Raw genomic sequence first — 57,671 nt, 5'->3', positions numbered from 1 at the left:
CGATCGGGTCCTTTTCGAGCCACGATTCCGTCAGCGCGTCTGAACGGTACTTGGTGGGGTCGTCAGCCGTGGTGTGTGCGCCCATGCGGTAGGTGAACGCTTCGATCAGCATGGGGCCCAGGCCTGCGCGAATCGAGTCGGCGCTGGCCTTCGCCACGGAGTACATGGCCAGAACATCGTTGCCGTCGACGCGCACACCGGGCACGCCGAAGCCTGTTCCGCGCTTGAACAGCGGTGCTGCCATCTGTGCGGAGTTCGGTTCCGAAATGGCGAACTGGTTGTTCTGAATGAAGAACAGGACGGGTGCGTGGAAGACCGCTGCGAAGTTGAGGCCTTCCGAAACGTCGCCCTGGCTGGTTGCACCGTCGCCCATGCAGGCGACCGAGATGGTGTCGCGGTCGAGGTCGCCGGTTGCGACGTCGCCGTCGAACTTCACGCCCATGGCGTAGCCGGTGGCGTGCAGAACCTGCGAGCCGATGACGATCGTGTAGGTGTGGAAGCGGTTTTCCTGCGGGTCCCAGCCGCCGTGGTGCTGGCCGCGGAACATGCCGAGCAGCGTTTCGGGTTCAACCCCGCGGCACCATGCCAGACCGTGTTCACGGTAGGTGGGGAATACGAAGTCCTGTTTGCGCAGTGCGCGACCCAGTCCGATCTGTGCGGCTTCCTGGCCTTTGAGCGGTGCCCACAGGCCCAGCTGTCCCTGACGCTGCAGGGCGTTGCCCTCAGCGTCTACTCGACGGATGAGCACCATGTCCCGGTAGAACTCCATCATGTCCTCGCCAGTGAGGTCTGCGGCGTAGGAATCGTACTCTCCGGAGCGAACTCGCTTGCCTTCCGGCGAAAGCATCTGAATCATCGGACGATCTGAATCTTGTGCAGTATTGGTGTTGCCTGCGAGATTCGAAGTCATAGCTTCTCCTCTAGTCGTGGCCGAGTGGCTTGTGGCCTCTTTGCCATACCAACCGAGCGCTCGGCTGTTCGCCTAGGCGTCGGTGATGCGTTTCACATTGTGAACACAATCTAACGGAAGTGACGACCTATGCCAAGATAAGCGCCTTATTTTTCCTTCCGGACCCCTTCGAATTCGCGTGACTCTTCGACCGTGCCGTCCAGAAAATCACGGTTGTCTTTCGAAAACTGCACAACATCGGGCTGTCGACTCTTCTCGAGATCGCGGATGACCTCAGTGTACGCGTCAGATGAGTGTGCACCCAGCGGACTGTCGACGGGTGGGGAGTCGGCGATGATGGTGGTCCAGCTGCGCTTGTCTGGGTTGTCAGTGCCGTCGAGTACCGGAATCACGTCCCGGTCCTGTTCGATGGACAGCACCTTGGTGTTGCCGACGTCGAAGCGCCCGATGGGACTGCCGACCGTGACCACCTGCCTCACGTTCGCCTGCTTGCGGAATTCGGGATCGGCGGCCAACGATGCCGCAACAATCCCGCCCTGCGAGTAGCCGACGAGCATGATTTCGTCATCCGACCCGATGCCGCTTTCCCTTATTGCCGTCCTCACCACGTGGCGCATGGCGGATTCGCGCTGGGCCATGGTCTGCACGTTCGTAGCGGTGTCCGTTGTGTTGCGCCCTCCCTTAACACTCCAGTCAGTTGTTGCGGGCACATACACGATGTAGCGCTTCTTCCCGTCCGGCCCGCGCACGGCGTCCACCCGAACCCTGCCGTTGTCGCGTCCGGAGTGCGCAGCGACTTCACGTTCGTAAAGACCTGACAGGGAGCCCGGCGACCCACCGGGCGTCGCCTTGTAGGAGCGGACCTCCGGCGGTTCTGTCGGGAAGGCTCCGCTGGCTTCGCCCGTCCTGGCCAGAGAGCGCGTGAGCGGTCCGGCTCGCATCGCGTCGATGATCGGAGGCAGCGGGGGCAATCCGAACAGGCCGGTGGCGAAACCGGAAAGTCCCGAATCGAGGACTCTGCTGAAAGCGCTCGTGTTGTTTGCCAGCGCCTGTTCAAAGATCCCGCGGGCTGCTGCCATGGCCTTCTTGCCGAATTCGGGGCTGTTGCCGGTGGCAAGCGTGACGAGGCCGTCGGCCACCGCAATCCATCCGGCCGCTGTCAGCGCTGCGATGACCGCCGGCACCGCCCATAGGGGTGCTGTCACCCGCACTGCGACACCCAGTCCCCAGCCGGCGGCCCAACTGCCGATCTGCTGCGCCGCTCGGGCCGCGGAATCCGCCGTTTCATAGCCTGCTGCCGCCAGCAGCGCCTGCGTGCCGAGCTTCGTAATGCTGTCACTGAGCCCGCGCGTGCGCATGAAGAACGCAGTGCAGGCGTATTCAACCTTCGCCCACGTCACTGGCGAATCCAGCAGTGAACTCACGCCCGGCGGCGGTGGGGTTGCCCGTACAAGGTCTCCGACGGTTCCGCCCAGACTTTCCAGCGCACCTCCGGCACTGCGAATATTTTCCAGTCGGGCAGAGAATCCACGCTCACCTCCGATGACCCTCATGATTCGACCCATTCATAAGCCGCGGCGAGCGCTGCGTCGAGAACCGCGACAGTGGCAGCGGGACGGTCGGCGGCAGTGAATTCGACGTGCTCAAACACATGTCCCGGCTGGCCTTCAGGCGTAAGCACACCCACGGCGAAACGGCCGTCGCTGTAGCCGGCGGCGAGTATGTCGCCGAATATCTGCGGAAGGTCGCCCAGATCGCAGAAGGTTCCCCGCAGCAGACGGCCGCGCACGGCCTCACCCAGGTCTGCCGGAACAGCGTCGGCGCCTAAATCACCGCTGTCCCGACGCACGATGACCGCGGCGGTTGCCGGATCGAACACAGCGTTGATGACAAGCATGCCCGGCGGCCCGCACGCATAGGCGGAAAAGACAAAGGGGCTCGAGGCGAAGGCCACTGCGAACGCAAGCTCGGCACCGTCGACGGGCTCCCCAGGGGAGCCCTCCCCACCAGCACCCACTCCACCAGCACCCGAGGTGCCACTCCCCTCCCCCGGAACCGGCACCTCGTCAGTTGGATCACCAAGATCCGGTTCCATCAGAGTCGGCACGACCCCGGTTGGCAGGAGCGCCACGAGGTCCGGCGGCAAATAGGCAAAAGCGCGAGGGTCAAGATCGAGCCACGTCATGGCGCCACCTGCCTGACGTGCTCGGCGAAGGCGAGCACGACCTCGCCCGCCATGCGTTCAGCCTCAGAGCATGCTCGTGCGCGTTCCCGCAGCTGCCAGCGGAAGGCGTCAGCGGCCGCGCCCTCCCAGTAATCGGGGTCGGCGGCGGCGACAGCCCGTGCCAACCCTGCCCATTCGGCGCTGACGGCTTCCCATTGCTTCATCATTGCGTGCAGTTCGTCCATGGCCCGATCTTCTGCACCGCCGGCACACAGCCACCAGAGCCCGCGACACCCTGTGGACAAGCGCGCAGTTGTCCACAGCCGGTCGACACTCAGCCGCGCGCCCCCGGGCAACACGGATAGGGTGTGCCCGTGACTGCCGAACAGCGAACCCCTGCCGAAGTTCTCGATTCCGTCTTCGGCTATTCGTCGTTTCGGGGGCAGCAGGAGGAGATCATCAACCACCTATGCACAGGCGGTGACGCGGTAGTCCTCATGCCCACTGGCGGCGGGAAGTCGCTGTGCTACCAGATTCCGGCCCTCGTGCGTCCCGGAACCGGCGTGGTCATTTCGCCCCTCATCGCGCTCATGGAGGACCAGGTTGTGGCCCTCGAAGCGCTCGGGGTCAAGGCCGCCTACCTCAATTCGAGCCTGAGCCCGGAAGAAGCTCACGAGGTGCAGGCCCGGTTCCGCTCAGGTGCTTTGGATCTTCTGTACTTGGCTCCCGAAAGGCTCGTCCAGGAAAGGACGCTGCGCCTCCTCGAACAGACAGAGGTTTCGCTGTTTGCCATTGATGAGGCGCACTGTGTGTCCCAGTGGGGTCATGATTTTCGGACTGACTACCTGGGTTTGTCGGTTCTGCATGAGCGTTTTCCCGCCGTGCCGCGTGTCGCACTGACGGCAACCGCCGCCCCGGCTGCCCATGATGAACTGACGCGGCGGTTGGCCATGGGTGAGGCGCGTCATTTTGTTTCGAGTTTTGATCGGCCGAACATTCAGTACCGGATTGCGGAGAAGACGTCCCCGCGCCGGCAGCTGGTGGAGCTGATCAAGGATGAGCATCCGGGTGAGGCGGGCATTGTCTACTGTCTGTCGCGCAAGTCGACGGAGCAGTTTGCGGATTACCTGTGTGAGCAGGGAATTGATGCGATGGCGTATCACGCGGGTTTGCCGCAGGAGGAGCGTTCGGCCCGGCAGGCCCGATTCCTGCGGGAGGACGGCGTTGTCATGGTCGCCACGATTGCGTTCGGCATGGGCATTGACAAACCGGATGTGCGCTTTGTTGCCCACGTGGATCTGCCGAAGTCCGTTGAGGGCTATTACCAGGAAACGGGCCGTGCTGGCCGTGATGGTCTGCCGGCGACCGCGTGGATGGTGTACGGCTTGGGCGATGTGGTTGCTCAGCGCAGGCTGATCAGTCAGTCGGAGGGTTCGCCGCAGCACCGACAGAACTTGAGCCGGCACTTGGATTCGATGCTGGCCCTGTGTGAGTCGCTCACGTGCCGCCGTCAGCAGATTCTGCAGTACTTCGGCGAGGAATCCGGCCCGTGCGGCAACTGCGATACGTGCCTTAATCCGCCGCAGGCGTGGGATGCGACGGTGGCGGTGCAGATGCTGCTGTCGGCCATCATCCGCTTGGAGCGCGAGCGCGGTCAGCGGTTCGGCACGGGGCAGATCATCGATGTGCTGCGCGGCAAGAACAATCCGCGCTCGGACGAATCTGACCACAAGAGCCTGTCGGTGTGGGGCATCGGCGCTGATCTGAGCGAAGCCCAGTGGCGTTCGGTGTTCAGGCAGACCACGGCCCGCGGCTGGACCGTGCCGGTCGGCGAGTACGGCGTGTTCATGGTCGATTCTTCTGCCGACCCGGTGCTGCGCGGTGAGGTCAGGGTCGAACTGGCCAAGCCGAAGAGGCAGACCAAGGCGAGCTCCGCCTCGTCAGGGAGTGTGCGGAAGTACCACCTGACAGAAGACCAGGAGGAGATCTTCAACCGGCTGCGCGCCTGGCGGAAGACCACCGCCGCAGACTCAGGTGTCCCCGCCTACGTGGTGTTCCCGGATGCGGCGCTCATGCACATTGCGATTGCCCAGCCGCAGTCGCTGGCTGCTCTGCGGAAGGTCAGCGGGGTCGGCGACAAAAAGCTCGAGGCGTATGGAACCGAGGTCGTGGAAATCGTCACCGGAGCCTGAACTCAACTGAGCGGGGCCGCCCGCACCCGCCCCGCCGCAGGAACCGCACCCGCCCCGCTGCCCCTCTCGGGCTCCGGCGCTGTCGCACCGGAGCGGACGTGGGATGATGGGGCTATGACTCGCGTGACTTTGGCTGATCTTGACCCCGCTATTGCCCTGAGCCCGCTTGATGGCCGCTATCGTGCCGATGCGGCGGGCCTCGTCGACTATCTGTCTGAGGCCGCACTCAACCGCGACCGCATCCACGTGGAAGTGGAGTGGCTGATCCACCTGTCTGAAAACGGTGTGATCGACGGTGTGCGCGCTGTGACGGAAGAAGAGAAGGCCGGCCTGCGCGGTCTGGTCGAGAACTTTGACGCTGACACGATTGCCAAGCTCAAGGACATTGAGAAGGTCACGGTGCATGACGTCAAGGCCGTCGAGTACGTCATCAAGGACCGTCTGGCTGAGCTGGGCGGGGATGATCTGCGCGAGTTCGTGCACTTCTGCTGCACGTCCGAAGACATCAACAACCTGTCCTACGCCCTGGGGCTCAAGGGCGCGGTTGAGAACCAGTGGCTGCCGCGGGCTGAAGCGCTCATTGATCAGCTGACGGACATGGCGCAGGAACTCGCGGACGTTCCGATGCTCGCCCACACGCACGGTCAGCCGGCCACGCCGACCACCATGGGCAAGGAAATCGCGGTGACCGCACACCGCCTGGCCCGCCAGTTCAAGCGGATCAAGGACACTGTCTACCTGGGCAAGATCAACGGTGCGACCGGCACCTACGCAGCCCACTCGGTCGCGGTTCCCGGCGCTGACTGGCCGGAGATCGCCCGCAGCTTCGTGGAAGACCGCCTGGGGCTTACGTTCAACCCGCTGACCACGCAGATCGAATCGCATGACTTCCAGGCGGAGCTGTACTCCGACATCGACAGGTTCAACCGGATCGCCCACAACCTGGCGACGGACTTCTGGACCTACATTTCGATGAACTACTTCAAGCAGATTCCCGTTGAGGGTGCGACCGGTTCGTCGACGATGCCGCACAAAGTCAACCCCATCCGCTTTGAGAACGCAGAAGCGAACCTCGAAGTGTCCTGCGCTCTGCTGGACACCCTGGCTGACACGCTTGTCACCAGCCGCCTGCAGCGCGACCTGACGGACTCCACCATGCAGCGCAACATCGGTGTGGCGTTCGGCCACTCGATCCTGGCGATGAACAACCTGGTCAAGGGCCTGAAGATGCTCGACATCAACCAGGAAGAGCTCAACGCCGACCTCGAAGGCAACTGGGAAGTGCTCGGCGAAGCCGTCCAGTCGGTCATGCGCGCGGCCTACCTGCGCGGTGTTCCCGGCATGGAAAACCCCTACGAAAAACTCAAGGAGCTCACGCGCGGCCACCGCATCGGCCAGGCTGACCTGCAGGAATTCACTGCGGGCCTGGGTCTGCCGGAAGACGACGCCGAGCGTCTGAAGGAACTGCGCCCGCAGACGTACATCGGTCAGGCCCGCCAGCTTGCCGCCGACCACGCCGAACGCTGGAGCGCGCTGAAGAACGGCTGACCGTTCCACTCACTCCCTGCTGACCCCAGCACAAACTGACGAGGTGCCGCTCACCTGGAGCGGCACCTCGTCAGTTTTTCTGTGTGTGCGGTTCTGTGTGTTTCGGTTCCATGCGCGAGAACCGGATCACGAGGCCCGGCGTGCGGCCCGCTCCACGAGGAAGCGGTCATAGGCCAGCCGCACGAAAGACTCCGTGAAATCTGGGTGGTCGACGGTTTCGCGCAGCATGTCGGCGATTTCGTGGAAGTAGTCGGCGGCGTGCAGCGGAACAACCGCGAGTTCTTCCGCGACAGCGCGCGTGAAGACCGTCGTGTCGAAAGTCCGGCCATCAGTGAGCTCGACGCTGTTGCGCAGCCACTGCCACAGCTGACTGTGGGACAGTTCCGCCGCGGCGGTGCCGATGATGCGGCCGTCTTCGCGGTACTCGCCCAGCCCCGACAGGTAGGTGTCGGTGTAGCCGAGCACGCGGCGGATGTTGGCGTGAACATCGTCGATGCTGATGTTCGGGGTGCGAGCGCCCACGATGAGGGCGGTGCGGCCAGGATCTGTGGTCGGCTGGGATTCGCCGGCGGCCACGTGGGCGCGGGTGGTGTTCAGGAGTTCGCGGGCTTCTTCGACGAGGGCGGGGTCGCCCACGCGGATGCGAGTCATCTCAGGCCGCGTGGAGTCGTATTCAGCGCTGAACAGGGCGCCGTGTGCTGCGCTGAGAGCTGCCGCGCGGTCTAGCAGAGCGGTGACGGACGGTTCGTCGTAGTTAAGCGTCGTCCAGTCGTCGAACGAAATGTCTGCGAAGTCGCGGGCTGCGGAAATGAGCGAGGACATGTAGGCGCGCACACCGGTTGTGACGGTTTCGCAGTGCTCGCGCAGGGCGAAGAGGATGTCCTCAAGGAAGGACGCACCGCCGAAGGTGTCCACCTGGACGGTGGCGCGGATGAAGCCGCGCTCAAAGCCCATGCGGTCTTCCGCGTAGGCGAAGACGCTGTTCCACAGGGCGGCTTCCGCTGCGGTTTCGATGCCCGGCAGGTGCACCCGCAGGTGTTCACCGCGCATGTACAGGCCCGCTGCGTTGTGGAAGAAGAACAGGCCGAAGTCAACCAGACCGGCAACTGAGCGGACGCGCCGACCGGAGTCGGACTCCCACACCAGGTGAGCTTCGCGGGCGTGGAGGTCACGCGGGCGGATGCTCACCTTCGGCATCTGCCGAGTGCGGATGCTTACCCGGTGACCGTTGTGCGGATCGACGGCGAAAGCCTCTCCCCGCACAACGGCCCTCAGGTTCTGCTGAGCGGTGACGACGTTCCTCCACCGGTGGCTCAAACCGGTGTGGAAGTCAGCCACCCACAGCTGTGCTCCCGAACGCAGCGCGTCGGAAATCTGCTGACCCAGAGCAGGAGCAACCACCTCGACAAAGCCGGTGCTGCGGCTGTCAGTGCCACGGGAGGTGTCGCCCGAGATCCCGGCGGTGCGCGGGACGTCCGCGTCGGCATTGCCAGCCGGGGTGTCTGGGGAGGAACAGACATCCTGACCGGCACCGACAACGCGGGAGCCCGGCATCGTGCGAGGATCTTCGTCGGACTCTCCCGAGGCGGACTGGACCGAGACCGGCTGCCCCGAGGCGGGCAGGCGACCCACGTCTGAACGCGACCGGGAGACCTGCCGACCGTGAAGCACTGTGCGCAGTTCGGTCTCGAACTCACTGTGCAGAGCCGCAGCGAACTCGAGAGCCGGAGTGGAGAGCACTCGGCCGAACTCGGAAGTCTGGGTTCCGCGGACAATCATGCGAGACACGGTGTGATCCTTTTCTGGGTTGACGTCGGCCCTGGCAGGGGCTGTGGCTTGGCTGCCTCCGTGGCTGCCAGAGCCGACGTTCTAGGGGTTCTTCTGACGTGGGTCAGAACTGAGCGGACTCGGTGGAGCCCTTCATTGCGGTGGTCGAAGACTGCGGGTTGATGATGTTGGCAACCTGGTCGAAGTAGTCCACACCGACCTCGCGCTGGTGGCGGGTTGCGGTGTAGCCGCGGTCTTCCGAACCGAATTCGCGTTCCTGCAGTTCGACGTAGGCCTTCATCTGTTCGCGGGCGTAGCCGTGAGCCAGATCGAACATCGAGTAGTTGAGCGCGTGGAAGCCGGCCAGGGTGATGAACTGGAACTTGTAGCCCATCGCACCGAGTTCGCGCTGGAACTTGGCGATCGTGGAGTCGTCCAGGTGCTTCTTCCAGTTGAACGAAGGCGAGCAGTTGTAGGACAGCATCTGGTCCGGGTACTCGGCCTTGACGGCTTCGGCGAACTGCTTGGCGACTTCGAGGTCAGGCGTCGAGGTCTCCATCCAGATCATGTCGGAGTACGGAGCGAATGCCTTGGCGCGAGCAATGCAGGGCTCGATGCCGTTCTTCACACGGTAGAAGCCTTCCGCGGTGCGCTCACCCGTGATGTAGGGCTGGTCGCGCTCGTCAACGTCCGAGGTGATGAGGGTCGCTGCTTCCGCATCGGTGCGGGCGATGATGAGCGAGGGCACGTTCTCGACGTCGGCTGCAAGACGGGCCGTGTTGAGGGTGCGGATGTGCTGTGCGGTCGGGATAAGCACCTTGCCGCCCAGGTGGCCGCACTTCTTTTCCGAGCCCAGCTGGTCTTCCCAGTGGACGCCTGCAGCACCGGCGTTGATCATGCCGCGCATGAGTTCGTACACGTTCAGCGTGCCGCCGAAGCCTGCTTCAGCGTCAGCGACGATCGGAGCGAACCAGTCTTCGACGGTCTTCTTTCCGTCAGCCGTTTCGATCTGGTCGGCGCGCATGAGGGCGTTGTTGATGCGGCGCACAACGGCGGGAACCGAGTTGGCCGGGTACACCGACTGGTCGGGGTAGGTCTGACCTGCGAGGTTCGCGTCAGCCGCAACCTGCCAACCGGACAGGTAGATGGCCTTCAGGCCTGCCTTGACCTGCTGGACGGCCTGGTTACCGGTAAGCGCGCCGAGTGCGTTGACGAAGTCTTCCGTGTTGACCAGTTCCCACAGGCGTTCGGCACCGTGGCGGGCGATGGTGTGCTCTTCGATGAGCGAGCCGCGCAGCTTGACGACGTCTTCAGCGCTGTAGTCGCGTTCGATGCCCTTCCAGCGGGGGTTTTCGTCCCAGTCCTTCTGGATTGCCGATGCGTTGTGCAGGTCAGTCATGGTTTCTCCTTTATGAGCCGTTGTGAGCCGTTGCACCGGGGAAGCGGTTGCCTCTGGGGCTGTGCCGTTGTGGCTGTGCCTTGGGCGGTGCTGCCGGTTCCGGTGTTGGATTCAATCTTTCTCTGTGATCCAGGCCGCAGGAAGACTTTTTCAAGAGAATTTCAGCCATTTTTCTGCCATATAGAAATTACTGGCTTATTTTGCATTCGGTGCGATACTGGGTCTATGTCGAGCTCACCTGAGAACAGTTTTCTGCCCACCGGGTCCAGCCAGTCTGACCGTTCGGAAGCTGACGCCCTGTCCATTGGCCTCAACCTGCGGCACTACCGCGGGCAGGCCGGGATGACGATGGCGGAACTGGGTGCGCTCGTGGGGCGCGCGGCATCGCAGATCTCCGCTTTTGAAACCGGCAAACGCGCACCCAGCCTCGACATGCTCGGCACTTTGGCCAGCGCACTGGATGTTTCGGTTGACGACCTCCTCAACCCCACCCCGGCTGATCCCCGCGCAGCGCTGGAACTCGAAGTTGAGCGCCGCCAGAATTCTTCGCTGTACTCCGTCCTGGGCCTGCCGACTGTTCGGGCCAAATCACTGGGCAATGACGAACTCCAGGCGATTGCCTCATTGCAGCGAGCCCTGGCGACAGTCTTGGAACAGCGGGCCGCAACACCAGAGGAGGCTCGCCGAGCCAACCGAGTGCTGCGCGAAGAAATGCGCGCCCAAGACAACTATTTCCCGGACATCGAAGCCGCCGCAGCACAGCTGCTTGGCGCCATTGGGTCGGGCGACGGCCCCCTGTCACAGGCACAGACCGCCGCAATCGCCAACCACTTGGGCTTTTCCCTGCACTACGTGCCAGACCTCCCGGAGTCCACGCGGTCAGTGTCGGACACGCGCAATAAGAGGCTGTACCTGTCGAACGATTCACAAGCTCTGGGCGATCCGCGCTCCCACGTGCTGACCGCTTTGGCGTCGCACGTGCTTGGCCACACGCCGCCGAAAAACTTCCAGGATTTCCTCCGCCAGCGCGTCGAAGTGAATTATCTGGCCGCAGCGCTGCTCGTGCCAGAAAAATCAGCCGTTGAACAGCTGCAGAACGACAAGAAAAACCGGCGTATTTCTATTGAGGAGCTGCGCGACCGTTTTTCGGTGTCCTACGAAACGGCCGCGCACAGGTTCACGAACTTGGCCACGCGCCACCTGGATCTTCCGGTGCACTTCATGAAGGTCGCCAAGACGGGAACCATCCACAAGGCGTACTCAAATGATGGGCTCCCCTTCCCCCAGGACCCACTGGGCTCTGTCGAAGGGCAGTTTGCGTGCAAGCGGTTCACATCGCGTGCCGTGTACCGGGTGGAAGACCGTTTCAGCCCGTATTTTCAGTACACGGACACCCCGGAGGGAACCTTCTGGTGCACCGCTCGAGTGCTGCCCGGAGGTGAGTACTCGATCAGCGTCGGCGTGCCGTTTGCCCACGTCAAGTGGTTCATGGGGCAGGAAACGCCCCACCGGTCGGTATCGAAGTGCCCGGACCCCAGCTGCTGTTCGCAGCCCCCTGAACAGCTCAGTGCCAAGTGGGAAGACGCCTCGTGGCCGGCAGCCCGAACCCACGCCTCGCTCCTTGCCGCGGTCCCACCGGGAGCGTTCCCCGGTGTTGACCGCACCGAGGTCTACGCCTTCCTCGAGCGCCACGCGCCGACGGACACGGCAATCAATGCGAACAATGCAAGCGCGCCGATGGACCAAAGGATCACGTCGAGGTAAGTGAAGTCGTAGAACTGCCCGGGGCCGCCATAGGCTGTGATGGGCAGAGAGAAGATCGACATGAGCGTCGGCAGTGACAGCACTGCAAACAGGGTGAACAGCTTCCACGGCTGCGCGCAGCCGCTCAGTTCACGGGCGCGCAGGGCGCACGTGAGCGCCGCGGTCATAAGCAGCAGCGCCAGGATCTGGGAGGCAGGGAAGGCCACATTGTTGTTGAGGATGCCTTCGAGGAAGACCCCGAACACAGTCACGGCAAGCACTGCAGCATAGAGAATCGCGCACAGAAGCCAGGCCGAAGCTTCGGCAGACAAGGCTGCGGCCAGGCAGATTGCTGCTGCAATGATGAGTGCCGGCAGGGCCACCAGCATGAGGAAGCCGGGAAATTCGCCGAACAGCGCCTTCTCTGCGCTGGTGTCAAGCAGCACAAGGACACTGCCGATAACCGCGGACAATCCTAAGCCGATGAGCGCGCCCTTGCGTCGCGAGGATTGGCCGTGCTGCTGCCCCGGTGCGGCGAGGACCATTGCGAGACCTGCCGCTGCGAACACGGCAGTTCCGATAAGGGCGAATCGGTAGGAAACAACGTCGAGGAGCCCATCACTGAAGCCGTTGATGCTTGCCGCAATGACAAACAGAGCCCCGGAAACAAGCCACAGTGAGCCACCGGGCTTTCTACTCGAATCACGCATTGATTTCCCTTTCCATACCGGGGAGCGCAGCTCTGGTTCGGTGCTTCCCTGCACTCAAGCTGCGCTTCTCAGCGGCGTTTCTCAGCGGCCTCGGCGCTCCTGTGCTGCCGAAGTCAGATTCGCTCAGCTTAACCTGCAAGCGGCGAGTCAGCCGCGTTTTGCGGCGACGATTTCGCGAGCCTGAGCTACAGCGTCCGGCAGTGACGCGATGATGTAGTCGTCTTCGCGCAGTGATGACAGGACGCCAGTCGAGGTCGCCAGGTGTTTGTGCCGTTCTTGCAGACCCTTGACGATCACGGTGATCTTGCGCCTGCCGAAGACTTTGATGAGTTCGGCGAGCACGCGAGCGCCAGAAGAGTCCATGAACCGCAGCTGGGACAGTTTGAGGATGACGACGTCAACGTCGTTGATGCCCTCAATTGCTTCGACAGCGGTGAGGATGCGGTCGCCGATGCCGAAGTACAGCGCACCGTCGAAGCGGACGATCGCAATGTGCTTGTCTTCCGGCTGGTGGGGTTCGGGAATCTCTTCGTGTTCCACGGCAGCGGTTTTCGACAGGGCGCGCAGTGCGAAGACTGCGGTGACCGCAATGCCGATGAGCACTGCGAAGATCAGGTCGAAGGACACCGTGATGAGTGCTGTCAGGGCGAAGATGAACGCGTCCTGCCGGCTGCTTCGGATGATCTTGCCGGCGTTGTGGTAGTCGACCATGTTGACGGCTGTCACCAGCAGAACACCGGCGAGCGCGACCATCGGGATCTGGCTGACCAACCCTGAGGCCAGGTAGACGACCCCGGCGAGGAACAGTGCGTGGACGATGGCGGCCAGGCGGGTGCGTGCTCCCGCGCGGACGTTCACGGCGGTGCGGGCGATGGCACCGGTGGCGGGCATGCCGCCGAAGAAGCCGGAAGCAACCCCGGCCAAGCCCTGGCCGAGCAGTTCACGGTCACCGTCATAGGCTCCGGCCGATGTCATGCCGGAGGCCACGCGGGCTGACAGCAGGGATTCGATGGCGGTGAGTGCTGCAACCGCGAATGCAGGCCCGATGAGTGCTTGCAGCAGCGCAAGATCAGCGTCCGGCGCACTCGGTGCGGGAAGTGATGTGGGCAGTTCCCCGATCACGGCGAGAGGCGCCTCGGCAACCTGAGCAATGACCGCTACCGCGATGATCGCGAGGATCGAACCGGGCAGACGTTCGTGCAGGCGGGTTGACCCGACCATGATGATGGCCACGACGGCGACCATGGCCAGCGACCACAGCATCTGGGTGGTGTTGATGTGGGCGAAGGATTGGACGGCCGCGATGATGGCGTTCGTCGACTCTCCCGGCTCTGACCCCAGGGCCGCGGGCACTTGCTGCATGAAGATGATGATCGCGATGCCCAGCGTAAAGCCCTCGATGACGGGCCACGGGATGAAGGCGACCACGCGACCCAGTTTGAGCACGGCGGCGGCGATCACCAGGATTCCGCCCATGATGGCCACAATCGGCAGTGCCTGATAGCCGAATTCGGTGGCGATCGGCAGGAGGATGACGACCATGGCACCGGTCGGGCCGGACACCTGCACGTGGGAACCGCCGAAGATTGCGGCGACAAAACCTGCCACCACCCCGGTGATGAGCCCCATTTCGGCGGGTGCTCCACTGGCAATTGCGAAGGCGAGTGCCAAGGGGATCGCAACAATGCCGACGGTGATGCCGGCCATGATGTCGCGCAGCCAACTGGAGCGCAGCTCAGCGTAGTCAGACAGGCGTGGGGACAGACGCGTCAATCGCTTTGCCGCTGCTTCTGCCCGCTGTCCCATGAATCTGCTCCTTGTGCCTGCATGTTGAATCCGCGTGTCTGCACTGTATCCGCGCGTCGAATCCACTGAGGGCCCTGGTGAGGGACCCTCACCTGGAGTTTATAGGCGGACCGGGCAGGCACCTCGTGATGTGCGGTAGAAAACCACGAGGCGCCAGATGGCTCGGTCTTCTTTCACGGCCGGGTGCGGGCCTGCTGGTAGCGCGCCTGGTGGTGGGGCCAGTCGTCGATGGTTTCGGCGGCCTAATCGCCCTCCGGTGTGATCCACTGCAGCGGATTGGAGTGCCACGAGTTTCCAACTGAAACCATGACCTTGCCCGCAATGTACTTGTCGATTGACCACTCCAAACGACGCCCGGAAGGATCGCGGGTCACTCGTCGATGGACAAGAAGGGCGGCACCCTCAGCCACACCCAACAGCTTGGCGGTCGCAGCATCTGCAGATTCTGCACCAAACCTGTGTTCTGCATGGCTGAAGCGCACACCGTGCTCATCCGCCAAAAGCCTGGTCACCGAACTGGCGTTGTCCGGCAATGACGTAATGATCTGGCCAAGCCACTCCGGGTAATGCGTTTGCTCCAGCATGACGTTCTCGCCATCAAGCAGACGCTGACGCACAACAGAAAGCACGCGCTGGCCTTGAGCGACTTTCAGCAGCTGTTCGTCTGAAGCATCGGCTATCTGCCACTGCATTGACACCACCAGTCCACCCGGCTGGTGCCCCGCCTTCCATGCCCACTGGGCAAAGGAATGGAACTCGGAGAACGATGCCATCGGACGGGGCTTCTTCACCACTCGCTTACGTCGGCCGCGAGTCCCATCAACAATGCCTTCTGTCACCAGCTGGTTAACCGCAACGCGAACCGTGCCAGGCGACACATTGAACCGTTCGCTCAAAGCCTTTTCAGATGGCAGTGAATCCCCCACGGCGTACTCACCCGAAAGGATGTCCGCCTTCAGCGCTTCAGCAATCTGCTCAAAAGCAAAGTCCTTCGACGCCGCGGCACCGGAACTCGGTTCGGTCACCTTGCGCCTCCTACGCGTGCTCGCCACGCATCCATAATTTGGAATCTGTCACAACCATTGTCTGTCTGAACATCACCAAGTTGGCACGAAGAACGGCGCAGCAGATCCAAAGTTCATCTTTAATTCATCCTCACTAGTGAACTTATACACCGAAACGCGAACTTCACTAGTGATATTGATCTTGGCGTTCACAACCCCACTACGTACAGTGAAGGAGAGCTTCCGTGAAAAAACGAACCCTCACGTTTCTGGCTGCAGGCCTGGCAGCCGGTTCACTCGTTCTGTCGGCCTGCGGCGAATCTGGAGCAACAGCCACAGAAGGATGGCGCGACGCAACGTCAGCAGCCGACGGCGGCGGCATGGACAAACTCATCGAAGATGCCAAAGCTGAAGGCGCATTCAACGCCATGGGACTCTACGAAGACTGGGCAAACTACGGCGAACTGCTTGAAGCGTTCTCTGAAAAGTACGACATCGAAATCAACAACGACACCTCAACCGGAAGCTCCCAGGACCTCATCAACGCAGTAGTCAACCGCAAGGGCCAGGACGATTCCCTTGACTACCTGGACACCGGCATGAGCTTCGCGCAGACCGCTGACGAAGACGGACTGCTGGCACAGTACGCACCCGAAACGATCGATACCATCGACAAGCAGTACATCGGCGAAAACGGCACGTGGATCAACCACCTGGGCGGGACCATGGCTATCGGCTGTGACGCCAACGCCGTTGACAACTGCCCAGAATCCTTCGCAGACCTTAAGAAGCCCGAATACAAAGGCAAAGTTGCCATTACCGGAAACCCTACAACCGCTGAGGCTGGATTCATGGCAGTCCACGCAGCAGCCGTCGCCAACGGCGGCAGTGTTGACAGCATCCAGCCGGGCCTGGACTTCTTCGCAGAGCTGAAGAAGAACGGCAACTACCTGCCCGCTGAAGCAAATGCCGGAACCATCGAAACGGGCGAAACCCCGATCGTCATCAACTGGGACTACCTGCTCAAACCGATTGCTGAAGACCTCAAAGAATCCAACGGCCACGAACTGAAGATCATCGAACCGTCTGATGGCACCGTGTCGTCGTTCTACGCTGCATCGATCAACGCCGACGCACCGCACCCGGCGACCGCACGCCTGTTCTACGAATTCCTGTTCTCCGACGAAGGCCAGAACCTTCTGATGAAGGGCTACGTCACCCCGGTCCGCCTGAGCTCCATGCTTGATGAAGGCACGGCAGACCAGGAAGCTGTTGACGCTCTTCCGGGCGAAGACCCCGAAATCACCGCTCCTATGCCAACGCTTGAAGAACGTGCCGCGAACCAGAAAGTGGTCGAAGCCGAGTGGCCTAAGGCGATGCAGTGACGCAGACAATAGCCGCGGCCGCTGCGGATGAGGTCAGCATCGGGCACACACCCGAAGCACCCGATGCTGACCAACCCCGCAGCGCCTCGCACAGCCGACTGACCAAAATCCTCAAGGCATTGAAGTCACCAGCTGCGACGTCCCTTGCACCCTTGGCACTCATCATCGCAGCCTTCTTCGTGCTGCCGATTGTCGTGATGACGGTGCTTGCGTTCACCGTGAAAACTGACGGCTCAACACACTTTGGGCTGGGAAACTTCGCTGGATTATTCGATGCTCACCGCAGTGCATTTCTCAACTCGGCGCTTGTATCCGGAGTCGGTTCGCTGATCGCTGCTGTTGTGGGTTCAATTACCGCACTGTGCATTGCACAGATCAAGTCAAAGCGGCTGGACTCCATCACCGCCGTGTTTTCCTCTGTCCTGGCAAATGATGGTGGCGCACCACTGGCGTTTTCGTTCATCGTGACACTGGGCAACAGCGGCGTCATTTTCGCAGCGCTCGGGCTAGAGAAAATCGGTTTCACACTGTATTCATGGCAGGGGCTCGTGGCTATGTATCAGTCATTTCTGATTCCCACCATGATCATGGTGACGTTGCCAACTTTCCGTGGGCTTCGCCGCGAATGGGCCGAAGCCAACACATCCTTGGGCGGAAGCCCCTGGACCTACTGGCGCCGAGTGGGCATCCCCGTTTCGCTGCCCGCGCTGTTGGGCGGATGGGTGCTGCTTTTCGGCTCCGCCTACGCCACCCACGCCTGTGCGGCAGTTCTTTTGGGATCTGGCGGTTTCCAGCTGATCCCGCTGAACATTGCATCACAGCTGAGTTCGGGAACCTCAAGCGGCGGCGAAGCTGCGGCAATGGCTCTCGGTGTTTCCATGATCGTCATTGCGATCATCACCCTGTTCCTCTTTTCTCGCCTGCAAAGGAGGAGTGAGAAATGGCTAGCATGACGCAAGCCCCAGCTCCCGCATCGACGCCAAGATTCTCGGCCGTCCGCGCACTCAGCTGGGGACGCTGGCTGCCGGTCTTGGCAGTTGCGGCCTACGTGATCATCCCGCTGATCTGCTCGATTGCGTTTGCAGTGTTTCCCGGCGGCAGCTTTTCGCTCGATGCGTTCCACGTGCTGGGTTCTGACGCGAAACTCTCCAGCGCGATTGTTCGCACACTGCTCATTACGGCTGTCACAATCGCTGTGCTCATTGCAGCACTCGTTCCAGCTGTTGTCGCGGTCCACCTGTGGGCCCCACGCCTGCGCACCGTACTTGAAATTCTGTGCACGCTCCCGCTGGTGGTCCCACCCATCGCGCTGGTCGCCGGCGTTGTAGCAATCCTTCGGTGGGGTGCACAGCAGGGGCGCGGCAGCACTCCCAATGCCATCAGCCAGTTCCTGCAGAACCAGGACCTTCCGCTGATCCTGGTGGGAACATACGTTGTTTTGTGTCTGCCGTTTACTTTCCGCTCTATCGATGCAGGCCTTCGAACCATTCCGCTGAAAGCAATAGTGGAAGGTTCTCAAGTGCTCGGTTCCAGCATGTGGGGAACCATCTGGCGTGTGGTGCTGCCCAACATGCGGGGCTCCATTCTGTTTTCGGTGTTCTTCGCCACCGCACTGTGCTTCGGCGAATTCACGATCGCTGCAACGCTGAGCCAGCAAACAGTACCGGTATGGCTCTACACCGTGTCCTCAACCCAGTTCCGTTCCTCAATCGCAATCGCAGTGCTGTTGAACCTCATTACATGGGCCCTCATGTTGATCGCCACCTTTGCAACAGCCAAGGCAAACCGCACCCGGGATTGAGCGCCCGTGATCCACGTGATCGCACACGGATGAATGCCACCTGACGGCAACCGATACTTCTGGAGATAGTTGTGACTGATAATTCAAACGGCGTTGTGTTCGACAGCGTTTCAAAATCCTTTGGAACGCATACGGTTCTGAACAACCTCAATTTGTCACTTGCCCCTGGGGAACTCGTGACTGTCCTTGGGCCATCGGGCTGTGGAAAGACCACGGCTTTGCGTGTGCTTGCTGGTTTCGAACGGCCGACGTCCGGCCGAATCCTCATTGACGGTAAGGACGTCACCGCGGTTCCTGCGAACAAGCGTGGAATCGGCATGGTGTTCCAGGCCTACAGCCTTTTTCCGAATCTCAGTGTTCTAGACAATGTCGAATACGGTCTGCGTATTCGTCGCGTTGACCGGGGCGAGCGCCGTCGCCGCGCACAGGAGTTGTTGGAAATGTGCGGCCTTGGCCCGTTTGGTGAGCGTTTCCCGCATCAGCTGTCCGGTGGTCAGCAGCAGCGAGTCGCACTTGCCCGAGCTCTGGCCGTTCAGCCTTCTGTGCTGCTGCTGGATGAACCGCTGTCGGCTCTTGATGCTGCGGTGCGCACCCAGATCCGTGATGAGATCCAGCGCTTGCAGCGGGAATTGGGGATCACCACGCTGTTTGTTACCCACGACCAGGGTGAAGCCCTAGCGATTGCCGACCGAGTTGCTGTGCTGAACAAAGGCATTGTGGAACAGCTGGATGTTCCACAGGTTATTTACCAAAAGCCCGCTACTGAGTTTGTGGCGCGGTTTGTTGGGACCGCTACCGAACTGGAAATCGGTGGGTGCAAGACGTTTATTCGTCCAGAAGATCTCAAGCTCGAAGCGGATCCCCATGGCGCATTCACCGTTACCGGTCATTCTTACACCGGTGAGCGCACCACCATTCGCGCGGCTGGAAACACTCGGGAGACGGAAGGAATTGAGCTTGTTTCGTCTGCGTTCCTGGCTGAAGCCCAGGGTCTGCCAGCCGGGGCACGCGTTCGGTGGCGGCTCAGTGGGGAACCCGCATTCACTGCGGAAGGCAGCGCTGCGTGAGCGCCGAAATTACTCTCACCACCCCTGACCGCCCAGTTAAATTCCTTGCGGAGGGAGCTGTTTTCGACTGTGATGGTCTGCTGTTTGATTCTGAATCCGTGTGGCTTGACATGATTTCGGATTGGCTGGCTGAGCACGCTCTGGAGTTCCCGGATATCAAGCAGCTGATCGGCGTTGACGCCACGACTGCCGCTCGTATCCTGGTGGATCAGCTGCAGGCTGCACAGCACCCGCGCTTCAGCGCTCTACGCTCAAGAACGCCTTCCCCCACACTCCGCAACGCTCTTCGCATTGAGATCACCGATGAGCTCGATGCTGACTACTCCGCACGCTTGTCATCCGGTGTACCGGTCATGCCGGGAGCAGCTGACCTGCTGAAGCAGCTGTCAAGCATCATCCCGGTGGCAGTGGCCAGCAACGGGCGCCGGACAGATGTCATGGCTATGTTGCGCTCTGCCGATTTGGACCACCTTCTGCACAGTGTGTGCACCGTCGAAGATGTTGCAGAAGGCAAGCCTGCCCCCGATTTGTACGTGCGCGCAGCCGCCTTGATCGGGGTTGCGCCTAAAGACTGTGCTGCTTTTGAAGACTCCCGAGTGGGGACACAAGCAGCACGGGCTGCAGGAACAACTGTTGTCGGAGTCAATGCAGACCACAATGCCGCACTCGTGTGCGATTACCGTCTAACGTCCCTACGCCACGTCAGTGCGACGCCTGCTGGCAATGTCGCACGACTGGCCGCCAACACCAGGAGTTAAACCTCATGAGCACAGCCGACCTTGTCAAGAAAACGAACGCCGGTCACGTGACGAGCATGTCCTCCCAAGCAACCCGCGCCGCGGCAGATCCCGCCAACCCAGTCGAGAGCATTTCTGTGCTCAGCTGGAACCTGTGGTTTGGCGGTCTGATGATGGCGGATGGCCAAACCAAGCAGATGAACTTTCTGCGTGAGCAGGCCGCTGACATTATCTGCTTACAGGAGTCCGTGCACATTGCGCCAACTGTGCTTGCGGATGAACTTGGCTACAGCCTTGCGCAGCAAGGTTCGGATACCGCGATCCTCAGCCGCTACCCCACCCAGCTCCTAGCCACTGAAACCGCACCGTTTGCGACTGCGGCATTCGTGAAACTGCCCAGCGGTCCCGTGCTGGTGTGGTCGGTTCACCTGGAGCACTCTGACTATGGGCCGTACCGCACCCAGGATCTCGAACACCACGCAGATCAGGTTTTCGGCCAGGCAGGTGAGCAGCTCCGCGACCAGCAGATTGCCGCGGTCCTACACGAAACCGAGCGTCTCACGGCAGATTCGGCTAACAGCATTCCGGTCATCATCAGCGGTGATTTCAATGTGCCTTCGCCCCTGGACTGGAATGGCGTGACACGCCCACAGGCCGCCTGGCCTGCGACTTCCCGTATGGAAACAGCGGGCTACACCGATGCTTTCAGGGCTATCCATCCCGATCCGGTGGCGGCACCTGGGCTCACGTGGTCGCAGATCCACACGTTGGAAGACGAACCGCGCGATCGCATCGACTTCGTCTACACCCTGGGGTTTCCCGTCGAAGACTGTGTCCACATCGGTCAAACCGCCGACGCTGACGTATCCGACACCGGTCTGATCGAAACCTCCGGCACCGTCGCGCACATCCCCCACCACCGCGCGAACGACTTCGCTTCCGACCACCTGGCGGTTCGTGCCACTCTCGCAGTTAATTAACGAGGCGCCTTCCCGGTCCCGTTCATACGGAACCTCAGGCGGCAACCCGATGGGGTTTCCGCCTGAAATGAGGTTTCCCGCAATGTGCTGGCTGACCGAATGATCCACAAACGTGCGGACCTGCTGGTAGCGCGCCTGGTGGTGGGGCCATACAGTGAGGGCATGGATCCCAGAATTCACTTCTCAGCAGAGTCGCTGGCGAAGATCAAAGAGCGTATGAGCAGCTCTGAGCCGGACACTCCCCGACCGTCGGCCACCGTGATCTTGCTGCGTGATGGCGAGCGCGGACCGGAGGCGTACCTGCAGAAGCGCCAATCGTCGATGGTGTTCGGAGGCCGGCCCGTTTTCCCTGGTGGGAAGGTCGACGCTGCTGACAGTGCAGAAATTGATGCGTGGCATGGGCCCTCGCCTGAGGAATGGGCGCAGCGGCTGGGTGTCAGTGCGGATGAAGCGCGGGGCCTGCTGGTTGCGGCGGCGCGGGAGACTTTCGAAGAGTCCGGTTATCTGCTGGCCACGGCGGTTGATGGCAGTGAGCTGACGACGCTGAACACTGATGAGTGGCGGGCTGACCGGGAGGCGGTTGATGCCCGAGAAATGTCCTTTGCTGATCTGCTGCGCAAGCACGGCTTGGTTCTGCGCACTGATTGGCTCACCCCGTGGAGCGTGTGGGTGACACCCGAGGTTGAGCCGCGCCGCTTCCATACGTGGTTCTTCTTGGCCGCCTGTCCTGTTGGGCAGGAGGTTCTTGGGGTGTCGGCTGAGTCGACTGTCGACGGGTGGATCACGCCTGAAGACGCTGTGCGCAAGAGTGCCGCCGGTGAGCTGCAGCTGATGCCCCCTCAGCTGTGCACTTTTGTCGAACTGTACGGGCACGCTGATGTTTGCGAGGTGCTTGCGGGCAATCGTGACGTGCTCGAGGTGCGGCCGTTCGTTGTGGAGAACAGCGACGGGTCGGGGCACCTGGAACTGCCGGAAAAGCTCATTCGTCTGGCTGACGAGGTGGGGCGGGCAGTTCTGTAGGGACGGGTCTGCCGGGCTGGGGTTGCCGGCCCGGTTTACCTGTTCTTTTTTGCCCTCTTGGCTTCTCGGCGCTGGCGGGCTCGGGCGCGCTTCTTCTTGCGGATGTCGACAACCCAGCGAGGCACAAAAGGCCATGGCAGCGGGATTCCCAGGATGCCGGTCATGCCGATGATCGCAATGACGAAACCCGCTATAAGCGGAACAGAAATGATCGTGTCGAGCGGCTCAGGGATGCTCATGCCTCCCAGCAGCATCATCATCCCGACAACACCGAAGAACAGCGAACCATAGGGAACCAAATACAGGGAAGCATCACGGTCCGTGACACCGCTCTCCGCCCCATTAGCCGAGTCGTACCACTTTTCGGTTTCAGGGTGTTTTCGTATGGCTTGCATGTAGAAGGTCCAGCCAAGACCCCCGCCGAGCACCGAGCCGATGCCAAGCAGCAGATCGGTGGTATCCAGACTCATAAACGGTGGCCTCCGGCAGATGCTTAGGACGGTGCTGAACAAAAACCTACCAGCGTTCGGCGAGGGCCACCTAGCCAGAAGAATCAGAGCGCCGCGCCCTCCCGCCACAGGTGCGCAATGGAGAGGCTCGCCAGAAAGTCGACGTTCTTCATCGACTCACCGTGGGCCTGCTCGATCTGGCTTAGGCGATACCGCACGGTGTTCGGGTGAATGGACAGCGCTTCTGCGCACTTATCAACGCTCTGGTCATGCTGAATATAGGCGCACACCGTGGAGACCAGGTCCTGTTTGTCGGCGATGACGGCTGCAAACCGGTCGAACTGCGAATAGTCCAAACGCGAAGGACGCTGTGCCAGCAGCCACTCCAAAGGTCGAAGCTCAACAACGGTCTGCACTTTTCGCCCCCGGTTGATCGCCATCCGCTCAGCGCGGATTGCCGCGGCCGCATGATCCGAAACCGTGCCCAGGTCGTCGAACACCTCGGAAATCCCTGCCGATTCCACACCCTCGATCTCACGGAGAGCGTCCACAATGTTCAGGTCAGCGCTGATGAGCATGCGAAAGGTGGAGCGCTCATCCCCGCTGATTGACTGATGGATCAGCGCGATTCCCCCGTCAGCGGCCAGCTTCTCGGTTTCTTCGACAAGCGAGGCCGGTTCGACATTCACCGTGCCGCGCACGTAGACCACGGGAGAGTAGACCGTGAACCCCAACCGCTCCAGACTGTCCCAGTAATACGGCACGCGCGCTGTCAGAACACCCGATTCCAGCTGGCGGAGAATCTGCTCGGACCAGCGCACACGCTCATAGGCAGCAAACGCGGCAACACCGTCAAGACTTGCCAACACTGCCTCAAGACGCTCAAGCAACCACAGGCCGTCATCCTGCATAAAACCTTCGTCCGACCCAACGAGAACCGCACAGTAGCGGCTGCCGCGAATCGTCACAGCGCGCACCAGAGCACGCCACCGCCCCAACTGCAGCTGCCCCTCGGCAATGCCGTTCTCCAGGGACGCCGCGAGCAGGTGAACGGGTGCCCTCCCGGCCGCACGGACGGGATTGCCCGAATGGTCGAAGATGATTGCCCCGCCGTCGACATAGGCATTGAGCTGGCGAACTACAGCGCCCAGAGGATCGGGCGAACCCATGGCCCGCAGCAGGGCCTCAACAGCGGCAAGCCTTTCTTCAGCGTCCATGGCACCTCCCCTTTCGACGTCTTTGGAGAATCTACAAAAACGGCCGAGGAAGACTTCGTTTTCACCATTGAACCACGGTGTGCTCCGAACCACACTGGGAGGCACATCATGAAACAAAGGAGTATTCGTGAAACCACTTCGTGTCGCTGTCGATGTCGGAGGAACCTTTACCGACGTCTGTATTTTTGACGAAAAAACCAAGTCGATGCGCGTGACAAAAGTCCCGTCGACTCCCTCAAACCCCATGGAGGCCATTCTCAACGGCGTGAAGCGCGGTGAGATCAACCTCGAAGACGTTGAGCTTTTCTCCCACGGCACGACCGTGGCAACCAACGCGCTCATCACCCGGCGGTTCCCCGAGGCCGCGCTTGTCACCACGAAGGGCTTCCGGGATGTCATTGAGATCCGCGACGGCACAAAGGACGACCTGTGGGACGCCTACAAGGACGTGTCCCCGCCGTACATTCGCCGCCGCGACCGCTTCGAAGTCACCGAACGGATTGACTACTCCGGCCGTGTTGTCACACCCCTGGACGAAGATGAAGCCGTCGAACTTGCCGGCCTGCTGCGCCGCCGCGGGGTGAAGACCGTTGCGGTGTGCTTCATCAATTCGTACGCGAATGCGGAAAACGAAAATCGGATGGTCGAAATCCTCCGTCGTGAACTTCCCGACGTCGCGGTGACGAACTCGGCGGAAGTGCTGCCGGAGATCTTCGAGCACGACCGCTTCACCACCGCCACGGCCAATGCGCTGCTGGGCCCGCTCGTGTCGGACTACGTCGAACAGCTTGACGAAAAGCTCACTGACGGCGGCTACGACGGCGACCTCCTGCTGCTGCACTCCGGCGGCGGATCCATGACTCCCCCGCTGGTGAAGAAGCTGCCGGTGCGCCTTGCCGCATCAGGCATTGCCGCAGGCGCCATCGCAGCCCAGCACGTCGCCCTGCAGTGCGGTTACGAAAACGCGGTCGGGCTCGACATGGGCGGCACCTCGACCGATATTTCTCTGGTCGACCGCGGCAACCTGCGCACCACCCACAGGTGGGAAGTCGAGTTCGGCCACCCCATCGTGTTCCCCAGCATCGAGGTGCTCACCATCGGCGCCGGAGGTGGATCCCTGGCTCACATCGACATCGCCGGCTCCCTGCGCAACGGACCCCAGTCGGCCGGTGCTGACCCCGGTCCGGCCTGCTACAGCCTCGGCGGTGATGCCCCGACGAACACGGACGCCAACCTGTTGCTGGGACGGTTGGGCACAGACCTTGCCGACGGCGCTATGTCACTCGACAAGAGCCGCTCGAAGACCGTCATCGAGCGTGACATCGCGAAGCCGCTGAACATGGACACGGACGATGCCGCCGAGGCGATCCTCCAGGTTGCCAACGCCAACATGGCTGATGCTGTGCGCCTGGTGTCCATCCGCCGCGGGCTCGATCCGCGTGAATTCGCGCTTGTCGCATTCGGCGGTGCGGGTGCACTCCACGGTGCTGATGTTGCTCGTGAACTCGGCATCCCCGCCGTCATTGTTCCCCCGAACCCGGGCGTGCACTCGGCTATGGGCTGCCTGCTGGTCGACATCCAGCACGACCTGTCGGAGATGTTCGACGCTGACGCCAAGAACGCAGACACCGACGAACTGTCCGCCGCCTACGGTCGTTTGGAAGACGAGGCGTGGGAGCGACTGCGCGCTGAGGGTGTCGCTGCCGAAGACTCGACAATCCAGCGCGGCATTTCGATGCGCTATCACGGCCAGTGGCGTTCGCTGCAGGTGCCGATCACGCAGGAAGGCGGCCTGGCTGAGGCCATCCAAACCTTCCACGAAGAACACGAGCGCCGCTATTCGTTCCGTCAGGACGACAAACCGGTTGAGATCTACCAGATCCACGTCAAGGCCATTGGACGCACACCCAAGCCGAGCTTTGTTCCCGAAAAGGAGAAGACCACCTCGACTGCCGAACCGGTTTCCACCCGTCAGGTGCGCTGGAACGGCGAATGGACCGACACTCCCATCTACAACCGCGATGAACTCGGTTGGGGCATGGTGATCGAAGGTCCAGCCATCATCGATCAGCTGGACAGCACCACGGTCGTTCCGCCGTACTGCACGGCTGAAATCGACGAATGGCACAACATCCGCATCACTTTGGACAATGGAGTTGAAAAGTGACCACCGCACAGCACGAACTCGATCCAGTCACCTTTGAGGTTCTGAAGAACGCTTTTGCAACGAGCGTTGACCTCATGAGCGAGCAGATTCTTCGAACCTGCTATTCCTTCGTCATCTATTCGCGCGACTTCAGCTCTGCTCTGTGCGATGCCGAAGGCAACACGGTCATGCAGGGAAGCGGCGACATCGCCGTGCACGTCGGGACGCTGCACTTCCAGTGCAAGGCGGTGCTCGAACAGTTCGGCGATGACATCAACGAAGGCGATGTCTTTGCCGTCAACGACCCCTATCGGGGCGGCACGCACTTCAATGACGTGAGCTTCATCCGCCCGATCTTCGCAGAGGGCAAGATCATCGGCTACGCACAGAACAAGGGCCACTGGGCGGACATCGGCGGCAATGTGCCCGGTTCGTTCGACGTCAATGCAACCGAGCACTTCAGTGAAGGCCTGCGCATCACGCCTGTGCGCGTATGGCGCAAGGGCGAGTTCCTTCACGATGTTGCGCAGCTTCTGGTGTCGAACACCCGTGATCCCGAAAGCGCACTCGGCGACCTGCGTGCCCAGTCGAAAGCAACCGACGTGTGTGCCCGCGAAGTGATTCGCCTGGTCGACAAGTACGGCTTCGACACGGTGAAGGCTGCCATGCAGGAAACCCAGGACTACGTGTGCCGCACAGTTCTGGAGAACCTCAAGCAGCTGCCGCAGGGCACGTGGGAGACGACTGACTACCTTGACTTCGACCCGGCCCACGGCGAGGGCATGGTGCCGATCACGGTGAAGCTCACGCTTGATGACGACGGCATTCATTATGACGTTTCGGGCGCACCTGCCGTGTCGACGTTCCTCAACTCCGGCTACGGCACCACGTTCTCGGCCATCTATGCAGGAACCAAGTCCTTCTTCCCCGAGGTGCCGCTCAACTCCGGCTTCTATGAGGCGGTGACCGCCGAGATCGGCGAAGAGGGCACTGTGATCAATGCCGGCTGGCCGCACGCTGTGACCGGCTTCTGCTCCGGTCCGTATGAAAAGGTCATGAACGCCTGCTTCGAACTGTGGTCTCAGGTCATGCCGGACCGTGCCATGGCATGCGCGTTCAACCTGGAGTATCTGCTGGTCGGCGGCCATGATGCGCGAACCGACGATGACCAGTACTTCATGTGGTACGACTGGATGGCCGGCGGCTGGGGTGGGCGCTCCACAAAGGACGGATCATCTGCCACCGCACCGGTTTTCGGCACGGGTCTTGCCGTGCAGCCGATCGAAGGCCAGGAGCGTTTGAGCCCGGTGCTCACCACCGAGCACGCAATCGCCACAGACTCCGGTGGGCCGGGGCAGTTCCGCGGTGGATGCGGTATTTCGAAGGGCGGCATGCTCACCGATGCTGCACGCACTGTTATGAGCTACTGCTGTGACCGCGGACGGTCTGTCACGTGGGGAATCAACGGTGGCCTGCCGTCGATTCCGCACGGCGTGTGGCTCAACCCTGACACTGAGGACAGCCGCTACCTGGGTGCCACGTTCTCGAATGTTCCGGTTGGTCCCGGCGACACGTTCACCCGTCCGTCTGCTGGCGGCGGCGGCTTTGGTGACCCGCTGAAGCGCAAGCCGGAGGACGTGCTCGAGGATGTTATCGACGAATATGTTTCACTTGAGCGAGCCGAACTCGACTACGGCGTTGTCATCACGCCGATCGACCCTGAACTCGACAAGTATGAAATCGACTTCGATGCAACCGAAGCTAAGCGCGAAGAAATCCGCTCGCAGCGCGATGGCTGGTTGGAAGAAGACGCTTCGTCTGTGGCAGAGCGCTACAGCAAGGGCGATCTGAGCGTCCACGATGTCATCCGCCGCTACGGAGTTGTGCTCGACTGGGGCACCGGTGAGCTCTACCCGAAGACAACAGAGGAATACCGGGCACTCATGCGCAAACGCTCACAGACTCACTGGAGCTGACAGATTTGGAGCTGGCTTGGCCGGGATGTCCTCTGAGGAGGATGCCCCGGCCAAGTCGGTTCCACCTCGGCCGCCCTACTTGTTCTTTTCTGCCCTCTTCGCCGCCCTCTTGGCTGCTCGGCGCTCGCGGGCTCGGGCGCGCTTCTTCTTGCGGATGTCGACGACCCAGCGCGGCACAATAGGCCACGGCAGCGGGATTCCCATAATTCCGATCATGCCGATAGCCGGAAGGGCGGCAGCCACTGCGTACACACAGAAAAGCACCGGTTTGACCGAGTCTGGGATAGTGAAGCAGGACAGCAGCATTAGGAACCCGAAAAGAAAGAAGAACAGTGAACCGAAGGGAACCAAATACAGGGAGGCATCGCGGTCCGTGACGCCGCTCTCCCAACCATCAGCCGAGTCGTACCACTCTTCGGTTTCAGGCTTTTTTCGTATCGCCTTCATGTAGAAGGTCCAGCCGAGACCCCCACCGAGAAGCATGCCAATGCCAAGCAGCAGAGCAGTCGGGTCCAGATTCATAGACGGTGACCTCCAGCGGATGCTTAGGGCGGTGCTGAACAAAAACCTACCAGCGTTTGGCCTGGGTCAGTGTTTCCAGAGGAGCAGCTTATTCCAACCTGTGGGCGCACCCATGTGGCTTAGGGAAAGCAACTTAGTGCGAGGGTAGGTGGTCAATATGCTGGGCAAAATTGTTGTGTCACCAACGCCAAGTTCCGCCAAGAGATACTGAATGAGAGTGAGCTGTCCGAACGATCTGTTGATTGCATTTGCCGCTGGGGCAAGTTCAGGCACGTCCTGCTCGGCAGGCAACTTCGGCTTCAGTGCATAAACCCGATTGAACATCCGAGCATGATGTGCTGAATAGTTACGAACAATATTCAGTGCTCTAAGCCACGAACCAAGCTGTGCTGCAGTTAGCCGAATTCGGGAAGCAATCGTGTCTCGTACGCCTAGCGGTGCGAGTTGATACAGATACGACAACGCTCCCCAGTCGATGACCTCGACAGCAGCCCAGATAGGCAGTTGTCCCGCGTACTTCTCCTGGTGATGAACAACGAAGTCCTCACGCGAGCGGGACAGTTCCTTGTCAAACAACCGCTTCCACTTCTTGTAGGTCCGAGAGGCTTCAGTGGAGCGGCCAGGATCTCTGGCAACAGGGCCGAGCAGGTTGGGTTTCAAGTGGATCAGAGGATCGATGCGTCCAAGCTCGTGTCCCAAGGTCGAACGAAATGCCAGTTCGATGGGAGTCAGACAGGTGAAAACCCCAGCCCGCAGCCGCTCATCAAATTCATATAGTGCAAACACTTCTTCAAACGAAGTGCCATTGACGAACCCGTCGAGTCGTTTGCCGTCGTTTGAAGACCTTTCACGGTAGGGGTACCAGTATCCCGAAAGCCGGTAGTAGTTAACGCGCTCGAGTGCCCGGCGGGCTGCAGCCTCATCTTCAATGTGCATACCGCGTGACCGCAGGAGTTCGATCTGTTGGCCATGAGACTTGAAGTTTTTCGCCGGCTGCGACACGTTAAGCCCCTCGGAGGTCCGAAGAAAAATGAGGACCGGCCCTGGACTGCTACGAAGAGCAGCGGAACCGGTCTTGATAAGCCGTATTTTACCGAACTTACCGCCCGCACACAACGCCCCGACGAGACTCATGGAAAGTCCCCGGGTGAACAGGGGCCGTGCCTCATGTATTTTTCCCCGCGAAATTTGTGGGTGTATGGCGACCATGGGGTATGGATCGTGAGGGATTGTCATTGAAGGCCAGGTATGAGGTGACTAAGAAGTACGCTGCGGCTTATGCAGCGGCTTCGAAGAAGGAGAAGACCATCATCTTGGACCAGGTGGTCGCGGTGACCGGGTGGAACCGGGACCATGCCCGGCAACAGCTGCGGGCGCGGTTGCGTCAGCCCAAAGGCCGGGCTGCTGCCACGATCGCGGTGATCGATCGGCGCCGCACCAAGGCCTATAAGTACTCCTACGATGCCCGTAAAGTACTCCAGAAAGTCTGGGCGGCCAGTGGTGGAATCTGCGGGAAATACCTCGCGGCCTCTATGGGTGACTGGCTTGACCAGATGGAAGCCGAAGGCGCTCTCACCCAAGGAAGCGACCGCTACAGCCACCAGGTTCGTGAAGAACTCTTAGCAATGTCCGCTGCCACGATTGACCGCTACCTCACCCCAACCCGGGCCAAAGATCCCATCCGGGGCAAAACAACCACCAAACCAGGAACACTGCTGCGTAACTCGATCACCATCCGCAAAGCCGGTGACGAAGTCGAAGCCGAACCAGGATTCTTCGAAGTCGATACCGTCGCCCACTGCGGACCAACACTCAAAGGCGAGTTCTGCCGCACCGTGAACTTCACCGACATCCACACCGGATGGGTCTTTACCCACACCATCCGCAATAACGCCCACCAGCACATCCTCACAGCATTCAACCTCCTCACCACCACCGTGCCCTTCGATATCACCGGCATCGACTGCGATAACGGCAGCGAATTCATCAACCACGACCTCATGGGATGGGCCAACGAACACAAAGTGTTCTTCACACGCTCACGGCCCTACACAAAAAACGACCAAGCCACCATCGAGTCCAAAAACAACCACCTCGTTCGCCGCTACGGCTTCTACCACCGCTACGACACACCAACAGAACTCGAACTGCTCAACAAACTCTGGGCCCTTACCTACGACCGACTGAACTTCCTCACCCCAACCAAAAAACCCACCGGCTGGAGCACCGACACCCTCGGCAGACGCAAACGCACCTACGACTCACCCCGCACCCCCTACCACCGACTCCTCGAAGCAGGCATCCTCAACCCCACACAACAAGCCGAACTCACCGCATACAAAACCACACTGAAACCAACAGCCATCGCCCGCGAAATAACCCGCATCCAAAACGAACTGAACCGACTCGCCGCAACCAAAACCCGTAAACTCGAAGAACAACTCCACCCACACACCCCACCAACCACAGGCATACGCCGCGTCAGCTAAACCCCACACCCACTACGCGGGGAAAAACACATGAGGCACGGACCCCCACTACGCGGGGACTTGACAATGAGGCACCACGCCCACAGCCCACACACCCACCCCATGGAATGTTCTGGCGGGTGTCGTCGTTGCCCCGGTAGACCCACCAAACCGGCGACACACGCCAACTCGGTGGGCACCCGAAACTCAATGCCACGGCGAAGCCCCGCACGGCATCGCCTGAACTTTAGGAGGGCTCATGGCTACGACGACCATCAACGTTTCCGGCCTCACCTGCAACCACTGCGTCAATGCAGTCAAGGACGAAGTCGGCGCAATCGACGGCGTGCAGTCCGTCAACGTCGAACTCGTCGAAGGCGGAATCTCTCCGGTCACCATCGAATCGGCCACACCGCTGGCCGAAGCCGACCTCAACGACGCAATCGACGAAGCCGGCTACACCATCGTCAAATGACCCCCACCCCAGCCGAACACCCAGACCCGATCGGAAGCTCCACCTCGGCAACACAAGTCCGGGAAGTCGACCTTGCCATTACCGGCATGACGTGCGCGTCATGCTCGTCACGGGTGCAGAAAAAACTCAACCGGCTTGACGGGGTCGAGGCGGTGGTCAACCTGCCTCTGAACTCGGCTCACGTCGAGGTCAGCTCAGATGTCACCGACGAGGACCTCATCGCAGTGGTCGAAAAGACCGGCTACGGAGCGTCGGTGCAGTCCTTTGAGGACCCAGCAGACGAACCGGATCTCGCCTCCCGCTTCCGTACCCGCCTGATTATCAGCGCAATCCTCGGAGCGCCGGTCATCGCCATTTCGATGGTCATGTCGTGGCATTTTCCAGGATGGCACTGGCTGATTCTTGCGCTGTCGCTGCCGGTTGTGACGTGGGGTGCGTGGCCGTTCCACGAGGCGGCGTTCAAGGCCGCACGCGGTTTTTCCTCCACAATGGACACCCTGATTTCAGTGGGTGTCATCACCGCGACCCTGTATTCGCTGTGGACTGTTTTCGCGCAGGCGGCGGCCGGAAATTGGGTTCTGCCGCACAATGCGCACGTGTGGTTCGAGGCCGCCGTCGCCGTCACAGTGTTCCTGCTGGCCGGGCGCGTGCTGGAGCACCGCGCCAAGTCGAATGCCACAAAGGCGCTGCGTGAACTCATCAACCTGGGCTCAAAAGAGGCGCTGCTGGTTGAAACCGACGCTGACGGCCAGGTTACTGAGCGCACTATCCCCGCTGATCAGTTGCGTGTGGGCGATGTTTTCCGCGTCCGCCCCGGCGAAACAATTGCCGCTGACGGCACAGTTGTCGGCGGCACTTCAGCCGTTGATGAATCCATGCTGACAGGCGAATCCGCACCCGTCGAGGTCACCGAGGGTTCGAAGGTCACGGGCGCAACCATGAACACCTCGGGCACTTTGACGGTGCGGGCCGACCGCGTCGGTTCGGACACCACTCTTGCCGAAATGTCCCGCCTAGTCGCCCGCGCCCAAACCGGCAAACCTGCCGCGCAGCGCATTGCCGATTCGATTTCCGCAGTTTTCGTGCCCACGATTTTGGGCATCGCCGTGCTCACCCTGCTGGGGTGGGGCATTATCGGCGGCGACTGGATTTACGGTCTGCACGCCGCGATCACGGTCGTCGTCATCGCCTGCCCGTGCGCGCTGGGGCTGGCCACACCGACCGCGCTCGCGGTGTCGTCCGGCCGCGGTTCGCAGCTGGGCATTCTGGTCTCCGGGCCCGAGGCCATGGAGGCAGCCCGCACGCTCGACACCGTCGTGCTGGACAAGACCGGCACTGTCACCGAAGGCCGCATGCGGGTGGTTTCGCACGATCTGGCACCTGCCGATCTGACGCTCGCCGCCGCTGCCGAGGGTGCCAGCGAGCACCCGATCTCCCGCGCTGTTGTTCAGGCCGCTTCCCACATTGACGAGGCGGAGGCTGGCTCAGATTCGCCTGTTTCCGTTAGTCGTGAAGTCACCGATTTTGCCAACATCTCAGGTGGCGGGATCACTGCCACAGTTGATGGGCACAAGGTTCTCGTTGGAAGCTCGGCGCTTCTGGCTGACCAGGGTGTTTCTGTCCCGGAGGTTGATGACCACCCGGCTGCGACTGAGGTTGCTGTTGCGGTTGATGGTGAATTCCGGGGTCGGGCCTGGGTGGCCGACACGATTAAGAACTCCGCCAAGCCTGCCATTGACGAACTGCACGAACTCGGTCTGCGCGCTGTTCTGCTCACTGGTGACAACCCGGTGTCCGCACAGGCAGTGGCTGACGCCATCGGCATTGACGAAGTTCACGCGGGTGTGAAGCCGGAGGACAAGTACGCGCACGTTCAGGCCCTCCAGGCTGAAGGCCGCAGTGTTGCGATGGTCGGCGACGGAGTCAATGACGCCGCTGCCCTGGCCGGAGCGGATCTGGGCGTAGCGATGGGCACGGGAACCGATGTTGCGATTGCGGCTTCGGACATTACACTCATGCGTTCGGACCCACAGCAGATTCCACAGGCTATTCGCCTATCCCACCGCACTGTTCGCAGCATTAAGCAGAACCTGTTTTGGGCATTCATCTACAACGTGCTGGCTGTGCCCATCGCGGTATCGGGCAAACTCGACCCCATGATCGCAGGGGCCGCCATGGCGTTCAGTTCAGTGTTTGTTGTGCTCAACAGCCTGCGGTTGCTTCGGTTCAAATAGCCGGTTGCACCAAGGATTAATCCGCACTGCCGGGTTTCGATTCACTCACCCCAGGTGAGTGAAGCGAAACCCGGGGAAGAAAAAGAACGGGGCAGGCGCCTCGTTCTTTTTCTTATTCAAATCAGTCCATCACGGGCGAATCGGGGTCGTGAACGGTCTTGTCCTTCGACACGATGTAGTTCATGAGTGCCGCCAGTCCGGTGACCACGATCGCCGTGATCACGGTGTAGAGAAGCACCAGGCCGAAGCGCTCAAACGACTGCCAGCCGCGGGTGAAGATCATTGTCAGCACGAACACAATGAGGCCCGTGATGATGCCGAAGGTGTACGTGTCCTTATAAGACACAGCCTTGGACGAACCCGAATTCTGCGAAACCGACGTGTCTTTTGCCATGCCGTCCAGTGTACGCGCGTCCGAATGGCAAGCACCGTTCGGCCGTGTCAGTGCCCCTGTCTAATATGTGACCCAGATGACAAAGCAGTCACAGAAGGGACACCATGACTCAGCACAGCACAGCCGGCGGCAACACGGAAACAAGCCAGCACACAAGCACAGCCGGGCCGCTGGCCGGACTGAAGGTCGTTGAGTTCACAGGACTGGGCCCGGGTCCGCACGCCGCGATGATCCTGGCTGACCTCGGCGCTGATGTTGTGCGAATCGACAGGCCGGGCAACGCTAAGAAATCTGACGTCACGGCGCGCGGCCGCCGAATTGTCGAAGCTGATCTGAAAGACCCTGCGGCTGTCGAAGGTGTGCTCGAACTGCTCGATCGGGCCGATGTGCTCATTGAGGGCTTCCGCCCCGGTGTCATGGAGCGCCTTGGCCTGGGGCCGGATGTGCTTCTCGAACGCAATCCCGGCCTGGTGTACGGCCGTATGACCGGCTGGGGGCAGGACGGCCCGCTGGCAGACCGTGCGGGTCACGACATGGGCTACATTGCGCGCACCGGCATGGCCTCGCTCATCGGCAGCGCTGACAGCGGCCCCGTCCCGCCGCTGAACCTTGTTGGCGACTTCGGGGGTGGGTCCATGTTCCTGGTCACCGGCATCCTCGCCGCCCTGTTTGAGCGCAGCTCCACTGGCCGCGGCCAAGTGATCGATGCCGCTATCGTCGACGGCACAGCAACACTGGCCACCATGCTGTGGGCCCTGAAAGACACGGGCATGTGGCAGGACGCTCGCGGCCGGAACTTCCTCGACGGATCGCAGCCCTCGTACTCCTACTACCGAACCTCCGACGGCGAATACCTTGCCGTGGCACCGCTGGAACCGCAGTTCTTCGAAGAGCTGCGCGAACACCTGGGCCTGCCCGAATGGACCCAAAAGGGCCGCTTCGACCCGCGGAAGTTCGCGGAAGTCCACCAGCTCATCGCCGATGCCATCGCACAGCACCCGCTGGCGCACTGGACTGAGATCTTCGACCCCACCGACGCCTGCGTTGCCCCCGTGTGGTCCATGGAACAGGCACTGGACGACCCCCAGCTGAAAGCCCGGGGCACTTACACGGAAGTCGACGGCGTCACCCAACCGCGACCGGCACCTCGTTTTTCTGCCCACGGCCGTCTGGACCCCCGCCCGGTCAGCAAAGAAGCTCAGCCGATCGACACAGTGGTCCGAGGGTGGTCTGTCGACTAGAACTCAGTAGAATACCCATCGGAAAGGGGTGGGCATGCATATTGTCTTGGTCGAAGACGACGAAGTGATCCGCGAAACCACACAGTTGGCTCTGGAGCGCTTCGGCTACACGGTCACGACATTCGCAGACGGACGCGACGGCTACGAATACGTGGCCGAACACGGCGCTGACGCCGTTCTGCTCGACCTCATGCTGCCCACCATGAACGGCGCGTCCATCACTCGTGCCATCCGCGAAAAGTCGACCGTGCCGATCATTGTGATCTCTGCGCGGTCTGACCCAATCGACATCGTCCAGGCGCTCGAAGCCGGGGCGGATGACTACCTGACGAAACCGTTCGACATGCAGGTTCTCAACGCCCGCATCCGCACTATCGTGCGCCGTTTCGTCACCGCGGGCACCGGGGCGATGGGCTTCGGCTCCGCCCCCGTCGGACAGGACCCCGTTGGATCCCCCAGCCCGCACACAGCTCCCACTGGCGGCACAAACACAGCGACCGCCCAGCAGTGGGAGGGCGGCCGCAACGACACAGCGCCCATCCTGGGCGCCAGCGCGATCCCGGAAGTCCTGGGCCCCACCCCGGGACTGCAAGATCCGTCGAGCACCACCTCGGGAGGTGCCTCGAGCCCAACTGTAGGCCCCGATGCGCGCTCCACGACGACCAAGCTGGGTTCCCTCGAACTCGACAACAGCCGCCTGACGGTCACGGTCGACGGAAAAGAAGTCCACCTGACCCCCACCGAGCTGCGAATTCTTCTGCTGCTGACAGAAGACCCGAAACACGTCTACTCACGCGAAAAGATCGCGATGACCGTGTGGGGCGGCGAATGGGCTGGCGATTCGCGTGTTGTCGATGTCCACATTCAGCGGCTGCGCAAGAAGATCGGTGCCCGCATGATCGAAACCGTCCGCGGTTTCGGCTACCGCTTTGCAGGCTGAGCCGTGTCACTGCGGCTGAAACTCGTCCTCGTTCTGTTCGCGGGCGTGGTGCTCACAGCGCTCATGCTCGGGGCGGTTGTGCGCAATACGTCGAGCAACACTGACGATGCTCTGTTGCGCAGGCAAGCCCAATGGAAGCTCGAACAGGCACACAGCGTCTACCGCGAAACGGGCCAACTGCTGCTGGACGCCCGCATCAACAGCCCGGAAGCCCCCGAAGCCGCACGCGAATCCGCCCAACAGGGACGGACCGCCACCGTGAAGGGGACGCTGCCCGAAACCGGTGAACCCGTCATGTGGGCGGCCATGCCGATCACCGTCGGTGGGGAAACCGAGGTGCTGTCGACCTACCATTCGGCGGTCGAATACGAACAGATGCGCAAGAAGTCCAACACGACCATCATCATCGCGTCAGTCATCGGAGCGCTGCTCGTCGGCGGCTTCGGAGCGCTCACAATCGGGACGATTTCCGGCCGACTGACACGCGGGGCCGAAGTGGCCAGGCAGATTGCCGCCGGCGACACCTCGGTGAAGATCGGCGATGTCATCACCAGCGGCCACGACGAAGTCGCCGACTTCGCCGATGCCGTCGATTCCGCTGTGGCCCGGCTGTCAGAGCGCATCGACACCGAACAGCGGTTCACAGCTGACTTGGCGCACGAACTGCGCACGCCGCTCACCGGCCTCATCACCGCCGCCGGCCTGCTGGAAGAAGACTCCCGAGCAGCGGAACTGGTCAAGGAGCGAGCCCGCCGAATGCAAGAGCTCGTCGAGGACCTCCTGGAGGTCTCCCGGCTGGAGGGCGGAGCCGCACGCGTCATCGTCCAGCCCATGCACGTTGCAACCACACTGCACGCGCTCATCAGCAATCTGCGGTCATCCGGCGCGGTGGGCGACCACGTCATCAACTCCGACTTCGCACTGGCAGACGTGACCATCAACACTGATCAGCGGCGCTTTGAGCGGATCGTCACCAACCTGGTCATCAACTCCATCAGGCACGGCGCCGATCCGATCACGGTCACCGCAACAGACACGGCCGTGCGCGTAGAAGACCACGGTCCCGGCTACCCCACCGACATCCTGACCATCGGCCCCACGCGCTTCTCCAGCGGCGGGGGCGGCGGCATGGGACTGGGCCTCGTGATCGCTCAGGGACAGGCGAAGCTGCTGGGCATGGACCTGGGGTTCGGCACCGGACAGGCAGGCGGCGCAAAGACCGACCTCAAATGGGGCAAAGACGCGCTAGCCGGCTGACGCGGGCACCCCGCGGGGCACGCCTGCACTGAGCGCGTGCGGGCTCCAGTCTCACTCGCTCAGGGCGATTGCCGCCTTGATGTGTCCGATGTGGCTGTAGGCCTGCGGTGTGTTGCCCAGGTGCCGTTCGGCAACGGGGTCGTATTCCTCTGGCAGCATGCCGGTGGGGCCGATTAGTGCTTCCATGCGGTTGAACAGGTTGCGCGCATCAGCGGTCCGGCCGACCATCTGCAGCGATTCGATCAGCCACGACGTGCAGATGTGGAAACCACCCTCAAGGCCCGGCAGGCCGTCGTCGTAGCGGTAGCGGAACACGGTGGGTCCTTCGCGCAGGCTGCGCTCAACGGCGTCGACGGTTGCGCGGAAGCGCTCATCATCAGCCGGCAGCATGCCGGACAGTCCGACGAACAGACACGCGGCGTCGAGATCGTCTTCGCCGTAGGCAACCGTGAACGCGCCGACCTTGGAGTTGAAGCCCTTGGAGCAGACGTCGTTCTTGATGTCCTCGCGCAGCTGTTCCCAGTCAGCACCTGCGGGACGGCCGAACTCTTCGGCCGCTTTGAGCGCCCTGTCGACCGTCTGCCAGCACATGACCTTCGTGTACACGTTGTGCTTCGGTGCCCGGCGGGCTTCCCAGATGCCGTGGTCGGCCTGGTGCCAGCGGTTGGCGACCGCCTGCACGAGGTCTTCCAGCAGCTTCCAATGCGAATCCGACAGTGTCCCGTCAAAGCGGGCGAGGCTCACGATGAGGTCAGCAACCGGACCGAACACATCCAGCTGGACCTGGTGTTCAGCGGCGTTGCCCACGCGCACGGGCCTGGAACCGGCGTAGCCGGGCAGGTGTTCGAGAACGGCTTCTGTGACCAGCTGCGAACCGTCGACCGCGTACAGCGGGCGGAGTTCTTCAACTGTCATGTCCTGTTCGGCGGCCTGCGCGATGATGGCGTCAAGCCACTGCAGGAAACCGCGGGCCTCAGCCGCAGAGCCAAGATCAACAAGCGCCGAAGCGGTGAGCGCACCATCGCGCAGCCACGTGTAGCGGTAGTCCCAGTTGCGCACACCGCCGATGCCTTCGGGCAGCGAGGTGGTCGCAGCTGCCAGGATGCCTCCGGTGGGTGCGTGGCACAGCCCGCGCAAAGTCAGGGCGGAGCGCCCAACCCGATCGCGCGCCTTGGTGGGCAGGCTAAGCGCTTCAACCCATTCGCGCGATTCTTCTTTCACTGATGCGCGAACGGCGGCTTCGTCTTCAAGGACCGCAGCCGCAGTGTTTTCGGCTCCGCCGAGGATGAGCGCGAGCACAACCGGTGCATCCTCTTTCAGTTTGACGCGGGCAATCGCGGTTTCGGATTCGCCGTCCTGGATGACTTTGAACTGCACGCCCGGTGCAACCAGCTCAACGGCTTCTGCCACACCGCGCACCCGCACACCGCGGTCGGTGAGCTTCAGACGTACGGGGTAGGCGCCGTAATCGGGCCGAGGTGCAAAGCGGATGAGCGCTTCCCCTTCGCCTTTGAGGGCGCGCACCAGAACGGCGGAGCCGGCTGGGTCGCCGTCGGCCACGGGTGCCAGGTAGTCGGTGACGGAAACCTGCTGCCAGCGGGTTTCGAGGATGTGCGTGGCGTCGCGGTAGCGCTGGGAAATGGGCAGTGCATTGGGTTCGCGGGCCGGCACCACGGAGAAGTAGCCGGCGTCGTCGCTGCCGAGGATTTCCGAGAACAGGGAATCTGAGTGCGGCAGAGGGTGCGGCAGCCAGGAAATCTGTGCGGTCGGGTCGACCAGCGCGGTGGTTGTCCCGTTGGACAGCAGGGTGTAGCGCTCAATCGGCACGGCTTCTTTGCCGAACAGCCACGCGCGGCGCAGCGCAACAACCGAGGACAAGACGAGTGCCACCTCGTCAGGTCCGCTCAGCAGGAACCGAGCGGCGGTTTCCACACCGTTCCCGTTTTCGCCGTGTCGGTTTTCGGCTGCGGCCTCTGTGACTTTCAGCCCCAGGTCGTCTTCGCCGAGTGAAGCGAAAGCCGGTTCGTCTGATGCGTCGTCGCCGATGTACAGCACGGTCGGCTGATCCAGGCGGCGGCGCAGTTTGTTCAGGGCGTCGCCCTTGGTGGAGTCGACCACTGTGAGGTCAACGACTTCTTTGCCGCGCACCGAACGCACGCCCGACAGCGCTTCGAGGCGTGCCACGGCGTCTTCTGCCTGGCGGCGCTGGGCTCCTTCGAGGCCGCGCAGGTGGATGGCCGCACCGGAGGGTTTGGGTTCGATGTTGAGCGCAGGCATGGCCGCCTGGACCGAGGCCAGACCGTGGCGCAGGGTGGACAGCGCGTGCTGTTCTGACCGACTGAGCGATTCTTCGAAGTCCGTGTCGGTTTCCCCGCCGTGAGAGCCGACCAGGTGGACTTCGCGTGGAAGCCGCGACATGGCGGCGAGGTCCCGCAGGGACCTCCCGGAAATCACTGCCGAGGTGGTGTTGTCGAGTTCTGCAAGAGCCCGCATGGCCTGTACCGATTCTTCTTTCGGGTAGGCGTGGGCGGGTGAATCGACGATGGGGGCGATGGTGCCGTCGTAGTCAGTTGCGACGAGGAGCTGTTCCGCGCGGGCCAGCTGCTGGATGATCCGGAAGAGCTCCGGGTCGAGTTTCCGCAGAGCGGTCTGTACGCCGATGCCGTGGGCGTCGGCTGAGCTGGTACCGATGTGCGCGTGGTTGCTCATTCCCCATCCTCGCTGATTGCGCCGGTGTTTTTCCTATTGTTGCGCGTAAAGCCGCCGACCGCATAGACCATGCCGATGATCGTTGCAGCCGCTCCGGTAAGGCCCATTTCCGACAGTGCCTTCATGTTCGATCCGGCGATCATGGCGATGGCCAGAAGCAGGTAGACGGTGGCGGCGATTGCGAAGTCGGTGGACATCCGCTGGTGTTTCACGCGCAGGTAGATCCACGCTTCGAGCAGTCCGTGCAGCAGCGCCCACACCATGATCGCCGCTCGCACTGCGCCGGCTTCAGACGCAAACAGCAGGAAGCCGGCTGCCGGCAGAACAACAACTGCTTGGCCCAGAAGCTGGGTGCGCAGGGCCGGGGTTTTCGCCGCCTGGCCCAGCAGCATGAGGGCCTGCACGACGATGTAGGCCAAGATGAGCAGCGCTGCTGTGCGCACTCCGACGGCAGTGTTGAAGGGACTGTCGATCTGCACGCGCGGCCAGAACACCACGACGATTCCGAAGATGACCGACCACAGTCCCCGGGCGATCATCCACGTGGCTACGCGCCCGTAGTGGGTGAACTCGTTTTCTTTCGCCGCGGATGCGCGAACTTTCTGTGAGCCGCGGGTTTCTTCCGGGCTCGAAGCGTCACTTTCCGGAGACATGCAGCGTGTCGCCGTCCTGGGTCAGCTGAGCTTCGTCAAGCGGTTTCTGGGCGGCACCGGAAATGAACGAGCCGTCCTTGGAAGAGAAGTGCGATGAGTGGCAGGGGCACACGATCTTTTCTTCGTCCACCTGGTTGACCAGGCAGCCCTGGTGGGGGCACACGGCGGAGAACGCTTTGAACTGCCCCTTCTCAGGCTGCACAACGACGAAGTTGTCCTTGATGATGCCGGAGCCTTCCGGAACGTCAGCAACGTTGACTTCGATTTCACCGAGGTCCTGGCTGGAGCAGGCCGCCAGAACGGTTCCCGTGGCTGCGACAGTTCCGATGACACCGGCGCTCTTGAAGACATCGCGCCTGCTCATGGTGGACATAGATGTTCCTTCCCTCGAAGTGTGTTATGCCCAGCTTCGCACAGCCGGGTTCACGAAACCTGAGAGACCCCGCCGATGCTATTCGGTGAGATCCCCCGGTTTGTGCCCCAGGATCTCCTCTGCCCCGGCAACGCCCCTGAGCAGCTCCGGGTCGACCTGCTCTCCCGTTTTGATGACGGTGAACTGGCCGGTCTGCTCAAAGATGACACCGCGGACGTTCTCCGGCTGAAAGATGCCGTTCTGCCGCAGAGCGGCGTAGAGGTCAACCCGGGCCAGGTGGGCTCTTTTGAGCTGATCTTCCAGAACTTCGCCGTTGGCCATGACCACGATGGGGTGCGGGGCTGTTCGCGATTGGGCGCCGAATCTGCGGTTGATGAACCGCATGAACGAGGCGAGCGTCAGGATGCACACCAGCGCGATCACACCGGTGGCCAGTGTGGGCTTATTGCCGAGGATGACGCGGCCGGCAACTGAGCCGAGCATGATGACTGCGATCGTGTCGGTCATGTACAGCGATGACAGCGAGCGCGCCCCGTAGAGCCGCACGAGCAGCGCCAGAATGAAGTAGATGCCGATTGCCGCACCGATGATGAACGGGATTCGCCACAGTTCGATGCCGAGGTTCGCCGCGGTCTGCGACCACCAGCCAACGGGAGGCGTCATTCCTGTTCCTCTTCTCTGTTCAGGGTGCGTTCGCTGTTCAGGGTGCGGCGGGTGATGGGTCGGATGGACCAGCTGCGCATGGATGAGGGTGCTCGCCAGCCGAAGCGCAGCGCAAGCAGGCGAAAGATGGTCACCATTGCGATGACGCCGACCTCAGACCACCAGGTGATGAGATCAGCCTGGTGGAGCCCGGCGGTGACTGCCGCACCGACGACGGCGGGGATGACGTAGAGGTCGGAGCTTTGGAACACGACGGGGACGCGGTTGGCGAAGACATCGCGCAGCATTCCGCCGCCCACACCGGTCATGAGTCCCAGCAGAACGGCCGACAGCACCGGCATGCCGTAGTGCAGGGCTTTTGTGGTGCCGATGACGACGAACACGCCCAGGCCGATCGCGTCGAAGAACACGATTCCGCGCTCAGCCTGCACAACGCGCGGACCGATCAGGTAGACGATGATGCCGGCGGCAATCGGGATGAGCAGGTAGACGGGATCTTTGAAGGCCGCCGGCCTGGTGGCCAGGATGAGGTCGCGGGCGATTCCCCCGCCGGTTGCGGTCAGCATGCCCAGCACGATTCCGCCGGTCAGGTCGATGTTCTTTCGCGACGCCAGAAGGTTCCCCGACAGGGCGAATGCGAGAACGCCCACCAAGTCGAGGATGTAGATGTACATGTCTGTCGACGGCATAGCGCCTCTATTATTGCTCGCTCGCCCTTTCGGTGCCGCCTGTCTCGTCCTTGAAGATCAGGCGGGAGGCGGGCGGCACCTCGACGGCTGTGTCGTCAGCGAAATCCGGTGGCCTAGTGTGTGGTGTGACGCACACAGCAGAAAGGCAGCAGAAAGGCAGCCATGTTCAAGCAGTCGGACAAGCTCAAAGACGTGCTCTATGACCTGCGAGGTCCCGTCCTGTCGGAAGCCCAGAAGATGGAGGCCGCGGGGCACAAGATCCTCAAGCTCAACATCGGCAATCCGGCTCCGTTCGGCTTTGAAGCACCCGATGCGGTGCTGGTCGACATGATCAAGCACCTGCCGGAAGCGCAGGGCTATTCAGATTCCAGGGGTCTGCCGTCGGCTCGCCGCGCGGTTGTGCAGTACTACGAAACCCGCGGGATCGAGCACCTTGATTCTGACGAGGTGTTCTTGGGCAACGGTGTTTCTGAGCTCATCACGCTGTCGCTGCAGGCGCTGTGCAATCCCGGTGACGAAATCCTGGTGCCCAGCCCCGACTATCCGCTGTGGACCGCCTCGGTCGCCCTTTCCGGCGGCACCCCGGTGCACTACCGGTGCCTTGAAGAAGACGGCTGGAACCCTGACCTTGAGGATCTCGAGGCGAAGATCACCCCGCGCACCAAGGGCATTGTGGTCATCAACCCGAACAACCCCACCGGTGCGGTGTATTCGCGGGAGACGCTTTCGAAGATCGTGGAGCTGGCCGAAAAGAACGGGCTGCTGATCTTTGCCGATGAGATCTACGAAAAGATCACCTACGGCGATGCCGAAATGATCAACATGGCCTCCCTGACCGGCGAAGACGTGCTGTGTCTGACGTTCTCCGGACTGTCGAAGGCCTACCGGGTGGCCGGCTATCGTTCCGGCTGGCTGGCGATCACCGGGCCCGACTGGAAGGCCCAGGACTACATTGCCGGGATCAAACTGCTGGCGGATATGCGCATGTGCGCCAATGTGCCGGCCCAGTACGCGATTCAGGCTTCCCTTGGCGGACGTCAGTCGATTGACGACCTCGTGCTGCCACAGGGCCGGCTGGGCGCGCAGATGGAATTGGCCACCCGCAGGCTCAACGAAATCGACGGCGTGGACTGCGTTCCCGCCCAGGGTGCCCTCTACCTGTTCCCCCGCTTGGACAAGGACCGCTTCGGCATTGTCGACGACGAACAGTTCGCGCTGGATCTGCTGCGCGAACAGAAGATCCTCGTCAGCCACGGCACCGCTTTCAACTGGGAGGACACCGACCACTTCCGCCTGGTCACCCTGCCCAGCGTCACCGACCTCGCAGAAGCCCTCGACCGGCTTGAAGAGTTCCTGTCCAGCTACGACCAGAAGAGCATGCACGCATAAGCCGAGCGGCACCTCGGCGGGGGCTGCTCGACTATTCTGTACGGGAACTATTTCGAGGAGGCCCGATGTCCTGTTTCACGGTCGGTGTTGCCGGCGGCACCGGCAGCGGCAAAACGACGCTGACGCGAGCGCTGCTTGACCGCTTTTCCGGGCAGTCCTCGGTTGTCTTCATGGACAACTACTACAAGGACCAGTCACACCTGACGTGGGACGAACGGGTGGTGACGAACTACGACGCACCCGAAGCCTTCGATGTCGAGCTCATGGCCGAACACCTACGGCAGCTGCGTGCCGGACAGGCGATTGACTGCCCGGTGTACAACTTCGCAGAGCACAACCGCGCCGCCGAGACCGTCCGGGTGGAGCCCTCCCCCGTTCTGGTGGTCGAAGGGATTCTGCTGTTCGCACTGCCGGAGCTGACCGAGCAGCTGGACCTCAAGCTGTTCGTCGACACCGACGCCGACGTGCGGATTCTGCGCCGTATTCAGCGCGACGTGGTTGAACGCGGCCGGTCACTGGCTTCGGTCGAAGAGCAGTACCTCAAAACGGTCAAGCCGATGCACGAACTCTACGTGGACCCGTCAAAGCGCAGCGCGGACCTCATCATCCCCGAAGGCGGCCGCAACATCGTCGCCCTCGACACGCTCATCAACCGGATCGAACGCGAAGTCAGCTGAGCGGCTGCTGGGTTTCCCGCCTCGGCGACGCCTCACCGTGAGGAGTGAGTGTCTTCGCTCAGCCGTCCGTACAGCTGTCGAGTGACATCGTCCATGCCCCTGAAGTGCACCTCTGTGCCCAGTTCGGCGTACTTCGTGACAATCGCATCCAGCGCGGTGACGGTCGAGGCGTCCCACACCCGCGTCTTCGTCATGTCGATCACCACGAGGTCGGGGTCTTCTGAATAGCCGAACTGGGTTGTCAGGTCATTGCTCGAGGCGAAGAACAGCTCGCCGGTGACCGTGTAGCGGGCACGCTCACGGCCGCTGTCCGGATCACTGTCGAGGTGCCGCTCAACTTCCGCAAAGTGCGCCACCTTGCGCACAAAGAGGATCGCGGCCGCGATGACGCCGGCACCGACGCCCACCGCCAGGTTGCCGCTGATGACGACGAATACGACGGTGATGAGCATGACCGCAGTTTCGGACTTCGGCATGCGCTTGAGCGTCTTCGGGGCGATCGAACGCCAGTCGAAGGTCTGGTAGACGACGATCATCATGACCGCTACGAGCGCTGCCATGGGCACCTGGCCAACAGTGTCGCCGAGTGTGACCACGAGGACCAGCAGGAAGACGCCGGACAGGAATGTGGAGATCCGCGTGCGGGCACCGGAGATCTTGACGTTGATCATCGTCTGGCCGATAACAGCGCAGCCGCCCATCGCACCGAAGAACCCGGAGACCATGTTCGCGATTCCCTGGCCCATGCTTTCGCGGACCTTCCGGGAGTGCGTGTCCGTGATCTCGTCAACGAGTTTCGCTGTCAGCAGCGACTCCAGCAGACCGACGACGGCCATCGCCAAAGAGTAGGGCGCAATCGTTGTGAAGGTTTCCAGGGTCAGCGGCACATTGGGCAGGAAGAAGCCGGGCAGACTGCTGGGCAGTTCGCCCTGATCACCCACGGTCGGCACGGTGATGCCGAAGGACACCACCGCAATCGTCATGAGCACGATGGTGATGAGGGGAGCCCACACGCTCGGCAGGAACCTGGGAATCACGATCAGCATCACGAGTCCTGCTGCCACCAGCCAGTAGACCGCGCTGGGCACATTGAACAGGTGCGGCAGCTGGGACATGAACACGAGGATCGCCAGCGCGTTGACGAAGCCGACCATGACGCTGCGCGGTATGAACCGCATGAGCTTCGGCGCGCCCAACAGCGCCAATGTCACCTGAAAGATTCCGGCGAGGATGACGGTGGCGATGAAGTAGTCGAAACCGTACTGCCGTGAAACCGGCGCGATGACGAGCGCAACCGCTCCCGTTGCCGCGGAAATCATTGCGGGCCGACCGCCGACGACTGCCGTTACGACCGCCATGATGAAGCTGGCGAACAGACCCACTTTGGGGTCGACACCCGCGATGACGGAGAACGCAATGGCCTCCGGGATGAGGGCCAGAGCGACCACCAGGCCGGCCAGCACCTCGCGCGACAGAATCTTCGGCGAGCGCAGCGCTTCCATGACCGTCGGCTTGGCGCGATAGCGGTTCGGGTCTTCCGGCAGCGGGGTGAGAGTCTCCATGCTTCTAGGCTACGAGCGCGGGGTGTGTGCAATGCGCTAGATCCTACTGAACGATCGTTTGGTTTGTGTTAGCTTAGACACAAACTGCTCCCCAGATCGGAGGACACCGATGTCAGACGCGTACATCTATGACGCGGTGCGCACCCCGCGCGGTAAGAACCGCGGCGGCGCACTGCACGGAACCAAGCCCATTGACCTCGTGACCGGCCTCATCGACGCCGTTCTCGAGCGCAACCCCGAGGCTGACCCCAAGGAAATCGACGACATCGTGCTCGGCGTTGTCACCCCCGTCGACGAACAGGGTGCTGTCATCGCCCGCACGGCAGCGATCGCGGCCGGCCTGCCCGACACCGTGGCAGGTGTCCAGCTCAACCGGTTCTGCGCCTCGGGACTTGAAGCCGTCAACACGGCCGCCCAGAAGACCTCGGCCGGCTGGGACCAGCTGGTGCTCGCCGGCGGTGTCGAATCCATGTCCCGCGTCCCCATGGGAGCAGACGGCGGCGCGTGGGCAGAAGACCCGCAGACGGCCTACCACTCCTACTTCGCACCGCAGGGCATCGGTGCTGACCTCATCGCCACCACGGAGGGCTTCAGCCGCGAAGACTGCGATGAATACGCTGTCGAATCGCAGAAGCGCGCCGAAAACGCCTGGCAGAACGGCTACTTCGACAAGTCGATCGTCCCCGTGAAGGACATGAACGGCTTCACCGTTCTGGCAGAAGACGAACACCGCCGCCCCGGCACCACCGTGGACGACCTCGCAAAGCTCAAGCCCTCCTTCACCAAGCTCGGTGAAGAAGTCGGCTTCGACGCTGTCGCACTGCAGAAATACGCACACATCGAAAAGATCGACCACGTCCACCACGGCGGAAACTCCTCCGGCATTGTCGACGGTGCCGCACTGACCCTGGTCGGCAACAAAGCCATCGGCGAAAAGCTCGGCATGAAGCCGCGCGCCCGCATCGTCGCCACCGCCGTCACCGGTTCGGACCCGACGATCATGCTCACCGGCCCCACCCCGGCCACCGAAAAGGTGCTCAAGACCGCGGGCCTGAAAGTTGAGGACATCGACCTGTTCGAACTCAACGAAGCATTCGCGGCCGTTGTGCTCAAGTGGATGAACGACCTCAACATCCCGCACGACAAGGTCAACGTCAACGGCGGCGCCATCGCCATGGGTCACCCGCTGGGTGCCACCGGCGCCATGATCCTGGGCACGCTGCTGGACGAACTCGAGCGCCGTGACCTCAAGCGCGGCCTCGCCACCCTGTGCATCGGCGGCGGCATGGGCATCGCAACCATCATCGAGCGAGTCTGAGGGGAAAAACCATGACTGAATACACCGGATACGACTGGTCGCAGAGCCCCGACGGAATCGTCACCATCACGATGGACGATCCGAACAGCGGCGCCAACATCATGAACCAGCACTTCCTCACATCGCTCGAAGGAACCGTCGAGCGTCTGGAAGCGGAAGTCGACTCGATCACCGGCGTCATCATCAAGAGCGCCAAGAAGAAGATCTGGTTTGCAGGTGCCGACCTGACCGGCTTCCTCAACATGCCTCAAGACGCTCTGGAAGCCGAATTCGAAAAGCTTGAATACACCAAGGCCCTCATGCGCCGTCTGGAGCAGCTGGGCAAGCCGGTTGTCGCAGCCATCAACGGTGCGGCACTCGGCGGCGGCTTCGAACTTGCGCTGGCCTGCCACCACAGGATCGCTGCGTCTGACAACGGCCGCATCCAGCTGGGTCTGCCCGAAGTCAGCCTGGGCCTGCTGCCCGGCGGCGGCGGTGTCACCCGTGTCACCCGCATGCTCGGCCTGCAGAAGGCACTCCAGAACATCATCCTGCCGGCCAAGCCGTTCGACCAGGAAAAGGCCCTGGCCGCCGGACTGATCGACGACGTCGTTCCGCTGGACCAGATGGACGAAGCCGCTCGCGCTTGGATCAAGGAAAACCCGGCACCCGTCAAGCCGTGGGATGAACGAGGCTTCACAATCCCCGGCGGTGCTCCGAAGGACAACCAGGGTCTCGTTGCGGCTCTGCCCGCCCAGCTGCGCAAGCAGCTCAAGGGTGCGCCCATGCCGGCCCCGCTTGCCGCAATGTCAGCGGCAGTCGAAGGTGCCCGCGTGGACTTCGACACCGCCTCGACAATTGAGTCGCGCTACCTGATCAGCCTGCTGGCGCACCCCACGTCGACCAACATGATCACGGCGTTCTTCTTCAACATGCAGGCCATCAAGGCCGGCAAGTCCCGCCCCGAGGGCTACGAGAAGTTCCAGGCCACCAAGGTCGGTGTTCTCGGTGCCGGCATGATGGGTGCCGCAATCGCCTACGTCAGCGCGAAGGCCGGCATCGACGTTGTGCTGAAGGACGTGTCGAAGGAAGCAGCCGAAAAGGGCAAGGACTACGCCAGGAAGCTCGAAGCCAAGGCGCTTGAGCGCGGCCGCACAACCGAAGACAAGTCACAGGCACTGCTTGACCGCATCACCACCACCGGCGAAGCGGAAGACTTCAAGGGCGTTGACTTCGTCATCGAAGCTGTTTTCGAGAACGTCGATGTCAAGCAGCAGGTGTTCCAGGAAATCCAGGATGTTGTCGAACCCGACGCTGTTCTCGGTTCCAACACCTCGACCCTGCCGATCACCACACTGGCAGAAGGTGTCGAGCGCAAGGAAGACTTCATCGGCATCCACTTCTTCAGCCCGGTCGACAAGATGCCGCTGGTGGAGATCATCCGCGGCGAGAAGACCTCGGACGCTGTGCTTGCGAAGACCTTCGACTTCGTTCAGCAGATCCGCAAGACCCCGATCGTGGTCACCGATTCGCGCGGCTTCTTCACCTCGCGCGTCATCGGCACGTTCCTCCTGGAAGCCATCGGCATGGTCGGCGAGGGTGTCGAACCGCAGATGATCGAACAGGCTGCCCTGCAGGCCGGCTACCCCGCTGGTCCGCTGCAGCTGATGGACGAACTGACGCTCACCCTGAACAAGAAGATTGCGGACGAAACCCGTGCGGCCAACCAGGCTGAGGGCAAGCGCTTCGAAGAGTTCGGGCTGGACGTTGTCGAGTGGATGATCGACGAAGGTCGCCCCGGACGCAAGGACGGTGCGGGCTTCTACGAATACGAAGACGGTCAGCGCGCCCGCCTGTGGCCTGGCCTGCGTGAGAAGTACAACTCCAAGCACGAAGGCGTCGACATTCACGAACTCGGTGAACGCATGCTGTTCGCTGAGGCAATCGACTCCGTCAACTGCCTGGAAGAGGGTGTTCTCACGACCGTGGCCGATGGCAACATCGGTTCGATCCTCGGCATCGGCTTCCCCGCCTGGACCGGTGGTGTTCTCCAGTACATCAACGGCTACCCCGGCGGTATGAAGGCCTTTGTTGCTCGCGCTGAAGAGTTCGCGCAGAAGTACGGCGAACGCTTCGCACCTTCCGAATACCTCAAGAAGCGTGCAGAGGCCGGCGAAGCCTTCCTCTGATCCGCGTGAGGCGCGCGGCTGCGGCTGCGTGAGCTGAACCAGCTGCGGGGGCGGTTGCGGACTTTTCCGCAGCCGCCCCCGCAGCTGTTTTTGCCTACTCGGCAGTTCTGCTGTCTAGGTGGAATACGGAGGCGAAATTGCCGATTTTGCCTCGTTCTTCCGACTAGACGGCAGAGTAACTTCTGGCGGCCGGCGGCCGAGGTGCCTGTCACCTCTCGTCCTAGACTTGCGGCATGTTCTCCGACTGTCTTCCCGCGCGGGTCTCCGCTGCCGGCCGCACTTTCTCCATCACCAGGGCGACGAAGAACGATGTCCGGCCCATCGTCGAACTTCTGACCGACGACGTTCTCGGTGTCGGCCGTGAAGGTTGGCAGGAGAATGCCGAAGCCTATGAGCGGGCCTTCGACCTCATCGATGCCAGCCCGGACAATGCCCTCCTGACCGTGCGAGAGGTGCGCGGCGCCTCGTCAGAAGAACCCGGCGAAGACGAGCCCATCCCGCTCGCCGGGACGTTCCAGCTGACGTTCCTGCCCGGCCTCAGCCGGAAGGGCATGTCGCGCCTGCAGGTGGAGGCCGTCCGCGTGGCGGAGGACTACCAGAGCATGGGACTCGGCAGCGCGCTCATGCGGTGGGCGATCGAATGCGCCCGACAGTCCGGGTGCGGGCTTGTGCAGCTGACAACCGACAAGACCCGCGTCGGCGCCCACCGGTTCTACGACCGGCTGGGCTTCGAGGCCACCCACGAGGGCTACAAAATCATCCTGTGACGGCTCAGCCGATGATGACGCGCGTTGCCAAGTACAACACGCTGGGGCCAAGCAGGCAGCCCATACCGGTGTAGAAGGTGGCGGTCATCGCGCCGTAGGGCACCAGGCGTTCATCGGTGGCGGCGAGCCCTGCGGCTACACCGGAGGTTGTGCCCATGAGTCCGCCGTAGATCATGGCCGACTTCGGGTTGTTCAGCCCGATGAGCTTCGCCGCGAACGGCGTGCCGATCATGACGAGCACCGACTTCACCAGGCCGGCGGCCACCGACAGGGCGATCACGGTTTCGGATGCGCCGACCGCGGTTCCGGTGACGGGGCCGACGATGTAGGTGGCGGCTCCCGCACCGATCGTGGCAATTGATTCTGCATCGCGGAAGCCGAAGACCACGGCTACAGCGGCGCCGACAATAAACGACAGAACAACGCCGATCATGAGCGACAGAGCGCCGGGCAGTCCGGATCGCTTGAGTTCGCGCACGTCAATGCCGTAGGCGGTGGCAACGATCGCGAAGTCGCGCAGCATTGATCCGCCCAGCAGAGCCATACCGCCGAATATGGCGATGTCGGAAATGCCCTTCTTGCCGCCGGTTGCCAGTCCGCCGAAATAAGCGAGCACGAGGCCTAAGACGATTGCGATGGCCGAGGCCTGCAGGCGGCCTTTCGTGAGGGTTTTCGACAGCCAGCCGGAGACGATCATGATGGCTGCGACGACAACGAACGCCACCAGAAGGTCAAGGTCTTCAAGGACTGAGAGAACTGTGTCGAGCATCAGCGACCCCTGCTTTCCGTGGCTTCGGCTGATTCGGCTTCCTCAGTTGGCTCTTCAACGTCCGGCAGAGGCTCGGACGGTGCACCGATTTTCGACAGCAGCGGCACCATGGCAAGGCTGACAACAGTGGCAGCTACACCGGCGGCCAAGGCGACCGGACCAGCGCCAACGGCCGCGTACACGTTTTGGATTGCGGCCATGGCAACGACGATGGGAATGTACATGGCGTTCCAGAACAGGACGCCGTGTTCTGTGGGGGCAGGCAGTTTGCCTTTGCTGCGCAGCCAGGTGGTGAGCGCAATCAGCAGGATCATGCCGAAGCCCACACCTCCGACGTTGGCATCGACGCCCAGAAGCTGGCCGAGGATTTCACCGATGATGGTGCCGGCCAGCACGCTTGCGGCGAGCGCGGCGACTCCGTACAGAATCATCGCTCGCTCCTTTCGGATTTATGGTTAACGGTTGAAAAAGACATAAAAAGCCGGTCCGCGGTGGGCGGACCGGCTTTCAGCTCAACTAGTTCAGTTGGTGGTCTTTGCCAGCTGATCAACCTTGGACTGGTGCGCGGCGTGGTTGAAGAACGCGCGGCGACCGAGCTCGTAGATCCAGCAGATTACCCAACCGACTGCGACGCAGAGTGCGGGCAGAATAACCCACGAGGCGGCGAAGACAATGAGGGCGATGATGGCACCGATGACCTGCATAAGTGACCTCTTCACTAAAGCGGATTAGGACATTCTTACTCAGTCTACCCCGTCCAGCGTTTATGCACACTTTTCTGGGTGGGCTCTCAGGTGCCGGTTCCGTAACGTTCTCGGGCCCGAGGTGTCGCCCGCCTCGCGCTGCCAGGTGCCCGGGGCTGCCGGTCCTGGGCACCAAACGCCCGCGCTTACCGCGGCATGTTCGCAAAGCGCGACTTCGCACCCTGGAATGCGACGGTGATTTCGCCGGTGGGTCCGTTTCGGTGTTTGGCGACGATGATCTGCGCTTCACCTGCCGACGGCGATTCGGGGTCATAGACGTCTTCGCGGTGGATCAGCAGAACCATGTCGGCATCCTGTTCGATCGAACCGGATTCACGCAGGTCAGACACCATGGGGCGTTTGTCGGTGCGCTGTTCGGACGAGCGGTTCAGCTGCGACAGTGCAATGACGGGGACTTCGAGTTCTTTGGCCAGCAGTTTGAGCGAACGGGAGAATTCGGAGACTTCCTGCTGGCGTGATTCGACGCGCTTACCAGAGGTCATGAGCTGCAGGTAGTCGATGACGACCATTTTGAGGTCGTGCTGCTGTTTGAGCCGACGGCACTTGGCGCGGATTTCGGTGAGCGCCATGTTCGGGGAGTCGTCCATGTACAGCGGGGCGTCGTTGATGCGTCCCATGGTGTTGGCCAGGGTGGTCCAGTCGCGGCTCTGGTCAAGATCGCCGTGACGCAGGGCCTGCAGGGGGATGCCGGATTCGGCTGACAGCAGGCGCATGGTCAGTTCCTGCCGGCCCATTTCCAGCGAGAAGATGACGGTGGTCTGGCTGTTGTGGATGGCGGCGGAACGGGCGAAGTCCAGGGCGAGTGTCGATTTGCCCATACCGGGGCGGGCGGCGATGACGATCATCTGTCCGGCGTGCAGGCCGTTGGTGAGTTCGTCGAATTCGTAGAAGCCGGTGGGCACACCGATGGTGTCGCCGTCGTGGGCGCCGGAGCGCTCGATTTCTTCGACCGTGGGTCCCAGAACTTCTGACAGCCGCACGTAGTCTTCCGATGCGTTGCGTTCGGTGACGGAATAGATTTCGGCCTGTGCCCGGTTGACGAGGTCTTCTGTGTCGCCTTCTGCGTCATAGCCCATCTGCACAATGCGGGTGCCGGCTTCGACGAGTTTGCGCAGCATGGCCTGTTCGCGAACGATGTTCGCGTAGAAGCCGGCGTTGGCCGCTGTGGGCACGGACGAAATGAGGGTGTGCAGGTAGGCGGGGCCGCCGATCCGGGCGATGGAGCCGGCTTTGGACAGGGCGTTGGCCACGGTCACGGCGTCTGCGGGTTCACCAGCGGCGTAGAGGTCGAGGATGGTGTTGTAAATGGTTTCGTGCGACGGGATGTAGAAGTCGTCGCCGCGCAGGAGTTCGACAACGTCCGCAATTGCGTCCTTTGACAGCATCATGCCGCCGAGCACACTGGCTTCGGCGTCACGGTCTTGCGGTGGTGTGCGCAGACCAGCGTCTGCGTGTTCCCATGTGTTGTCGGCCATCTGTCCCTCCCCCTGTGCGGGCTACCCCGCGGCTCACCATCATAGGGCCACCCACGGACACGTCCGGTCCGGTCCTCTCACGAGGTGGAGGGCCCCTCCTCCGCCCCGCCCGGTTGGGCTGGGCTCACCTGGTCGGCGGCAGGCTCAGCCCCCTATGAGTACGGCGACGGTGTGGATGAGCAGGCCAGCCAGGCAGCCGATGACGGTTCCGTTGATGCGGATGTACTGCAGGTCTTTGCCCACGTAGAGTTCGATCTTTTCAGCAGCTTCGCGCGCGTCCCAGCTGGCGATCGTGTCCGAAATGACGCTGGTGAGCTCACCGCCGAAGGATTCGGCACCGTCGGCAACGGCGACGGCCAGTGTGTGGTTCCACTTGTTCGCAAAGGCCTCGTCGTCTGTCATGCGGGCGGCGAATTCGGCCAGTCCGTCCCGCAGCTTCTGCTGGACGGTGCCGTCGGCATCAAGCACGGATTCGCGCAGAAGGCGGGATGTCGATTCCCACATGGCAACAGCCGAGGTGACCACCGCCTCGCGCGCCAGCATGTCAGCCAGGGTCGCCTCGACCCGCTCGGCAAGAGAAGACTCCTCTTGCAGCTGCGTTCCGATGCCGGTCAGCCATTCGTTGAGCGCTCCGCGAGCGCGGTGCCTGCGGTTGTCGCGCACATCGGCGATCCAGCCGACGATTTCCCGGTGCAGTTTGTCCGACACCATGCGGTTGGCGAACCTGGGCACCCATTCGGGGGCGCGCTGGCTGACGATGTCATCGACCACCTGCGGGTTGTACAGCAGCCAGGAGTGAGCTTCCCCGGCAACGAGGTCGACCAGGTGTTCGTGCGCACCATCGGCGACGATCTCCTGCATGAGGCGGCCCAGCACGGGTGCTTTGCGCACCTGGATGAGCCGGGGAACGAGGACGTCGCGAGTGAGGTCGGCAACGGCGTCGTCGTCAACCCGATCGAGCACGTACTGCAGGCCCATGCCGGCTCGGCGGACCACCGCATCCTGCGATGAGGGTTTGCTCAGCCATGCACCTACCCGCTGTGTGACGCGAGCGGATTCCACCTTGGGGGCGACGGTGTCGTAGGTGAGGAAGTTCGATGCGACAAACGCCGACAGGCTTTCGCCGAGCACATCCTTTTTGCGCGGAATGATCGCGGTGTGCGGAATCGGCAGACCAAGCGGGTGGCGGAACAGCGCGGTGACGGCAAACCAGTCCGCGAGCGCACCGATCATGGCCGCCTCGGAACCGGCTTTGACGAAGCCCCACACGCCCGTGCTGTCGGTGAAGATGACGGTGGCCAGCCAGATGAGCGCCGCGGCCACCAGAAGGCCGGTGGCCAGGGTGCGCATGCGCCGCAGGGCTATGCGGCGGTCTTCTTCTGTCACGGGTGTGTTCTGCTGAGTGCTCACACACTCATTCTTCCAGTGATCGCAGGCTCGGTCAGCCGCAGCCGGCGGTCACCCCGGCCGCGAAGGGCAACCCCTGGCACTGGCGAAACCGCCTCACGTCAGGATCAGGCTCCACGTCCCTGCCGCAACGGCCGCGCCGATGGCTGCCGCACTCATAAGAACCCCAACCCCAACGATCACAGCGTCCCGCGCATGAAAGCGCGACTGGCGCAGCTGGGTGCGGCGGCTGGTGCCAAAGCCCCTGCCTTCCATGGCCATCGCCAGGCGGGTGCCGCGGCGGATTGCCTGGACGAGCAGCGCAAATGCCACCGGGACCACCCCGCCCAGCCGGCGGAGCAGCGTGTCGGGGCCGACACCTCGGGCGCGGCGGGCAAAGGACAGCGTCTGCCATTCGGCCGTGAACAGCGTGACCAGGCGGGTGGCGGCGAGCGCTGACATGACGAACCGCTCCGGCAGGCGCAGCTTCTGCACGAGTGCGTCGGCCAAGTCGGTGGGGTCGACGGTCGATGCGATGGCGATTCCAGGCAGGGCGAGCGCCAGCACGCGCACGCCGATTGCGGTACCGGATGCCAGCGATCCGGTGGTGATGAGCAGTGGGCCGATGTGCACCAGTACGTCGCCGGTTTTCTCCGCCAGGATTGTTGTGGCCCAGGCGGCGATGAGGGCCGCGCCGGGCAGGAACCACAGGCGTTTGAGCATCACGCCGATCCGCAGGCCCGTCAACGGCAGCAGGAGCACCTGCAGGGCCAGCATGACGGATGCGCTGACGATGTCGATGCTGAACAGCACACCGCACATGAGGATGAACGCGAGCGCCATCTTCGACAGCGGGTTGGCGCGCACGAACGCGGTGCGCCGGCGGATGGGCACCAGCAGGTCCACCTGCACGGGGGCTGCTGAGCGGGGCAGGATCACCGCACGAGGCGCCGCCGGGCTGCCCGCCGCACCCTCACCGGGTGCTGGGGTCGGCTGGGCGGTGGTGTGGTTGTCAGGCGAATTCACAGCGCACCGCCCCCAGGGTGTCGATGAAGGGTTCGTCGTGGCTGACGGTCACGACCGCTTGGCCGGCGCGCAGTTCGTCGATGACGAGTTCGGCGAGCGCTCGCCACGTGCGGGCGTCTTGGCCGAAGGTGGGTTCGTCGATGATGAGGATGCGCGGCCGGGCAGCGAGCATTGCGGCCACTGACAGGCGGCGCTTTTCACCGCCGGAGAGCTGCTGCGGGTGGATGTCAGCCAAGTGTTCCAGGCGCAGCGCGGCCAGGAGCTGTTCGGCGCGTTCGTCTGCCGCTTGGGGATCCCAGCCGGCTCGCTGTGGACCAAACCGCAGTTCGTCCAAGACAGTGGGGCGCAGGAATTGGTGTTCGGGTTCTTGGAACACCATGCCGATGCGGGGCACGAGTTCGCGGGAGCTCCACCGGAAAGGGTCACTGTGTTTGGTCGGACGGACTGTGCCGTTGAGGGTGCTCAGCTGATCTGCTGCCGTGAGCTGGCCGTATGCGGGTTTGAGCAGACCGGCCAAGGTCAGTGCGGTGGTGGATTTTCCGGCACCGTTGCGGCCGGTCAGTGCGAGCGCTGTGCCGGCGTGAATCGCTGCGGTCAGTTCGGCGACGGGTTCGCTGTTTTCGCGCTGAACGCCCAGGCCGTCGGCGGTCATGAGGGTTTCGCCAATGGTCGGCACGTACGGCGTGGGCAGGGCGGCGTCGGGCAGCCACAGCCCGGCAGCCTCCAGTGAGGGACGCAAGGCTTGGTCGCCAAGGATCGTGTCAGGGCTGCCGTCGGCGAGAACACCGCCGGGGCCCAGAACCACAATCCGGTCGACGTGTTCGGTCCACACCGGCAGGCGGTGTTCGACGATCAGCATGGTCGCGCCGGTGGCTTCTTGCGCGGCGATGATGGAGTCGCGCACGGATTCGACGGCTGATGGGTCGAGGTTGGCGGTGGGTTCGTCAAGCACCAGCAAGCCCGGCTGCATGGCGACAACCCCGGCGATGGCCAGGCGCTGTTTCTGCCCACCGGACAGAGCTGCCGTCGGGTGAGTCAGCGGGACGTCGAGGCCCACAATGGCGAGAGCTTCGGGGATTCGGCGGGCGATGTCTGCGGCTGGGATGCCGACGTTGGCCATGCCGAAGGCGACATCGTCGCCGACTTCGGCGAGGATCACCTGCGAATCGGGGTCCTGCAGAACAAGCCCGGAGATTCCGCGGGCGGGGTCCGGTGGGAGGCCGTCAACCAGGAGTTCGCCGAACTGTTCGCCGGATTCATCGGGCAGGACACCGGCAACGGCGTGGAGGAACGTTGATTTTCCAGCACCGGAACCGCCGACCAGCAGAACTTTCTGGCCGGCTGGGATTTCAAGGTCGAGGTCGGAAACGGCCGGTTCTGAACGGCCGGAGTGGTACCAGGTGAACCCGCGGGCGGACACTGCCGCGGGTCGGGATGACGAGGTGGTGGTCACGAATCTGCGGGACTTTCACTTTCTGAGGGGCTCCCCCGGTGACCCGCACCTTCGGGTGAGGAGGCGGCGTGAGGTGGGCGGCGCCTCGGGCGCGGGTCGGTGCCGGATGCGAATCCGGTCAGCACTCCGGTCCGGCGGATGGCGCGGTAGACGAACCAGCCGCCCAGGCCGGCGAATACGGGTCCGGAGACCAGGGCGCAGGCGGCGAAGACCAGCTGCCATTCGAGGGCCCAGCCGGCGTTCCAGAAGATGTTGTCGGTGATGGAGACCGAAATGGC

At 62.3% G+C, this 57,671-nt stretch carries 51 protein-coding genes (2 of these 51 cut by a window edge); 23 read left to right on the top strand and 28 right to left on the bottom strand.

Annotated features, from left to right (window positions below; all coding sequences use genetic code 11):
* From pdhA to HMPREF3087_RS08380, 4 genes are all read right to left on the bottom strand, one after another.
* Positions 1-910: the 5' portion of a pyruvate dehydrogenase (acetyl-transferring) E1 component subunit alpha gene (gene pdhA, locus HMPREF3087_RS08395; protein ID WP_070428776.1), read on the bottom strand. The gene continues 239 nt to the left of window position 1, outside the view; only the first 910 of its 1,149 coding nucleotides appear in the window; the start codon lies at positions 908-910; the stop codon falls past the left edge of the window.
* 146 nt (positions 911-1,056) lie between these two features.
* Positions 1,057-2,463, bottom strand: a complete 1,407-nt coding sequence (locus HMPREF3087_RS08390; RefSeq protein WP_070428775.1) for a PGAP1-like alpha/beta domain-containing protein — start codon at positions 2,461-2,463, stop codon at positions 1,057-1,059.
* Positions 2,460-3,095 (bottom strand): hypothetical protein, encoded by a 636-nt coding sequence (locus tag HMPREF3087_RS08385; protein WP_070428774.1) that lies wholly within the window; start codon positions 3,093-3,095, stop codon positions 2,460-2,462. Before HMPREF3087_RS08385 ends, HMPREF3087_RS08390 begins: the two co-directional genes overlap by 4 nt.
* A complete protein-coding gene (locus tag HMPREF3087_RS08380) occupies positions 3,092-3,301 on the bottom strand; it encodes a hypothetical protein (RefSeq protein WP_141738911.1) in 210 nt (69 codons plus the stop codon). The genes HMPREF3087_RS08385 and HMPREF3087_RS08380 overlap by 4 nt, the downstream gene beginning before the upstream one ends.
* 141 nt (positions 3,302-3,442) lie before the next feature.
* On the opposite strand from HMPREF3087_RS08380, the gene recQ reads away from it, so the two are divergent.
* Together recQ and purB are read left to right on the top strand one after the other, a co-directional pair.
* Complete coding sequence (recQ, locus tag HMPREF3087_RS08375) at positions 3,443-5,266, top strand: DNA helicase RecQ (protein WP_070428772.1); 1,824 nt, start codon at positions 3,443-3,445, stop codon at positions 5,264-5,266.
* A gap of 114 nt (positions 5,267-5,380) precedes the next feature.
* On the top strand, positions 5,381-6,814 hold the full coding sequence (purB, locus tag HMPREF3087_RS08370; protein ID WP_070428771.1) for an adenylosuccinate lyase: 1,434 nt from the start codon (positions 5,381-5,383) through the stop codon (positions 6,812-6,814).
* 126 nt (positions 6,815-6,940) lie between these two features.
* Here purB and HMPREF3087_RS08365 read toward each other — a convergent pair whose 3' ends face one another.
* Both HMPREF3087_RS08365 and aceA read right to left on the bottom strand, forming a co-directional pair.
* On the bottom strand, positions 6,941-8,593 hold the full coding sequence (locus tag HMPREF3087_RS08365) for an aldolase/citrate lyase/malate synthase family protein (protein ID WP_070428770.1): 1,653 nt from the start codon (positions 8,591-8,593) through the stop codon (positions 6,941-6,943).
* Positions 8,594-8,705: 112 nt separating this feature from the next.
* Positions 8,706-9,980 (bottom strand): isocitrate lyase, encoded by a 1,275-nt coding sequence (gene aceA / locus HMPREF3087_RS08360; RefSeq protein WP_061944696.1) that lies wholly within the window; start codon positions 9,978-9,980, stop codon positions 8,706-8,708.
* Positions 9,981-10,205: 225 nt separating this feature from the next.
* Here aceA and HMPREF3087_RS08355 point away from each other — a divergent pair, with 225 nt between their 5' ends.
* On the top strand, positions 10,206-11,744 hold the full coding sequence (locus tag HMPREF3087_RS08355) for a helix-turn-helix transcriptional regulator (RefSeq protein WP_070428769.1): 1,539 nt from the start codon (positions 10,206-10,208) through the stop codon (positions 11,742-11,744).
* Here the strand turns inward: HMPREF3087_RS08355 and HMPREF3087_RS08350 are convergent.
* The 3 genes from HMPREF3087_RS08350 to HMPREF3087_RS08340 all read right to left on the bottom strand — a co-directional run bounded on the left by HMPREF3087_RS08350 (position 11,651) and on the right by HMPREF3087_RS08340 (position 15,264).
* On the bottom strand, positions 11,651-12,433 hold the full coding sequence (locus tag HMPREF3087_RS08350) for a hypothetical protein (RefSeq protein WP_070428768.1): 783 nt from the start codon (positions 12,431-12,433) through the stop codon (positions 11,651-11,653). The two genes, HMPREF3087_RS08355 and HMPREF3087_RS08350, sit on opposite strands and share 94 nt — an antisense overlap.
* Positions 12,434-12,580: 147 nt before the next feature.
* Complete coding sequence (locus HMPREF3087_RS08345) at positions 12,581-14,239, bottom strand: SulP family inorganic anion transporter (protein WP_070428767.1); 1,659 nt, start codon at positions 14,237-14,239, stop codon at positions 12,581-12,583.
* A gap of 242 nt (positions 14,240-14,481) precedes the next feature.
* Positions 14,482-15,264, bottom strand: coding sequence for a GntR family transcriptional regulator (locus tag HMPREF3087_RS08340; RefSeq protein ID WP_070428766.1), 783 nt, complete (start codon positions 15,262-15,264; stop codon positions 14,482-14,484).
* Between the two features lie 224 nt (positions 15,265-15,488).
* Here HMPREF3087_RS08340 and HMPREF3087_RS08335 point away from each other — a divergent pair, with 224 nt between their 5' ends.
* The 7 genes from HMPREF3087_RS08335 to HMPREF3087_RS08305 all read left to right on the top strand — a co-directional run bounded on the left by HMPREF3087_RS08335 (position 15,489) and on the right by HMPREF3087_RS08305 (position 22,233).
* Complete coding sequence (locus tag HMPREF3087_RS08335) at positions 15,489-16,628, top strand: ABC transporter substrate-binding protein (RefSeq protein WP_070428765.1); 1,140 nt, start codon at positions 15,489-15,491, stop codon at positions 16,626-16,628.
* Positions 16,625-17,581 carry an ABC transporter permease gene (locus tag HMPREF3087_RS08330; protein WP_256173078.1) on the top strand — a complete coding sequence of 319 codons (957 nt, stop codon included), beginning with the start codon at positions 16,625-16,627 and terminating at the stop codon, positions 17,579-17,581. The genes HMPREF3087_RS08335 and HMPREF3087_RS08330 overlap by 4 nt, the downstream gene beginning before the upstream one ends.
* Positions 17,569-18,429 carry an ABC transporter permease gene (locus HMPREF3087_RS08325; RefSeq protein ID WP_083272108.1) on the top strand — a complete coding sequence of 287 codons (861 nt, stop codon included), beginning with the start codon at positions 17,569-17,571 and terminating at the stop codon, positions 18,427-18,429. The genes HMPREF3087_RS08330 and HMPREF3087_RS08325 overlap by 13 nt, the downstream gene beginning before the upstream one ends.
* 95 nt (positions 18,430-18,524) lie before the next feature.
* A complete protein-coding gene (locus HMPREF3087_RS08320; protein ID WP_239233035.1) occupies positions 18,525-19,496 on the top strand; it encodes an ABC transporter ATP-binding protein in 972 nt (323 codons plus the stop codon).
* Complete coding sequence (locus HMPREF3087_RS08315) at positions 19,493-20,254, top strand: HAD family hydrolase (RefSeq protein ID WP_070428763.1); 762 nt, start codon at positions 19,493-19,495, stop codon at positions 20,252-20,254. Before HMPREF3087_RS08320 ends, HMPREF3087_RS08315 begins: the two co-directional genes overlap by 4 nt.
* 5 nt (positions 20,255-20,259) lie before the next feature.
* Positions 20,260-21,213, top strand: coding sequence for an endonuclease/exonuclease/phosphatase family protein (locus HMPREF3087_RS08310; protein ID WP_070428762.1), 954 nt, complete (start codon positions 20,260-20,262; stop codon positions 21,211-21,213).
* A gap of 162 nt (positions 21,214-21,375) precedes the next feature.
* The gene (locus HMPREF3087_RS08305) at positions 21,376-22,233 is read left to right on the top strand and encodes an NUDIX hydrolase (protein WP_070428881.1); all 858 of its coding nucleotides are present in this window, start codon (positions 21,376-21,378) and stop codon (positions 22,231-22,233) included.
* Positions 22,234-22,268: 35 nt separating this feature from the next.
* Here the strand turns inward: HMPREF3087_RS08305 and HMPREF3087_RS08300 are convergent, their stop codons facing one another.
* Positions 22,269-22,703 (bottom strand): hypothetical protein, encoded by a 435-nt coding sequence (locus HMPREF3087_RS08300; protein WP_070428761.1) that lies wholly within the window; start codon positions 22,701-22,703, stop codon positions 22,269-22,271.
* Positions 22,704-22,786: 83 nt separating this feature from the next.
* Entirely contained in the window at positions 22,787-23,992 is a 1,206-nt protein-coding gene (locus tag HMPREF3087_RS08295) for a PucR family transcriptional regulator (protein ID WP_176745023.1), read from the bottom strand.
* Between the two features lie 34 nt (positions 23,993-24,026).
* Here HMPREF3087_RS08295 and HMPREF3087_RS08290 point away from each other — a divergent pair, with 34 nt between their 5' ends.
* Together HMPREF3087_RS08290 and HMPREF3087_RS08285 are read left to right on the top strand one after the other, a co-directional pair.
* Positions 24,027-26,066, top strand: a complete 2,040-nt coding sequence (locus tag HMPREF3087_RS08290) for a hydantoinase/oxoprolinase family protein (protein WP_062022951.1) — start codon at positions 24,027-24,029, stop codon at positions 26,064-26,066.
* Positions 26,063-28,021: a hydantoinase B/oxoprolinase family protein gene (locus HMPREF3087_RS08285; protein ID WP_070428759.1), complete on the top strand. Its 1,959-nt coding sequence runs from the start codon at positions 26,063-26,065 to the stop codon at positions 28,019-28,021. The genes HMPREF3087_RS08290 and HMPREF3087_RS08285 overlap by 4 nt, the downstream gene beginning before the upstream one ends.
* A gap of 75 nt (positions 28,022-28,096) precedes the next feature.
* Here HMPREF3087_RS08285 and HMPREF3087_RS08280 read toward each other — a convergent pair whose 3' ends face one another.
* Positions 28,097-28,543, bottom strand: a complete 447-nt coding sequence (locus HMPREF3087_RS08280; protein ID WP_070428758.1) for a hypothetical protein — start codon at positions 28,541-28,543, stop codon at positions 28,097-28,099.
* Between the two features lie 66 nt (positions 28,544-28,609).
* Positions 28,610-29,677, bottom strand: a complete 1,068-nt coding sequence (locus HMPREF3087_RS08275) for an Abi family protein (RefSeq protein ID WP_083272106.1) — start codon at positions 29,675-29,677, stop codon at positions 28,610-28,612.
* Between the two features lie 119 nt (positions 29,678-29,796).
* Between HMPREF3087_RS08275 and HMPREF3087_RS08270 the strand changes: the two genes are divergently transcribed.
* From HMPREF3087_RS08270 to HMPREF3087_RS08260, 3 genes are all read left to right on the top strand, one after another.
* The gene (locus HMPREF3087_RS08270; protein ID WP_256173077.1) at positions 29,797-31,032 is read left to right on the top strand and encodes a DDE-type integrase/transposase/recombinase; all 1,236 of its coding nucleotides are present in this window, start codon (positions 29,797-29,799) and stop codon (positions 31,030-31,032) included.
* Positions 31,033-31,270: 238 nt separating this feature from the next.
* A complete protein-coding gene (locus HMPREF3087_RS08265) occupies positions 31,271-31,486 on the top strand; it encodes a heavy-metal-associated domain-containing protein (protein WP_019174271.1) in 216 nt (71 codons plus the stop codon).
* Entirely contained in the window at positions 31,483-33,720 is a 2,238-nt protein-coding gene (locus HMPREF3087_RS08260; protein ID WP_083272105.1) for a heavy metal translocating P-type ATPase, read from the top strand. Before HMPREF3087_RS08265 ends, HMPREF3087_RS08260 begins: the two co-directional genes overlap by 4 nt.
* A gap of 121 nt (positions 33,721-33,841) precedes the next feature.
* Here the strand turns inward: HMPREF3087_RS08260 and HMPREF3087_RS08255 are convergent, their stop codons facing one another.
* The gene (locus tag HMPREF3087_RS08255) at positions 33,842-34,114 is read right to left on the bottom strand and encodes a hypothetical protein (RefSeq protein WP_070428756.1); all 273 of its coding nucleotides are present in this window, start codon (positions 34,112-34,114) and stop codon (positions 33,842-33,844) included.
* Positions 34,115-34,218: 104 nt separating this feature from the next.
* Between HMPREF3087_RS08255 and HMPREF3087_RS08250 the strand changes: the two genes are divergently transcribed.
* From HMPREF3087_RS08250 to HMPREF3087_RS08240, 3 genes are read left to right on the top strand one after another with little or no spacing between them, the layout of a single operon-like run.
* On the top strand, positions 34,219-35,355 hold the full coding sequence (locus HMPREF3087_RS08250; protein WP_070428755.1) for a CaiB/BaiF CoA transferase family protein: 1,137 nt from the start codon (positions 34,219-34,221) through the stop codon (positions 35,353-35,355).
* A gap of 34 nt (positions 35,356-35,389) precedes the next feature.
* Positions 35,390-36,295 (top strand): response regulator transcription factor, encoded by a 906-nt coding sequence (locus HMPREF3087_RS08245; protein ID WP_070424152.1) that lies wholly within the window; start codon positions 35,390-35,392, stop codon positions 36,293-36,295.
* A 3-nt stretch (positions 36,296-36,298) separates the two neighbouring features.
* Positions 36,299-37,552, top strand: coding sequence for a sensor histidine kinase (locus HMPREF3087_RS08240; protein WP_019174266.1), 1,254 nt, complete (start codon positions 36,299-36,301; stop codon positions 37,550-37,552).
* Between the two features lie 51 nt (positions 37,553-37,603).
* On the opposite strand, the gene otsB is transcribed toward HMPREF3087_RS08240, so the two are convergent.
* The 5 genes from otsB to HMPREF3087_RS08215 all read right to left on the bottom strand — a co-directional run bounded on the left by otsB (position 37,604) and on the right by HMPREF3087_RS08215 (position 42,639).
* Positions 37,604-40,261, bottom strand: a complete 2,658-nt coding sequence (gene otsB, locus HMPREF3087_RS08235) for a trehalose-phosphatase (RefSeq protein WP_070428754.1) — start codon at positions 40,259-40,261, stop codon at positions 37,604-37,606.
* Positions 40,258-40,914 (bottom strand): hypothetical protein, encoded by a 657-nt coding sequence (locus HMPREF3087_RS08230; protein WP_070428753.1) that lies wholly within the window; start codon positions 40,912-40,914, stop codon positions 40,258-40,260. The genes otsB and HMPREF3087_RS08230 overlap by 4 nt, the downstream gene beginning before the upstream one ends.
* Entirely contained in the window at positions 40,898-41,287 is a 390-nt protein-coding gene (locus tag HMPREF3087_RS08225) for a QcrA and Rieske domain-containing protein (RefSeq protein ID WP_019174263.1), read from the bottom strand. Before HMPREF3087_RS08225 ends, HMPREF3087_RS08230 begins: the two co-directional genes overlap by 17 nt.
* Positions 41,288-41,365: 78 nt before the next feature.
* Positions 41,366-41,950: a DUF421 domain-containing protein gene (locus HMPREF3087_RS08220; protein WP_070428752.1), complete on the bottom strand. Its 585-nt coding sequence runs from the start codon at positions 41,948-41,950 to the stop codon at positions 41,366-41,368.
* Entirely contained in the window at positions 41,947-42,639 is a 693-nt protein-coding gene (locus HMPREF3087_RS08215; protein ID WP_083272104.1) for a trimeric intracellular cation channel family protein, read from the bottom strand. Before HMPREF3087_RS08215 ends, HMPREF3087_RS08220 begins: the two co-directional genes overlap by 4 nt.
* A 162-nt stretch (positions 42,640-42,801) precedes the next feature.
* Here HMPREF3087_RS08215 and HMPREF3087_RS08210 point away from each other — a divergent pair, with 162 nt between their 5' ends.
* A complete protein-coding gene (locus tag HMPREF3087_RS08210) occupies positions 42,802-44,028 on the top strand; it encodes a pyridoxal phosphate-dependent aminotransferase (RefSeq protein WP_070428751.1) in 1,227 nt (408 codons plus the stop codon).
* A 65-nt stretch (positions 44,029-44,093) separates the two neighbouring features.
* Positions 44,094-44,705, top strand: coding sequence for a uridine kinase (udk, locus tag HMPREF3087_RS08205; RefSeq protein WP_061944618.1), 612 nt, complete (start codon positions 44,094-44,096; stop codon positions 44,703-44,705).
* 32 nt (positions 44,706-44,737) lie between these two features.
* Here the strand turns inward: udk and HMPREF3087_RS08200 are convergent, their stop codons facing one another.
* Positions 44,738-46,267, bottom strand: coding sequence for a SulP family inorganic anion transporter (locus HMPREF3087_RS08200; protein ID WP_070428750.1), 1,530 nt, complete (start codon positions 46,265-46,267; stop codon positions 44,738-44,740).
* A 109-nt stretch (positions 46,268-46,376) separates the two neighbouring features.
* On the opposite strand from HMPREF3087_RS08200, the gene HMPREF3087_RS08195 reads away from it, so the two are divergent.
* From HMPREF3087_RS08195 to HMPREF3087_RS08185, 3 genes are all read left to right on the top strand, one after another.
* Positions 46,377-47,585, top strand: a complete 1,209-nt coding sequence (locus tag HMPREF3087_RS08195) for an acetyl-CoA C-acetyltransferase (protein WP_070428749.1) — start codon at positions 46,377-46,379, stop codon at positions 47,583-47,585.
* Between the two features lie 11 nt (positions 47,586-47,596).
* Positions 47,597-49,753, top strand: coding sequence for a 3-hydroxyacyl-CoA dehydrogenase NAD-binding domain-containing protein (locus HMPREF3087_RS08190; RefSeq protein WP_070428748.1), 2,157 nt, complete (start codon positions 47,597-47,599; stop codon positions 49,751-49,753).
* 233 nt (positions 49,754-49,986) lie between these two features.
* Positions 49,987-50,520: a GNAT family N-acetyltransferase gene (locus HMPREF3087_RS08185; protein ID WP_070428747.1), complete on the top strand. Its 534-nt coding sequence runs from the start codon at positions 49,987-49,989 to the stop codon at positions 50,518-50,520.
* 4 nt (positions 50,521-50,524) lie between these two features.
* Here HMPREF3087_RS08185 and madM read toward each other — a convergent pair whose 3' ends face one another.
* The 8 genes from madM to HMPREF3087_RS08145 all read right to left on the bottom strand — a co-directional run.
* Positions 50,525-51,289 carry a malonate transporter subunit MadM gene (gene madM / locus HMPREF3087_RS08180; RefSeq protein ID WP_019174254.1) on the bottom strand — a complete coding sequence of 255 codons (765 nt, stop codon included), beginning with the start codon at positions 51,287-51,289 and terminating at the stop codon, positions 50,525-50,527.
* Positions 51,289-51,720, bottom strand: a complete 432-nt coding sequence (gene madL, locus HMPREF3087_RS08175) for a malonate transporter subunit MadL (RefSeq protein WP_083272103.1) — start codon at positions 51,718-51,720, stop codon at positions 51,289-51,291. The genes madM and madL overlap by 1 nt, the downstream gene beginning before the upstream one ends.
* 90 nt (positions 51,721-51,810) lie before the next feature.
* The gene (locus tag HMPREF3087_RS08170) at positions 51,811-51,993 is read right to left on the bottom strand and encodes a hypothetical protein (RefSeq protein ID WP_061944600.1); all 183 of its coding nucleotides are present in this window, start codon (positions 51,991-51,993) and stop codon (positions 51,811-51,813) included.
* Between the two features lie 185 nt (positions 51,994-52,178).
* Positions 52,179-53,528: a replicative DNA helicase gene (gene dnaB, locus HMPREF3087_RS08165; protein ID WP_019174251.1), complete on the bottom strand. Its 1,350-nt coding sequence runs from the start codon at positions 53,526-53,528 to the stop codon at positions 52,179-52,181.
* Between the two features lie 144 nt (positions 53,529-53,672).
* A complete protein-coding gene (locus tag HMPREF3087_RS08160) occupies positions 53,673-54,938 on the bottom strand; it encodes a DUF445 domain-containing protein (RefSeq protein ID WP_070428746.1) in 1,266 nt (421 codons plus the stop codon).
* A gap of 93 nt (positions 54,939-55,031) precedes the next feature.
* A complete protein-coding gene (locus tag HMPREF3087_RS08155; RefSeq protein ID WP_083272102.1) occupies positions 55,032-55,940 on the bottom strand; it encodes an energy-coupling factor transporter transmembrane component T family protein in 909 nt (302 codons plus the stop codon).
* Positions 55,927-57,393: an ABC transporter ATP-binding protein gene (locus HMPREF3087_RS08150; RefSeq protein WP_070428745.1), complete on the bottom strand. Its 1,467-nt coding sequence runs from the start codon at positions 57,391-57,393 to the stop codon at positions 55,927-55,929. Before HMPREF3087_RS08150 ends, HMPREF3087_RS08155 begins: the two co-directional genes overlap by 14 nt.
* Positions 57,390-57,671, bottom strand: partial view of an ECF transporter S component gene (locus tag HMPREF3087_RS08145; protein WP_070428744.1) — the end only. Its footprint extends 411 nt past the window's final position; the window shows 282 of its 693 coding nt (coding positions 412-693); its start codon lies off the right edge, out of view; it ends in the stop codon at positions 57,390-57,392. Before HMPREF3087_RS08145 ends, HMPREF3087_RS08150 begins: the two co-directional genes overlap by 4 nt.

Source organism: Brevibacterium sp. HMSC22B09 (assembly GCF_001806795.1).
Classification (GTDB): domain Bacteria; phylum Actinomycetota; class Actinomycetes; order Actinomycetales; family Brevibacteriaceae; genus Brevibacterium; species Brevibacterium ravenspurgense.
The sequence above is the reverse complement of the archived record's forward strand: the minus strand, read 5'-3'. Positions and strand labels throughout refer to the sequence as shown.

What these genes read in the sequence shown, in the direction of transcription:
- HMPREF3087_RS08265 (WP_019174271.1), top strand. Translation starts at nt 31,271, where the DNA reads ATGGCTACGACGACCATCAACGTTTCCGGCCTCACCTGCAACCACTGC.
- HMPREF3087_RS08300 (WP_070428761.1), bottom strand. Translation starts at nt 22,703, where the DNA reads ATGAGTCTGGATACCACCGATCTGCTGCTTGGCATCGGCTCGGTGCTC.
- dnaB (WP_019174251.1), bottom strand. Translation starts at nt 53,528, where the DNA reads ATGGCCGACAACACATGGGAACACGCAGACGCTGGTCTGCGCACACCA.
- HMPREF3087_RS08255 (WP_070428756.1), bottom strand. Translation starts at nt 34,114, where the DNA reads ATGGCAAAAGACACGTCGGTTTCGCAGAATTCGGGTTCGTCCAAGGCT.
- HMPREF3087_RS08280 (WP_070428758.1), bottom strand. Translation starts at nt 28,543, where the DNA reads ATGAATCTGGACCCGACTGCTCTGCTGCTTGGCATTGGCATGCTTCTC.
- HMPREF3087_RS08380 (WP_141738911.1), bottom strand. Translation starts at nt 3,301, where the DNA reads ATGATGAAGCAATGGGAAGCCGTCAGCGCCGAATGGGCAGGGTTGGCA.
- HMPREF3087_RS08250 (WP_070428755.1), top strand. Translation starts at nt 34,219, where the DNA reads ATGACTCAGCACAGCACAGCCGGCGGCAACACGGAAACAAGCCAGCAC.
- HMPREF3087_RS08355 (WP_070428769.1), top strand. Translation starts at nt 10,206, where the DNA reads ATGTCGAGCTCACCTGAGAACAGTTTTCTGCCCACCGGGTCCAGCCAG.
- HMPREF3087_RS08345 (WP_070428767.1), bottom strand. Translation starts at nt 14,239, where the DNA reads ATGGGACAGCGGGCAGAAGCAGCGGCAAAGCGATTGACGCGTCTGTCC.
- aceA (WP_061944696.1), bottom strand. Translation starts at nt 9,980, where the DNA reads ATGACTGACCTGCACAACGCATCGGCAATCCAGAAGGACTGGGACGAA.
- madM (WP_019174254.1), bottom strand. Translation starts at nt 51,289, where the DNA reads ATGCTCGACACAGTTCTCTCAGTCCTTGAAGACCTTGACCTTCTGGTG.
- HMPREF3087_RS08365 (WP_070428770.1), bottom strand. Translation starts at nt 8,593, where the DNA reads ATGATTGTCCGCGGAACCCAGACTTCCGAGTTCGGCCGAGTGCTCTCC.
- HMPREF3087_RS08310 (WP_070428762.1), top strand. Translation starts at nt 20,260, where the DNA reads ATGAGCACAGCCGACCTTGTCAAGAAAACGAACGCCGGTCACGTGACG.
- madL (WP_083272103.1), bottom strand. Translation starts at nt 51,720, where the DNA reads ATGATTCTGTACGGAGTCGCCGCGCTCGCCGCAAGCGTGCTGGCCGGC.
- HMPREF3087_RS08325 (WP_083272108.1), top strand. Translation starts at nt 17,569, where the DNA reads ATGGCTAGCATGACGCAAGCCCCAGCTCCCGCATCGACGCCAAGATTC.
- HMPREF3087_RS08185 (WP_070428747.1), top strand. Translation starts at nt 49,987, where the DNA reads ATGTTCTCCGACTGTCTTCCCGCGCGGGTCTCCGCTGCCGGCCGCACT.
- HMPREF3087_RS08210 (WP_070428751.1), top strand. Translation starts at nt 42,802, where the DNA reads ATGTTCAAGCAGTCGGACAAGCTCAAAGACGTGCTCTATGACCTGCGA.
- HMPREF3087_RS08385 (WP_070428774.1), bottom strand. Translation starts at nt 3,095, where the DNA reads ATGACGTGGCTCGATCTTGACCCTCGCGCTTTTGCCTATTTGCCGCCG.
- HMPREF3087_RS08305 (WP_070428881.1), top strand. Translation starts at nt 21,376, where the DNA reads ATGGATCCCAGAATTCACTTCTCAGCAGAGTCGCTGGCGAAGATCAAA.
- HMPREF3087_RS08230 (WP_070428753.1), bottom strand. Translation starts at nt 40,914, where the DNA reads ATGTCTCCGGAAAGTGACGCTTCGAGCCCGGAAGAAACCCGCGGCTCA.
- HMPREF3087_RS08190 (WP_070428748.1), top strand. Translation starts at nt 47,597, where the DNA reads ATGACTGAATACACCGGATACGACTGGTCGCAGAGCCCCGACGGAATC.
- HMPREF3087_RS08275 (WP_083272106.1), bottom strand. Translation starts at nt 29,677, where the DNA reads ATGAGTCTCGTCGGGGCGTTGTGTGCGGGCGGTAAGTTCGGTAAAATA.
- purB (WP_070428771.1), top strand. Translation starts at nt 5,381, where the DNA reads ATGACTCGCGTGACTTTGGCTGATCTTGACCCCGCTATTGCCCTGAGC.
- HMPREF3087_RS08220 (WP_070428752.1), bottom strand. Translation starts at nt 41,950, where the DNA reads ATGACGCCTCCCGTTGGCTGGTGGTCGCAGACCGCGGCGAACCTCGGC.
- HMPREF3087_RS08170 (WP_061944600.1), bottom strand. Translation starts at nt 51,993, where the DNA reads ATGCAGGTCATCGGTGCCATCATCGCCCTCATTGTCTTCGCCGCCTCG.
- HMPREF3087_RS08245 (WP_070424152.1), top strand. Translation starts at nt 35,390, where the DNA reads ATGCATATTGTCTTGGTCGAAGACGACGAAGTGATCCGCGAAACCACA.
- udk (WP_061944618.1), top strand. Translation starts at nt 44,094, where the DNA reads ATGTCCTGTTTCACGGTCGGTGTTGCCGGCGGCACCGGCAGCGGCAAA.
- HMPREF3087_RS08260 (WP_083272105.1), top strand. Translation starts at nt 31,483, where the DNA reads ATGACCCCCACCCCAGCCGAACACCCAGACCCGATCGGAAGCTCCACC.
- otsB (WP_070428754.1), bottom strand. Translation starts at nt 40,261, where the DNA reads ATGAGCAACCACGCGCACATCGGTACCAGCTCAGCCGACGCCCACGGC.
- HMPREF3087_RS08215 (WP_083272104.1), bottom strand. Translation starts at nt 42,639, where the DNA reads ATGCCGTCGACAGACATGTACATCTACATCCTCGACTTGGTGGGCGTT.
- HMPREF3087_RS08350 (WP_070428768.1), bottom strand. Translation starts at nt 12,433, where the DNA reads ATGCGTGATTCGAGTAGAAAGCCCGGTGGCTCACTGTGGCTTGTTTCC.
- HMPREF3087_RS08225 (WP_019174263.1), bottom strand. Translation starts at nt 41,287, where the DNA reads ATGTCCACCATGAGCAGGCGCGATGTCTTCAAGAGCGCCGGTGTCATC.
- HMPREF3087_RS08195 (WP_070428749.1), top strand. Translation starts at nt 46,377, where the DNA reads ATGTCAGACGCGTACATCTATGACGCGGTGCGCACCCCGCGCGGTAAG.
- HMPREF3087_RS08200 (WP_070428750.1), bottom strand. Translation starts at nt 46,267, where the DNA reads ATGGAGACTCTCACCCCGCTGCCGGAAGACCCGAACCGCTATCGCGCC.
- HMPREF3087_RS08390 (WP_070428775.1), bottom strand. Translation starts at nt 2,463, where the DNA reads ATGAGGGTCATCGGAGGTGAGCGTGGATTCTCTGCCCGACTGGAAAAT.